The sequence below is a fragment of the Accumulibacter sp. genome, from assembly GCF_036625195.1.
In the GTDB taxonomy this organism is placed as follows: Bacteria; Pseudomonadota; Gammaproteobacteria; order Burkholderiales; family Rhodocyclaceae; genus Accumulibacter.
This window is the reverse complement of record NZ_JAZKUG010000001.1, coordinates 3,545,575-3,603,245: the sequence shown is the minus strand read 5'-3', so window position 1 is coordinate 3,603,245 and position 57,671 is coordinate 3,545,575. Positions and strand designations below refer to the sequence as shown.

The following is a 57,671-nucleotide window of genomic DNA, read 5'->3' as shown; positions in this document are numbered from 1 at the left end:
CCCCCTACTCCGGCATGCTGCCCGGCTACGTCGCCGGCCATTACGAGTTCGACCAGGTGCATATCGACCTGCCGCGTCTGGCCGCTTTCGCCGGCGCCCGCTTCGTCGCCGACGAGGTGATCGGCATCGATCGCGGTGCCCGCCTGGCGCACTGCCGCAGCGGCCGCAGCCTGTCATGGGACCTGCTGTCGATCAATGTCGGCTCGACGCCGCGCATCGACCTCGGCGCCGAAGGCAGAACACATGTCGTTCCGGTGAAGCCGATCAGCGGCTTCAACCAGCGCTGGCTGGCGCTGCTGCAACGTGCGCGGCTGCTCGCCGCTGCCGGCGGTGCGGCGGCGCGACCGCTGACCATCGCCGTCGTCGGCGGCGGTGCCGCCGGCGTCGAACTGCTGCTCGCCATGCAGTACCGCCTGCGGCAGGAGTTCGCGCAGCTGCGCGCCGACCCCGAACGGCTGCACTGGCACCTGCTGACGCGCGACGCAGACATCCTGCCGACACACTCGCGACCAGTACGGCAGCACTTTCGCCGCGTGCTGACGGCGCGTGGCGTCCACGTCCACCTCGCCGCCGCAGTCGATGACGCCGGTGCCGGCTGGCTGCAGTGGCAGGGGACGAACGGCGCCGAGCGGCTCGCTGCCGACGAGGTCGTCTGGGTGACGCGCGCCGGCGGCGCCGCGTGGCTGCGCGACAGCGGCCTGGCGGTCGATGACGACGGCTTCCTGCGCGTCGGCGAGACGCTGCAGGTGGCAGGCGAGACGCACATCTTCGCCGCCGGCGACTGCGCGTCGATGATCGACCACCCGCGCGAGAAGGCGGGCGTCTTCGCCGTCCGCATGGGCAAACCGCTGGCCGGCAACCTGCGGCGCGCCGTCGCCGGCCGCGCGCTCATCGCCCATCGCCCGCAGCGCCGCTGGCTGGCGCTGATCAGCACCGGCGACCGCTGCGCCGTCGCCTCGCGCGGCGCCTTCTCTGCCGCCGGATGCTGGGTCTGGCACTGGAAGGACTGGATCGACCGCCGCTTCATGCGCCTCTTTGCCGGCCTGCCGGAACGCCGGAAGTGACGCCAGGGCCCGGCACGCTGGTGGCAGCTGGAACCAGGAAATGAAGACGATCGGCCTCATCGGCGGCATGAGCTGGGAATCGACGCTGCCCTACTACCGGCAGATCAACGAAGGGGTCCGCGCCCGTCTCGGTGGCCTGCACTCGGCCAAGCTGATCCTCTTCAGCGTCGATTTCCATGAGGTCGAGCGGCTGCAGCAGGCCGCCGACTGGGATGCCGCGGGCGCCCTTCTGGCACGCGCCGCAGTCGCGCTGCAGGCGGCTGGAGCCGACTTTCTGCTGCTGTGCACCAACACCATGCACCGCGTCGCCGGCGCCATCGAAGCGGCGGTGACGATTCCGCTGCTGCACATCGCCGACGCGACGGCGGCGGCGGTCGCGGATGCGGGCTACGCCACCATCGGTCTGCTCGGCACCCGCTTCACGATGGAGGAAGCCTTCTACCGCGATCGCCTGCAGCAGCTCCACGGCCTGCGCGTGGTCGTTCCCGGCGCCGCCGCGCGTGCCGCCGTCCATCGCATCATCTACGACGAACTCTGTCGCGGCATCATCCGCCGCGAGTCGCGCGGACTCTACCGGCAGGCGATCGACGAACTGGCAGCGCAGGGGGCGCAGGCGGTCATCCTCGGCTGCACCGAAATCGCGCTGCTCGTCGGCGCCGATGATTCTCCGCTGCCGCTGTTCGACACCGCCGCGATCCACGCGCAGGCGGCGGTCGACCGGGCTCTGGCCTGAAGCGGCGGCGTCTGGGATCAGCGGCGGATGTCGACCTTCCAGCCCTCGCTGGTCCTGGCGAGGAACTGGACGGTGAGGACGTTGGGACCGTCGCGCGCCTCGAGCATCGCGCGCTCACCCTGCAGCTCGACCTTCTCGATCTGCTTGCGTCGCGCGGCTCCCTGTGCGCCGCCGCGCATGCGATCGAGAAACTGCCGGAACCCGTCCTCGCCGAAGCTCTTTCGCATGCCCTCGAGCTCGTCGAACTTGGCGGGCGTCATGTACGGCCGCGCGCCGTCGAGCCCGCCGGCGAGCAGCGCCTTCTCGTAGGCGAGGAAGGCCTCGGCCGGCGGCGACTTCTGCGCCTGCGCACCGATCAGGGTTTGCGCCCGGGCAACAGGAACGCTCACGACGACTGCGATCAGGACTGCCAATACCCGTATCATCCGTTTCATCACGGTCTCCGGCAATGGTTGGGAACCCGAATGGGCCAGTCGAGTATAGGGACCGGCAGCGAAGCGAGTCAATCGTCGGCATGCTGCCGGCAGCCGGCGGCAGCGCATGCAACACGACAGGGCGCGTAAGTTCCTGCCGGCGACGGCGACGAAACAGGGCAAGCCGCGCTTTGCCAGCTCGGCGCAGCAGACGGCCGCCAACGGAGGAATCCGCATGAACCACAAGAAGATCGTCATCCTCGCCCTCATCGTCGTCGCCGTCGTCGCCTACTTCCAGCTCGGGCTCGGCCAGTACCTCAGCCTCGATGCGCTGAAGGCGCAGCAGGCGGCGCTCGGCGATTACCATCGGCAGCACCCGTGGCAGGTTGCCGGCCTCTATTTCCTCGCCTACATCGCGGTCACCGCGCTCTCGCTGCCCGGCGCAGCGCTGCTGACCCTCGCCGGTGGCGCCATCTTCGGCCTGCTCTGGGGCACCGTCATCGTCTCCTTTGCCTCGTCCATCGGTGCCACGCTGGCCTTTCTCACCGCGCGCTTCCTGCTCCGCGACTGGGTCGGCGGGCGCTTCGGCGAGCGCCTCAAGGCGGTGGACGAAGGCATCCGGCGCGACGGTGCGTTCTACCTGTTCACCCTGCGCCTGATCCCGGTCTTCCCCTTCTTCCTGGTCAATCTGCTGCTCGGACTGACCGCCATGAAGGCGCGCACCTTCTACTGGGTCAGCCAGGTCGGCATGCTCGCCGGCACCGTCGTCTACGTCAACGCCGGCACGCAACTGGCGCGCATCGACTCGCTCGCGGGCATCGTCTCGCCCGGCCTGCTCGCCTCGTTCGCGCTGCTCGGGCTGTTTCCCCTGCTGGCGCGCAAGATCGTCGACGCGGTACAGGCACGCCAGGTCTACGCCGGCTGGCAGAAGCCGCAGCGCTTCGACCGCAACCTGGTGGTCATCGGCGCCGGCAGCGCCGGCCTCGTCACCTCCTACATCGCCGCCGCCGTGAAAGCCCGGGTGACGCTGGTCGAGAAGCACCGCATGGGCGGCGACTGCCTGAATACCGGCTGCGTGCCGTCGAAGGCGCTGATCCGTTCGGCCAGGCTGCTGTCGCACATCGCCCGCGCGCGCGAGTTCGGCATCGCCGAAGCCGAGGCGCGCTTCGACTTCGCCGAGGTGATGGAACGTGTGCAGCGGATCATCCGTACCGTCGAGCCGCACGACTCGGTCGAGCGCTACAGCCAGCTCGGGGTCGATGTGGTCGAGGGCGCGGCGCGAATCGTCTCGCCGTGGCAGGTCGAGATCAGCCGCCACGACGGCACGAAGCAGACGCTGAGCACGCGCAGCATCGTCATCGCCACCGGTGCACGGCCCTTCGTGCCACCGCTGCCGGGGATCGACGAGGTCGGCTACCTGACGTCGGATACCGTCTGGAACCTGCGCCAGTTGCCGCGCCGCCTGCTCGTTCTCGGTGGCGGGCCGATCGGCTGCGAGCTGACGCAGACCTTCGCCCGCCTCGGCGCGCAGGTGACGCAGGTCGAGCGGGGTCCGCGCATCATGCCACGCGAGGATGCCGAGGTGTCGGCGATGGTCGCCGAACGCTTTCGTACCGAAGGTGTCCGGCTGCTGCTCGAGCACCAGGCGAAGGAGTTCCTCATCGAGCAGGGCGAAAAGATCCTGGTCGCCGAACATGCCGGCAGCGCGGTCCGCATCCCCTTCGACGTCGTGCTGGTGGCACTCGGCCGCATCGGCAACCTCAGCGGCTACGGACTCGAGGAACTCGGCATCGCGGGCGAGCGCACGGTGGCGATCAACGAGTTCCTGCAGACCCGTTACCCGAACATCTATGCCGCCGGCGATGTCGCCGGGCCGTTCCAGTTCACCCACACCGCCGCGCACCAGGCATGGTACGCCTCGGTCAATGCCCTCTTCGCGCCGTTCCGCAAGTTCCGTGCCGACTACTCGGTCATTCCGTGGTCCACCTTCGTCGAGCCCGAGGTCGCCCGCGTCGGCCTCAACGAACAGGAGGCGAAGGAGCGCGGCATCGCCTGCGAGGTCGCCCGCTACGACCTCGACGACCTCGACCGTGCGATCGCCGACGGCGAGGCGCATGGCTTCATCAAGGTGCTGACGGTCCCCGGCAAGGACCGCATCCTCGGCGTGACGATCGTCGGCGAGCACGCCGGCGACCTCATCGCCGAATACGTCCTGGCGATGAAACAGGGCATCGGCCTGAACCGCATCCTGGGTACGATCCACATCTACCCGACGCTCGCCGAGGCGAACAAGTACGTCGCCGGCGTCTGGAAGAAGGCGCACGCGCCGGCAGCGCTGCTGCGCTGGGTTGAACGCTGGCACAGCTGGCGGCGGGGCGGCGGCTGAGCGCCCGGGAAGGAATGGTCACGCGCAGGCCGAGAGGCAAGGCGCGGCGGAGCGAACGACGAGACCGATCGATGTGGCGGTCGCCAGCAGGCATCCGAGTTTGCCAGCGGAACGGCGAGTCGGTGGCGGGTGCCGGACTATCATCGCGCGCGATGCCGCAGTAACATGGGCCTTCCCGCAGTCACCCCCGCTTCAGCCGCTCTTCCGTGCCCAACAAGAAAAGCCTCTCCGAGCGCGACATCTGCACCCAGTACATCACCCCTGCCCTGCAGCGGGCAGGCTGGGACTTCGCCACCCAGGTGCGCGAAGAAGTAAGCTTCACCAAGGGCCGCGTCATCGTGCGCGGCAAGCTGCACACGCGGGGCAAGCAGAAGCGGGCCGACTACATCCTCTACTACGCCCCCAACCTGCCCATCGCCGTCATCGAGGCCAAGGACAACAACCACAGAGTCGGCGACGGCATGCAGCAGGTGCTGGGTTACGCCGAGACGCTCGATCTCCCCTTCGCCATCAGCAGCAACGGCGACGCTTTCCTCGTGCACGACCGCACCGGCCAGCACACCCCCATCGAGCAGCACATGGCGCTCGACGCTTTCCCGACGCCAGCCCAGCTCTGGCAACGCTACTGCGCGTGGAAGGGCATCGCCGGTCCCGAAAAGCGGGTCACGGTCGAGACGCCCTACTACGACGACGGCACCGGCAAGACCGCGCGCTATTACCAGATCAACGCCATCAACCGGACGATCGAAGCCATCGCCCGCGGACAGCAGCGCATCCTGCTGGTCATGGCGACCGGCACCGGCAAGACCTACACCGCCTTCCAGATCATCTGGCGGCTGTGGAAGTCGAAGGCCAGAAAACGCATCCTTTTCCTCGTCGACCGCAACATCCTCGCCGACCAGGCGCGCACCAACGACTTCAAGCCCTTTGGCCAGGCGATGACCAAGATCGTCAACCGGCAAGCGAACAAGGCCTTCGAAATCTACCTGGCGCTCTACCAGGCGGTCACCGGCAACGACGACGAACGGAACATCTACAGGCAGTTCTCGCGCGATTTCTTCGACCTGGTCGTCATCGACGAATGCCATCGCGGCAGCGCCGCCGAAGACTCGGCGTGGCGCGAAATCCTCGATTACTTCTCCGGCGCCACCCATATCGGCCTGACCGCCACGCCCAAGGAAACGAAGGACGTCTCCAACATCCACTACTTCGGCGAGCCGGTTTACACCTACTCGTTGCGCCAGGGCATCGACGACGGCTTCCTCGCCCCCTACAAGGTCGTGCGCATCGACATCGACAAGGACCTGCAGGGCTGGCGGCCCAGCCAGGGGCAGACCGACAGGCACGGCAAGCTGATCGAAGACCGCATCTACAACCAGAAGGACTTCGACCGCAGCCTCGTGCTGGAGAAGCGCACCGAACTCGTCGCCGGCAAGATCACCGAATTCCTCCAGGCCACCGACCCCTTCGCCAAGACCATCGTCTTCTGCGAGGACAAGGACCACGCCGAGCGCATGCGTCAGGCGCTGACCAACCTCAACCCCGAGCGCATCGCCGAGAACCGCAAGTACGTCATGCGCATCACCGGCGACGAACAGGAAGGCAAGGCCGAACTCGACAACTTCATCGACCCGGAGAGCCGCTACCCGGTCATCGCCACCACCAGCAAGCTGATGACCACCGGCGTCGACGCGCAGACCTGCAAGCTCATCGTCCTCGACCAGCGCATCCAGTCGATGACTGAATTCAAGCAGATCATCGGCCGCGGCACCCGCATCAACGAGGACTTCGACAAGTACTGGTTCACCATCATGGACTTCAAGAAGGCCACGGAGCTGTTTGCCGACCCGGATTTCGACGGCCCGGCCGAGCAAATCCATGAACCCAAGCGTGATGACCCGCCTGTTCCGCCGGACCCTCCGCCCGGTGACGATGAGCTTCCGCCCGTCGACCCTCCCCCTGAGCCGCCATTCCCTCCCCAACCTGCGGGCGAAAAGCGCATCAAGTACGTCGTTGGCGGCGAGGTCACCGTCTATGTGGTCGCCGAGCGCGTCCAGTACTACGGCCCGGACGGCAAGCTGATCACCGAGTCGCTCAAGGACTACACGCGCAAGGCGGTGCGCAGGGAATACGCCTCGCTCGATGATTTCCTGCGTCGCTGGACCGGCGCCGAGCGCAAGAAGGCGGTCATCGACGAACTCGAAACCCAGGGCGTGCTGCTCGAAGCACTGGCCGAGGAAGTCGGCAAGAAACAGGGCAAGGCTCTCGACCCCTTCGACCTGATCTGCCACGTCGCCTTCGACCGCCCGCCGCTGTCACGCAGGGAGCGCGCCGAACGGCTCAGGAAGCGCGACGTCTTCGCCCGGTATGGCGCCCAGGCCCGCGCCGTCCTCGACGCCCTGCTCGTCAAGTACGCCGACACCGGTATCGAGAGCATCGAAGACATCAAGATTCTGACGCTTGATCCATTCTCCAGGCTGGGGACCGCGCCGGAACTGGTTGCCGCCTTTGGCGGCAAGTCCGGCTACCTCAAGGCCGTTCAGGAACTTGAACAGCAACTTTACGCATAAGGAAAAGGAAGCAGCAGCATGGGGAAAGCCAGTCGTCGCAAGGTCGCAGCGCGCACAAGGGAATTGTTGAATGCCACGCAATCGAGACTGAAGGCGTCAGGGCTCAGTCCTCCACTGGTGATTCGCAACGAAGTGCCGCCGGAGCAGAAGATTTCCTACGGCATCAGCAAGATCCTCGACAGCGAAGTCGGTGAGGATGCGTCGCTGGACGAGTACCGCCATCGGGCGAAGGCGATTGTTCTGGCATGGAACGTCAGCCTGTTGCCCCTCGAAGAGCAGGCGAACACGCTGAAACAACTTGGCGACTTCGCTCGACAAACCGACCCGGGTGGTGCGGCGGCGGCGCAGGCAGAGCTTCTGCGGCTGATCGAAAAAAAGCGCCTCATGTTTCCCGACGACAAGCGCTTCATCGTTTCGTGTGACCTACAGCTTGTCGGCAACAAGGTGCATGTGACGGCAGCGGCGGTTTCGGCGCCAGCGCAGCCTTCCGCCACGTCCTGAGGCCGGGTTCATGTCCCTCTCCACCACCATCAAATCCATCCAGGACATCATGCGCAAGGATGTCGGCGTCGATGGCGACGCGCAGCGCATCGGCCAGCTCGTCTGGATGTTCTTCCTCAAGATCTACGACGACAAGGAAACCGAATACGAGCTGCTCGAAGCGAACGATGGCGACTACCGTTCGCCGATCCCCGAGCCGCTGCGCTGGCGCAACTGGGCGGCCGACCCCGAGGGCATGACCGGCGACGAGCTGCTCGACTTCATCAACATCCGCCTCTTCCCCACCCTCAAGAACCTGCAGCCGGCGCATGACGACCGGCGCGGCTTCGTCATCCGCAGCGTCTTCGAGGATGCCTACAACTACATGAAGTCCGGCCACCTGATGCGCCAGGTGATCAACAGGATCGTCGCCGGCGTCGACTTCAACAAGGCGCAGGACCGTCACTTCTTCGGCGACCTCTACGAACAGATCCTGCGCGACCTGCAGAATGCCGGCAACGCCGGCGAGTACTACACGCCGCGCCCGGTCACCCAATTCATGGTCGATGCCGTCGCCCCCCGATTGGGCGAGAAAATCCTCGACCCCGCCTGCGGCACCGGCGGCTTCCTCACCTGCGCCATCGAACACGTGCGCAAGCATCACGTGAAGACGGTCGAAGACGAGCAACTCCTGCAGCGCTGCATCAACGGCGTCGAGAAGAAGCCGCTGCCGCACCTGCTGTGCACCACCAACATGATCCTGCACGGGCTGGACGTGCCGACCAACGTCCGCCACGACAACACCCTCGCCCGCCCGCTGCGCGACTACGGCCCGCGCGACCGCGTCGACGTCATCCTCACCAACCCGCCCTTCGGCGGCATGGAAGAAGACGGCATCGAGAGCAACTTCCCCGCCACCTTCCGTACCCGCGAAACCGCCGACCTCTTCCTCGTCCTCATCATGCACCTGCTCAAGGACGGCGGCCGCGCCGCGCTGGTGCTGCCCGACGGCACGCTGTTCGGCGAAGGCATCAAGACGCGCATCAAGGAGCAACTGCTCGAAAGCTGCAACCTGCACACCATCGTCCGCCTGCCCAACGGCGTCTTCAACCCCTACACCGGCATCAGGACCAACCTGCTCTTCTTCACCAAGGGCACGCCGACACGGGAGGTCTGGTTCTACGAGCACCCCTACCCGCCGGGCGTGAAGAGCTACAACAAGACCCGGCCGATGCGCATCGAGGAATTCGCAGCGGAGAAAGCCTGGTGGAACAACCGGGTCGAGAACGAACAGGCGTGGAAGGTCAGCGCCGCCGACATCAAGACGCGCAACTACAACCTCGACATCAAGAACCCGCACAGCCCGGATCTCGTGGTGCATGACCCGGAAACGCTGCTCGCCGACTACGCGGCCCTGCAGGTGAAAATTGGCGAGACGCGAAGTCAGCTCAGGGCAGTTTTGGCCGACGCACTGGAGAATGGAAAGTGAAACCCCTGGTCCATGTCGAGACCTCGGTCATTTACTACCTGACCGCCCGCACCAGCAGCCATCTGGTCACGGCAGCGCGGCAGGCGTGGACCAGTGAAATTGGCGTCCATATCCCCCTGTTGACCACACCTGAAGAACTGATGGAGAGCTGAGATGGCAACCGACACCACACCCCCGCATCCGGCATTTTTCACAAAGCGCCCGACCCCATCCTGGCCGAGTTGTGGGAGGTCAAGCGGCAGATCAATGAAGAAGCGGGCTATCAGGTTGAACTCGTTGCACGAAGCGCCCATGAAGCCGCCGAGTTGATTCGCCTGCAGCTTGCTGAACTCGCGCAGAGGGAGGCGGGCTGAATCCCGATGGCGGCGCTGACCGTTGATGTAGCGGACGAATCGGCCAAGGAGTTCAATCGCCTGTTTGCCAATGTCGACCCGGATGCACTCGTGACCACCTTGCTGGTCGACTTGCTCGACCGAATCAGACGGTTGCCCTCTGCCCGGCAGGTGATCGCAGACAATCCAGGCTTGCCCACCGTTTTCGTGCTCGATCTCCTCGAAGCCAGGGCTGAAGGACGCCAATCCGCCATGCCGTTCTTGCCCGGTATTCAACCGCTTGTTCTTGCTGGCGACACATGAAAGGAAAACCCGTGCGGCCATCCATTGCTCTCGATCGTGAACGCCATGCCATCCGTGAAGCAACCAATCGCTTCAACACCGCGAACCCGCGCATCTTCGGCTCGGTGCTGCATGGCACCGACCGGGAGGGTAGCGACCTGGATTTGCTGGTCGACGCGCTGCCGGGAACCACACTGCCCGACCTGGGCGGGCTGCAAGACGGACTGGAATCCCTGCTGGGCATTCCTGTCGATCTCTTGACCCCGGCCGACCTGCCGCCAAAGTTGCGCGCCAAAGTCCTCGCCGAGGCCCGGCCCGTATGAGCGAGAGGCGCCTGACCGACCATCTCGACTACATGCGGCAGGCAGCGGCGGATGCGTGCTGCTTTGTGCAGGGCCTGAGCAAGAAAAGGATTTCCTTGGGGACAAGCGCACGCAACAGGCGGTCATCATGAGTCTCGTCATCATCGGCGAAGCCGCGACCAAGGTCATCGAAGGCCATACGGCGTTTGCCGATGCACAGCCTGAAATACAGTGGCGCAGCATGCGAGGCATGCGCAACCGCATTGCTCACGGCTACTTCGCCATCAACCGCGATGTCGCGTGGGACACCGTGCAAACGGCACTGCCGGCGCTCCTGCAACAATTGCCTGCGGCGCAACGTGAGGCTGACGACAGTCATTCGCTACCCGATGCGTCGTGATTTCAACCGACCGCACGAGCATCCAGCAGTGAACCTCCCCGACCACCTCGACCTGATCGCCGCCGCGCCGGCCGGCATCCAGAAGCTGCGCGGGCTGATCCTTGAACTGGCGGTGCGCGGCAGGCTGGTGCCACAGGACCCGAACGACGAACCGGCGAGCGAATTGCTCAAGCGGATTGCGAAGGAGCGGGCGCGGCTGGAGGCGGAAGGGCTTTACAAGAAATATAAGGTAACACCACTTGTGGGCGAAGACCAGCCGTTCGATTTACCAAAAGGCTGGGAATGGGAGCGGCTGGATCGTCTGTTCGAGATTCAGGATTCCTTGCGTGAGCCGATTAACCGGGCAGAACGAGATGCGCGTGGCGGCGAATATCCTTACTACGGAGCGAACGGACAAGTTGGAACGATTGACGGATATCGTTTCGATGGCGAGCGAATTCTAGTCGCCGAAGATGGTGGTTTCTTCAGCAATCCCATTCGTGGCGTTGCCTATATAGCCAACGGGAGATTCTGGGTGAACAACCATGCCCACGTCCTACGCCCGTTATGTGGAACGGCTTCCCGGTATTGGGTGTCGTTCTTCAATCGACTTGATTGGATGCCGCTGGTCAGAGGCGCCACGAGGGAAAAACTGAATCAAGCGGTAATGCAGAAAATTCCCATGGCAGTCCCACCCCTTGCCGAACAACACCGCATCGTCGCCAAAGTCGATGAACTGATGGCCCTCTGCGACCGGCTGGAGGCGGAGCAGGCGGACGCCGGGGCGGCGCACGCGACGCTCGTCGCAACCCTACTCGGCACGCTCACCCAAAGCGCCGACGCCGCTGAACTCGCCGCCAACTGGCAGCGCCTCGCCGAACACTTCGACACCCTGTTCACCACCGAATCCAGCCTCGACGCCCTCAAGCAGACCATCCTCCAACTCGCCGTCATGGGCAAGCTGGTGCCCCAAGACCCCAGCGACGAACCGGCAAGCGAACTGCTCAAGCGGATTGCCAAGGAACGGGCGCGGCTGGAATCGGAAGGAACTTGCAAGAAATTGAAGGCAACGCCGGTTGTGGGGGAGGCGGAGCAGCCTTATTTGTTGCCAGATCTTTGGGAGTGGGCACGACTCGGAATTGCGATGGAGCTCATTTCCGGTCAGCATCTAACGCCGGATGAATATACAGAAGGCCTAAGCGATCCGATTCCGTACCTTACGGGTCCGGCTGAGTTCGGGGAAACATATCCAAACCCTACCCGCTCGACAAAACAAACTCGCGCTATCGCGATTTCAGGAGACATCCTCTTGACCGTCAAAGGTTCCGGCGTGGGAAAGCTCAATAGGGTTTCACAGAGCAAACTGGCGATCAGCCGACAGTTGATGGCTGTCCGAACAATCGCCGTGTGCAGTAATTTCTTAGAACTGGTACTACGTTCCGCTGAGCAGCACTTCCAAGATCAGACCGTTGGTATCGCTATACCGGGTATAGGCCGTAATGACGTTCAAGGTCTCGTTTTGGGACTGCCCCCCCTCGCCGAACAACATCGCATCGTCGCCAAAGTCGACGAACTGATGGCCCTCTGCGACCGCCTCAAGGCCGGCCTCGCCGAGTCCCGCGCGCAACAGGAACGCCTCGCCACCACGCTGATTGAATCCGCCCTCAAGGCCGCCTGAACCCGGCGCCGCCAGTCCCATCCGTACCGGACTCTGGAAAGCCTCCGCGGCCCCGCAACCCCAGCCAGAAGCGCAGCTGGCGAGCGAAAGGAAACTGGAGGACATGATCGTCGCCACCCCCAAGCCACTCTCCGACGAATGGATGCTGATCGGCCGGCAGGAAGACAGCGGCTTCGGCGGGCGCATCGACCGGCCCGCCATCGCCCCCTACGGCGCGCTGGTGCTGATCGAACTCAGGCGCGACAAGACACCGCGCGATGTCGTCGCCCAGTCGCTCGACTACGCCAGCTGGGTCGAGAAAACGGCGCGCCGGGGACCTCGCCGCAATCTGCGGCCGCTTCGCCCCCGGCCGGTCACCCAATTCAGGGTCGATGCGGTCGCCCCCGATTGAGATCTCTCAGTCATCCAGAGTGCTGCGGCCGATGCTGCCGGCGATCCGCCGCAGGAGCCACTTCGGTACCGCCCGCCCGGCGATCGTCGCCGCCTGATTGAGCAGGCCGGGAACGCGGATCACCTCGCCCTGCATGCACGCCTCGTACCCCTCGGCAGCGACCGCGTCGACGTCGGCAACCAGGAATCCGGCAGCCGCGCGAGTGATGCGCTCGCCTCGGCCGCAACACGCAACATCGGCGTCGCGGTGATTCCCGGACACAGCGCCGTCACCGTGACGCCGCTGTCGCGCAGTTCCTCGGCCAGTGAATCGCTCAGCGACAGTAGCTAGGCCTTGCTTGCCGCGTAGGTGGCAAGCGAGGGAACCGGCTGGAAGGCGGCGATCGAGGCGACGTTGAGCACCCGCCCACGCCCGCGCTCGACCATCGCCGGCACGAAGTGCGCCAGCATCGCCGTCAATCCCGAGACGTTGAGATCGATGAGCTGCTGCTGCCGCTCCGCGTTCAGGCGCACGAAGGCACCGTGCTCGAGCACGCCGGCGTTGTTCACCAGGATGTCGATCGTCAGTCGCCGCCGCCGCAGCCTGGCCGCCAGCGCCGCGGCAGCGCCCGCCTGCGCCAGGTCGGCGCCGAGCACGATGGCGCTGACGCCATGCTCGTCGGCCAGCGCCCGCGCCAGCGCCTCCAATCTGTCGGAACGACGCGCGACCAGCACCAGCCGGTGACCAGCGCGCGCGAAGCGGTGCGCCAGCGCGGCGCCGATTCCCGACGATGCGCCGGTGATGAGTACGGTCGAGGGGTCGGCTGTCGAGTTCATGGCTTGCTTCTGTGGACGAGGCCGTAGTATCGGGCGATCCCCGCGTTCTGCGCAACGGCGCGCTTTGCGCGGCCAGCCGAGCATGCTGCAGGCCTCCCCGGCTTTCCCGGCGGAAGCCCGATGCCGCTCACGATGGCTCGCCCGCAGCCGTGCAGGTTGGGCTGAGCCTGCGGAGCCCAATGCCCAGCGCACCGTGCTCATTTCAAACCCACGCAAGGCGGCTGCTGGCGTAGGTCGGCGCACGAGGATCACCGGCTTTGGGTGGTGAAGATTGAGGGCACTCGGGTTGTAGCCCTTCCGCGCACCCACCTCCGGGTGCCAGCGATCCTGCTGGCTTCTTGCGCGGCCAGGACTCGCCGATGCCGGGGAATACCGACGCTCGCCGAAGCGAAGAGCTACCTCACCGGCATGCCGAGGCCGATCAATCCGTCCCGCTCTGCTTCTGGATTGACGCCTTGAGCTGTTCCTCTCCAATGTCCGGACACACCTTCTCGATGAAGGCCAAGGCATAGCTGCGCAGATAAATACCCCGGCGCACCGCGAGGCGCGTCGTGCTGCGCGGGAACAGCTGCGGCACCGCGATCAGTGCCAGCTCGCGATCCCTGAAGCCGTCGTAGGCCATCGAGGCGACGATGCCGACGCCGAGGCCCAGTTCGACATAGGTCTTGATGACGTCAGCGTCGATTGCCGAGAGCACGATGTCGGGAACGACGCCAGCATCGGCAAAGGCCCGGTCGACCAGCGTCCGCCCGGTGAACCCCTCCTGATAGGTGATGATCGGGTACTCGGCGATCGCCTCCAGCGACAACTCCTGCAACTCCAGCAAGGGGTGGCCGTAGGGAACGATCAGAGCATGGTGCCAGTAATAGAAAGGAAAGGTCACCAGTTCAGGGACCTGGTCCAGCCGTTCGGTGGCGATTCCGACATCCGCCTCGCCGGCAACGAGCAGGTCGGCGATCTCGCAGGGGCTGCCTTGGTGCAGAGCAAGGTGTACCTTCGGATAGTCGGTCTTGAACCACTTGATGATCTGCGGCAACGCGTAGCGCGCCTGTGTATGGGTGGTGGCGACGACGAAGTGACCCGTTTCGCGGCTCGCGAACTGGTCAGCGATGCAGCGCAGGTTGTGTGCATCGAGCAGGATGCGGTCGACGACCTCGGCCAGTTCCTTGCCCGGCTCGGTCAGACCCAGCAGGCGCTTGCCGCGGCGCACGAAGATCTCGATGCCGAGTTCGTCCTCGAGATCCTTGATGTGCTTGCTGACACCGGGCTGCGACGTATACAGCGCGTTGGCGACCTCGGTGAGGTTGAATTCCTGGCGCAGTGTTTCGCGGATGATGCGTAGTTGCTGGAAGTTCATCGAATGACCTCAGGCAGCACGAGCCTCGTCCTGGAAGACGCGGATGTTGCGCGGACGAAGCGACACATGATCACCCTCGGCAAGTCCGAGCAGCTGAAAGCGATCCCGGTCGATCGTGACTTCGATCAGGTCGCCGTCGACGCGGCTGAGTTCGATCTGCGCGCTCGGTCCGACCGTAGCGACGCGAACGATTCTTGCCGGCAGACCGCCGCCGGCTCGCAAACCCGGAACGATGTCGAACTCGTGCGGCCGGACGAAAGCCACTGCGTCACCATCATTGCCGCCGTTGTCGCCCAGCGCCAGTGCGTGCCCGCCGAGATGCAGGCGTCCCTGCTCGACACGGCCATGAAAGAGATTGACCGAACCGAGGAAATTGGCGACGAACGGGGTCGCGGGACGGTCGTAGACCGATTCCGACGTACCGATCTGCTCGACCTTGCCGTTGTTGATCACCACGACCCGGTCGGAAACCTCGAGCGCCTCTTCCTGGTCGTGCGTGACGAAGACGCTGGTGACGTGGATTTCGTCGTGCAACTGCCGCAGCCAGCGCCGCAGCTCCTTGCGTACCTTGGCATCGAGGGCGCCGAAGGGCTCGTCGAGAAGGAGCACTTTCGGTTCCACTGCCAACGCGCGTGCCAGGGCGATCCGCTGGCGCTGGCCACCGGACAGCTGTGGCGGATAGCGATCCGCCAGCCAGTCCAGTTGCACCAGCTCGAGCAGCCGCTGCACCCGCCGCCTGATCTCGGCTTCCGTCGGGCGCTCACGCCGCGGCTTGACGCGCAGGCCGAAAGCGACGTTTTCCGCGATGCTCATGTGACGGAACAGCGCGTAGTGCTGGAAGACGAAGCCGACCCGTCGATCACGGACATGGCGTGCGGATGCATCATCGCCGTCGAGCAGGATCTGCCCCTGATCGGCGTAATCGAGACCGGCGATGATCCGCAGCAACGTCGTCTTGCCGCAACCCGAGGGGCCAAGAAGGGCGACGAGCTCGCCCGACGGGATGTCGATCGAAACGTCATCGAGCGCCTTGAAGGCGCCAAAGCGCTTGCTGATGTGGCGAATGGAAATGCTCATGACTCACTCTCCCGATGCTTCGGTGACTTCCTGCAACTGCCGCCGCGTCTGCCTCTCGACCAACGTCTTCAGGGCCAGCGTGATGATGGCGAGCAACGCCAGCAACGAGGCGACGGCAAAGGCGGCCGCGTAGTTGTATTCGTTGTAAAGAATCTCGACGTACAGGGGCATGGTGTTGGTCTGGCCGCGAATGTGCCCGGAGACCACCGAGACCGCGCCGAACTCGCCCATCGCGCGGGCGTTGCACAGGATCACCCCATACAAGAGCCCCCATTTGATGTTGGGCAGCGTGGTGTACCAGAACACCTGCCAGCCGGATGCGCCAAGAACCACGGCGGCCTCCTCCTCCTCGCTGCCCTGGGCCTCCATCAGTGGAATCAGTTCGCGGGCGACGAACGGGAAGGTGACGAAGATGGTCGCGAGGACGATGCCGGGCACCGCGAAGATGATCCGGATGTCGTGCTCCTGCAACCACGGACCGAACCAGCCCTGGGCGCCGAACAACAGGACGTAGATCAGGCCGGAGATCACCGGCGAGACCGAGAACGGCAGGTCGATCAGGGTGATCAACACCCGCTTGCCAACGAACTCGAAGCGGGCGATGGCCCACGAAGCGGCGACGCCAAAGACCAGATTCAGCGGGACGGCAATCGCTGCCGTGATCAACGTCAGCCGGATCGCGTCCCAGGCATCGCGATTGACCAGGGCGGCGAGGTACGCACCCCAGCCCTTGCGCAGGGCTTCGGCGAAGACCGTTCCCAGGGGCAGCAGCAGGAAGATGCCGAAGAAGCTCAGGGCAATGCTGATCAGCACCACCTTGACCCACGCCGGTTCGCGGGTGCTCGCCGTCTCGCCACGTTCGAGGCTGCCGACATGCAGCGCAATGCTCGTGCTCACTTCAGGTTCTCCGGCCGCGGTTGTGCATCCAGCCCTGCAGCCCGTTGATGATCAGCAGGAGGACGAAGGAAATGATCAGCATCACCGAAGCGACGGCCGTCGCCCCGGCGTAGTCGTACTGCTCGAGTTTGGTGATGATCAGCAGCGGCGTGATCTCGGACACCATCGGCACGTTGCCGGCGATGAAGATCACCGAGCCGTACTCGCCGACGGCGCGCGCGAAAGCCATGGCAAAGCCGGTCAGCAACGCCGGGGCGATGTGCGGCAGGATGATCCGCACGAAAGTCTGCCAGCGCGAAGCACCGAGACCGGCCGCAGCCTCCTCGACATCCTTTTCCAGGTCGGCAAGCACCGGCTGTACGGTCCGCACGACGAACGGCAGGCCGATGAACACCAGTGCCAGCAGCACCCCATTCGGCGTGTAGGCGATCTCGATGCCCCACGGCTCGAGCAGGCTGCCGACCGACCCGTTCTCGGAATAGATCGTCGCCAGGGCGATGCCGGCGACGGCAGTCGGCAGGGCGAACGGAAGATCGACCAGGGCATCGATCAGACCCTTGCCCGGAAAGCGGTAGCGCACCAGGACCCAGGCGAAGATCAGGCCGAACACGACGTTGATCGCCGCCGCGAGCAGCGAGGCGCCGAAACTGAGCTGATAGGATGCGACGACGCGTGGGCCGCTGGCCGCGGCCCAGAAGGAATCCCACCCCATCGCCAGCGTCTTGGTGGCTACGGCGCTGAGCGGGATGAGGACGATCAGGCTCAGGTAGACCAGGGTGTAACCCATTGCCAGGCCGAACCCGGGCAATGGGCTGAAGCGCTTCACGCTCGCCACACGCGCCTCCTGAAGGAAAGATCATGATTCATCGTCAGCTCCTGCTGCGGTGCAACATTCAAGGTGCCGAGTCTACGGTCGTCGGCCGCGGAAGGGAAATACCGAATCGTGACAAGCTAATTCACCCTTGCCATAAGGAAGAAGCGGACGCCGCGTGGCCGCCCGCTTCCCAGCGCCATCAGGAAAGCTTCAGCGCTTGCCGCCGGGCACGAAGATCTGGTCGAAGACGCCGCCGTCGGAGAAGTGGACCTTCTGCGCGTTGCGCCAGCCGCCGAAGACCTTGTCGACGGTGATCAGCCTGGTCTTGACGAACTGCTTCGCGTACTTCGCCGCGACCTGCGCATCCGTCGGGCGGTAGAAGTGCCTGGCGGCCAGCTCCTGCCCTTCCGGTGAATAGAGGTACTCGAGATAAGCCTGCGCCACCTGGCGCGTGCCACGCTTGTCGACCACTTTGTCGACGACCGTCACCGGCGGCTCGGCGAGGATCGACAGAGAAGGCGTGACGATCTCCAGCTTGTCGGCGCCGACTTCCTTGAGTGACAGGTACGCTTCGTTCTCCCAGGCGAGCAGCACGTCGCCGATGCCGCGTTCGACGAAGGTCGTCGTCGAGCCGCGCGCACCGGAGTCGAGCACCTTCACATTGCGATAGAGCTGACCGACGAACTCCCGCGCCTTGTCCTCGCTGCCGCCCGGCTGCTCGAGTGCGAACGCCCACGCTGCCAGGTAGTTCCAGCGCGCACCACCCGAGGTCTTCGGGTTCGGCGTGATGATCGCGACGCCCGGTTTCACCAGGTCGTTCCAGTCCTTGATTCCCTTGGGATTGCCCTTGCGCACCAGAAAGACGATCGTCGAGGTGTAGGGCGAGGAGTTGTGTGGCAGACGCTTCTGCCACTCCTTCGGTATCAGCCCCGCGTCGGCGATGGCATCGATGTCGTAGGCCAGGGCCAGCGTCACGACATCGGCCTGCAGTCCTTCGATCACCGCACGAGCCTGTTTGCCGGAGCCACCATGGGATTGGTTGACGGAGACGTTGTCACCGGCCTTGGCCTGCCAGTACTTGGCGAAAGCGGCATCGAACGCATGATAGAACTCGCGCGTCGGATCGTAGGAAACGTTCAACAGTGAGACGTCGGCCGCGAGCGCGTTGCCGACCAGCAGGGCACTGGCCAGCACGGCAGCCAGAAGATTCTTCAGTTTCATCGGAGTTCCGTTGCAGTGGGTGGGGCGCGCATTTTGCGGAGACTGCGCGCCGCGGCGAACGAATCTTTGCTTATTAGCTTATTCAGCGGGGTCCGCAAGCCCTGGCGACGTCCGTTGGGCCGAACTCCGGTCGCTCTCGCACGCCTCGCTGCGGACGACCTGGTAGCCATGGCTCTGCAGGACCCGCAGCGCCTTCTCGACCTTCTTGGCCCCCTGCACCTGCGGGGCCACGTTGGGCGACTGCGGGCGACTCGCGTCCACGGCAAGTTCGTGCCCGTGGTGTCGCAGCCACGCGCTGATCGTTGCCAATCCCTTGAGGCCAATTCCTTCGGCGCGCGCGAGGCGCTGACGACCGAGACGAGCAACCTCGCCCGGTGTGAAATCCGGGCGATCGAAAATCCTGCTGAGCGCATTCCGCTGCATCGTCGGCAGCTGATGATGGACGGGCACTTCGCCAACGGACTGGTCACCGTTGGTCGATCCGACGCTCGTCGTCTGCGGTGCGGCGTGATGCGGCATGGCGCTCGCTCTCAGCGCCCTTCCAGGCACGAACGGCGCGGGAAGGTTGCCGCATCGATCGCAATGCGGCATGACGAGAGCGCGCGGCGCACATCAATTCTCATCGTGACGGTTCCATGGGTTGGGCAAGCAACGATGCCTGAAGACTGAACGGGCGGCAGCGTCAGGAAAAGGAAGAATTTCCTATAAGGATATTCTGGGGGCTCCCCTGCCACGGAAGGAAGCCACTGTCGTCGTCGCATTGGACGACCCGCTGTGAAGCGATCGCTATTTGCTTATTGGAAATAAATCGTTGGCGCCGTATGCGGCGAGCGACATCATGCGCGGCGCGCCGATCAAAGGCGAGTGACCTGGGGAGCAGCAGCAACATGATGACCGGCAACGTGACGAAGTGAGATGGCGATCCTGTTGACCGCGCTGCGCGCAATGAGCCTGGGCCTGGCCACCGGTGGTGCGCTGGCACAGGTAGACAATCCTGTGAGCAGCGGCACTGTCACCGTCCTGGCGGAAGATCTCGCGCCAACCGCCGCCAGCGCGCGGCCCGATACCCCCAATACCATGATGGCGACGGTCATCCCGGAGGAACGAAGGAGACTCATGCGGCAATCGCTTGCGTGGTCGTCGCTGTCCCTTCGTGAACGGATCAACCTGATGACCTACAAGGTCGAAGCACAGCCTGACCTGACTTGGGACGACGTCATCTCGTCGATGCGGCATCGGGCGAACAAGATCAACCTCAAGTTCGTCGGCGCCCACCTGATCCACAAGGAAATCGAGGCGATCACCGGCAAACCAACACCCAAGGTGGCCATCTATCATTTCTGCGACGCGCTCGTGGCCCGTGATCTGCTCGACTACAGCCTCGAAGCCGCGGCCCTGCTGCCCTGCCGCATCGCCGTCGTCGAAGACTCCCGGCAAAGAATATGGCTCGCCATGTTCGACGGTGACATCGGTTGGCTGGATGGCGCGACCGTTCCGGGGCGACTGCCGGACAGTCTTCAGGAGGCGATCTCCGGACTGCGTCGCGGCCTGGAGGAGATCATCCAGGCTGGCGCCAGCGGCGCCCTGTGAGCGGACGGTGATGGACGATCGACGCAACTTCCTGCGCCTCGCGGCTGCCGCATCCATCGCGCGCCTGCTGGCGGACGCGCAGCCTGCACTGGCCGGCGAACGCGAGGTGCATGCGTTCAGCGCCGCCAGCCCGGAGTCGGTTTACGCCGCGCTCGGGTTGTCTGCACCTTTGGCGAGCACGGCGATCGTCATTCAGGGCCCCGATGTTGCCGAAAATGGTGCCCAGGTACCCCTGGAAGTGACGGTCAATCTGCCGCGCGTGCAGCGCATTCTGTTGATCGGTGAAGGCAACCGGTTTCCCCTGCTGGCCGACATCAGACTGGGCGAACGGAGCAAGCCGTGGCTCGAGGCGAAGGTGAAGCTCGCCGAGAGTTCCCGGGTTCGCGTCATTGCCGAGGCAGACGGACGTCTTTATACCGCGACCCGCGATGTGCGGGTGATCGTCGGCGGCTGCCTGCCCGGCTGAGGAAGAGCAATGCAGAACTACGCCATCCGTCTGCGCGCAACCGTCGACGAACAGGGTGCCCTGATCAAGGCGCTGCTCACCCACCCGATGGAAAGCGGGTTCAGGAAGAATGCCAGCGGCGAGAGTGCGGCGGCGCATTACATCACCGACATCACGCTGCGCATCAACGACGAGACGGTTCTCACGCTGCTCACCGGTTCCGGAATCGCTGCCAATCCGCTTTTCGGCTGGCGGATTGCCGGCGTCCGCAGCGGCGACACGGTGACGGTCGTCTGGCGCGACAACCTCGGCAACGCACGGACCCAGACTGCCAGTGCCCAATGATTTCCTGCTCAACAAGCCCCGTTCGCACCTCTTCAAACAAGGACTCGCCATGAAGAAAACTGCTCTCGCCATCGTCGGCAGCCTCATTGCACTGGCCGCTTTGGCCGGTCCCGGATCAACCGCCACACCGGCACCCGGCCGCACTCCGTACTTCGCAGCCAACTGCGCCAACTGCCATGGTACCGACGGCAAGGCTGCCAGCGCCATTCCACCCATCGCCGGCCGTGACAGGGCCTATCTGGAGGAAAGCATGAAGGCGTTCAAGAACGGCACGCGCCCGGCGACGATCATGCACCAACTCGCCAAAGGCTATACGGATGAAGAGATCAGCATCCTGGCTGAATATTTTGCCAAGCAGAAATGAGGAACCCCGACATGTCCCCCTTCAATCCCGATCGTCGTCGCCTGCTGCACGCACTCGGTGCATCCACCGCGCTGGCCGCTGCCGCCGGCATTCCCGGAACCGGCCTGGCGGCCGTCGCCAGCAAGCGCGGCAAGACCATCGGGCGCGTCGTCGTTGTCGGCGCCGGCTTCGGTGGCGCCACGGCAGCCAAGTATCTGCGCAAGTGGAGCGATGGCACAATAGAAGTCACTCTGATCGAGCGCAACAGGCAGTTCGTCTCCTGCCCGGCCTCCAACGAAGTCCTCGGCGGCAACCGTGCCTACGACTCGCTGGTCCATGGGTACGACGGACTCAGAAAGAACTGGGAAATCCGGCTGGTGCACGCAACGGTGACCGCCATCGACGCCGACAAGCGGCGCGTGCGAACCGACAGCGCAGGGGATTTCGCATACGACCGCCTGATCCTTGCCCCCGGCTTCGACTTCATCTACGGTGACATCGCCGGCTATGATGCCCGGGCGCAGGAAAGCATCCTGCACGCATGGAAAGCAGGACCGCAGACTCTGGCCCTGCGCAAGCAGCTTGAGGACCTGCCCGCGGGTGGCACCTATGTGCTGTCCATCCCGAAGGCGCCGTATCGTTGCCCACCCGGCCCGTACGAACGCGCCAGCCAGATCGCCTGGTACTTCAAGACGCACAAGCCCGGCTCGAAGGTGATCATTCTCGACGCCAACGACAAGGTCATCTCCAAGGAAAAGCTTTTCCGCGGCGTATGGGAGAGCGACTACAAGGACATCATCGAGTACCGGCCCGGCTGGAATGTGACCGCCGTCGACCCGGTGACGCGGATCGTCACCAACGAACTGGGCGACAAGGAGCGAGGCGATGTACTCAACCTGCTGCCGCCACAGCGCGCCGCCGACATCGCCCGTGTCGCAGGAGTGGTCAATGTCAACGACCGCTGGGCCGATGTGGACTGGATCAGCCTCGAGTCAACGGCCGTCAGAAACATCCACATCCTCGGCGACGCTCTGCAGGCCGCGCCGCTGATGCCCAAGTCGGCGCACATGGCCAACCAGCATGGCAAGGCGGCGGCGGCAGCAATCGTCGAGATCCTCTCTGGCCGCGAGCCGCAGCCGACCCTGATGGCGAATACCTGCTACTCACTGATTGACGATAAGCGTGCGATCCACGTCGACTCGGTGCACCGCTATCATCCCGAGAAGAAGGTGCCACTGGTCGTCGACGGCTCTGGCGGCGTATCGAAGGAGCCGTCGGTCGAAGAAGGACTGTACACGCGGGCCTGGGCGACGACCATGTGGAAGGACAGCCTGTCCTGAGGGGCAGTTCGATGGCCGCGATCCTCATCGTCCCCGGCCTGCACGACAGCGGGCCGGATCACTGGCAGACGTGGTTCGAACACAGGCTCGGCGATACCCGGCGTGTCGACCAGGCTGACTGGGAGAATCCGTGCCTTGCCGGATGGGCGGCGCGCGTCGGCGAGGTCATCGCCGCCGAGAGCGAGGCGGTTTGGATCGTCGCCCACAGCTTTGGCTGCCTGGCGGCCGTCCGTGCCGGCCATCTCTGGCCGGGCCGCGTCCGTGCCGCCCTACTCGTCGCCCCGGCGGATCCCGACCGCTTCGGTCTGGCAGCCCTTCTGCCACAGGAGCGGCTTCGCTTTCCCAGCATGATCGTGGCGAGCAACGACGATCCGTGGCTCAGGGCCGCCGTCGCTCAGCGCTGGGCCGGTGCCTGGGGCAGCAGTTACCGGAACATCGGCAGCGCCGGCCACATCAACGTGGACTCGGGTCACGGTCCGTGGCCGCAGGGCCTCGCCTTCTTCGAGGAATTGCGTCGGGCGGCTCTCGCCCCGCAGTTATAAGCAATGCAGTTTTTCTTCGTTCGCCGGTCCGGGTGCCGCGACTAGAGTGGCGCCCTCAGGCCGGCACCACCACCGTCGGCTTTCCATTTCCAGGAGACTGCGATGCTGGCCACAGCCCAACTCGAACCTGCCCCGATGCCCGCCGCCCATGTCGCGGACGACAGTCAGTGCGACGTGCACGGCATTCTGGCCGCAGCGACCGCGCGCGCGCGGCGCGACAGCCTTCCCTACGCCGGCACGGTCACGCCGGAGGAGGCATGGCTTCTGGCCACTGCTGGCGCGGCGATCCTCATCGACGTGCGCACCGCCGAGGAATACAAGTACGTCGGCCACGTCCCCGGCACACCGCTGGTCCAGTGGCAATCCGGCGCCGCGCTGAGCAGGAATCCCCGTTTCACCCGTGAACTGGCCGGCAAGGCGGGCAAGAACCAAGCCATCCTCCTCATCTGCCGCAGCGGCAAGCGCTCGGCCGCAGCCGCGGAGGCCGCGACACGGGCAGGATTCACGCGCGTGTTCAACGTCCTCGAAGGCTTCGAGGGCGAGATCACTGCCGACGGACAACGCGGCACCAGCGGTGGCTGGCGCTACCATGGCCTGCCCTGGGTCCAGGATTGATCAGTGCTTGCGGGGAGTCAATCGATGAACGCGCCACTTCGCCGCTTGCCGGACGCAGCACCATCGCTCTGGAAGCTCGACGACATCGTCCGCGATCTGCGCCTTGCCCGCGAGCAGTGGCGCGCGGCACAGCATCGTCCGCTCGAATCGGGATGCCGCGAGTTCCCATCCCGCGAGGCATTGCGCGAGATCGTGGACAAACTTTGCGGCGCACTCTTCCCGATGCGCCTCGGTCCGCCCGACCTGCAACAGGGCCCCGGAGAGGACTTCTACGTCGGCCATACGCTCGATAGCGCCCTGCGCAGCCTGCTGGACCAGGTCCGACTCGAGCTGACGCACGTGTCCCGCCACGACCCAGAGGTTGACGCAGCGACGATCGAGACCGATGCCGTCGCCATCGTGCGGCAGTTTGCGGCTGCCTTGCCGGGGATCCGCATCGTCCTCGACAGCGACGTCGAAGCCGCTTACCGAGGTGATCCGGCGGCACGCAGCGTAGACGAGATCGTGCTCTGTTATCCCGGAACGCTGGCCATCATCCATCACCGCCTGGCGCACAGGCTCTACCGGCTGGGCGTGCCCCTGCTGGCGCGCATCGTCGCCGAACTCGCGCACTCCGCCACCGGCATCGACATCCACCCTGGCGCGCGCATCGGCAAGAGCTTCTTCATCGACCACGGTACGGGCGTCGTCATTGGTGAAACCGCCGTCATCGGCGATCGGGTCCGCCTCTACCAAGCGGTGACCCTCGGTGCCAAGCGGTTCAACGTCGATGCCGACGGCTCGCTGGAAAAGGGAGCTCCACGCCATCCGATCGTCGAGGATGATGTCGTGATCTACGCCGGGGCGACCATTCTGGGGCGCGTCACCATCGGTCACGGATCGTCGATCGGCGGCAACGTCTGGCTGACCCACAGCATACCGCCCGGGAGCTTCCTCACCCAGGCCGTATCCCGGAATGAGGTGCTCGAAGGCGGCGGCGGAATATGAGCCGTCTCCGAGAGCGCTTTCCATGCGTCCTGCGGCAGCTGCGAAATGAGCGCGGCTGGTCGCAGGAACGGCTGGCGGAAAGGGCCGATCTCAACCGTTCGTACGTTGGCGAGATCGAGCGCGGAGTCGCCAGCCCTTCCCTGACCACTGCCGGAAAACTGGCACGCGCGCTGGAGGTCGAGCTTTCGGCCCTGGTCGCCCGCTGCGAGCATGAATAGCGCGATCTCGCACAGTGGACGGGCTCGACGCTGATGGTGGCTACAGCATGTTGAGCCGCCAGCCGCAGGCGGCGTAAGGTTTCGCCTTGGCACAAAAAGTCATTTGTTCATACATCTTTCTTCTAACCATCGTCACGATTGCACAAGGAGTACCCCATGGCAGATAGTCCTCACCAAGCCGCCCTGAGTGATGCCGCCGCACGGCAGCTCGCCAATGCCACCAAGACCGTCGCACAGCTGCCGACCATTTCCCCGCGCTGGCTGACGCATCTGCTGCAGTGGCTGCCCGTGGAGGCCGGCATCTATCGCCTGAACCAGGTCCGGAACCCGCGCGACGTGCAGGTCGCGTGTGCCCGGCGCGACGAGTCCGAACTGCCGCAGACCTTCGTCGATTACGAGGAGACGCCACGCGAGTACTTCCTCAGCGCGGTCACCACCGTCCTCGACGTCCATACCCGCATCTCCGACCTCTACAGCAGCCCGCACGACCAGATCAAGGAACAACTGCGCCTGACGATCGAGACGATCAAGGAGAGGCAGGAACGCGAACTGATCAACAACGACGACTATGGTCTGCTGGCCAACGTCGCCGACAGTCAGCGCATCACGACACTGACCGGCGCGCCAACGCCAGATGACCTCGATGACTTGCTGACCAAGGTCTGGAAGGAACCTGCCTTCTTCCTCACCCACCCGCTCGCCATTGCCGCCTTTGGCCGTGAGTGCACCCGCCGCGGCGTCCCGCCGCCGACCGTTTCGCTCTTCGGCTCGCAGTTCCTGACCTGGCGCGGCATCCCGCTGATCCCGTCGGACAAGGTGCCGGTCGATGACGGAAAGACCAAGGTTCTGCTGCTGCGGGTCGGCGACAGGCGGCAGGGGGTCGTCGGCCTCTATCAGCCGGGCCTGCCGGGCGAGCAGAGTCCCGGCCTGTCGGTACGCTTCATGGGCATCGACCGCAATGCCATCGCCTCGTACCTGATTTCGCTCTATTGCTCGCTGGCTGTACATGCGGAAGACGCACTCGCCGTACTCGATGACGTGGAGATCGACAGGTACCATGAATATGCCCACACCTACCGCTGATTCGCCGATTGGCGCCCTCCCCTTCAGCCTCGCGGCCGCCGGCGACTTGCTCGACGAGACGGCTCTGGCCCGCCTCGCTGGGGAGTTCTTCCGGGCATTGCCGGGAAGCGCAAGCCAGTCGTCACCGGCACCCGCAGTCAACGACCTCGCCGTCGGCGAGCCGGAGCCGGCACTGCAGCGCGCCGGAGTGCCCGCGGGCACGCAGGCGCCGGCCGCGGCTGGCCCGCTTCCGCCCGAGTTCGGCGTACCCGAGGCCCATGCCGCCGCCTTGCCGCTGACTGCACCAATCAGCGCGCCCTCGGGTGTGCCGGGATCGCCGTATTACTTTCTCGGGGAAGCGGCGGCGCTGTCGTCAGCCCACCAGGCGCCCACGGCGGAGAATCACGTCGTCGCCCACCCCTTTGAACTGCCGGGTGAGGCCGCCCTGCGCCGGGTACTCGCCGAGCTCGCCGGCGAACGCTCACTGCCAGAGGCAGTGCCGGCTCAACCGCCCGGTGGCAGCGGCTATTACTTCCTCGACCAGCCCGCTTCGCTGCCGCCGGTCGATGCCACACGTTTCCCCGCTTTCGACGTGCAGGCGGTACGCCGCGACTTCCCGATCCTCGCCGAGCGCGTCAACGGCAAGCCGCTGGTCTGGTTCGACAATGCAGCGACGACGCAGAAGCCGCAGGCGGTCATCGACCGGCTGGTGCAGTTCTACCAGCACGAAAACTCCAACATTCACCGTGCCGCCCACGAACTGGCGGCACGTTCCACCGACGCCTACGAAGCCGCCCGCAGCAAGGTGGCTCGTTACCTCGGCGCGGGTTCCGTCGACGAGATCATCTTCGTTCGCGGCGCCACGGAAGCCATCAATCTGGTGGCCAAGAGCTGGGGCAGGCAGAACATCGTTGCCGGTGACGAAATCGTCGTCTCGCTGCTCGAACACCACGCCAACATCGTTCCCTGGCAACAACTGGCGAAGGAAAACGGCGCCCACATCCGGGTGATCCCGGTCGATGACAAGGGCCAGATCCTGCTCGAAGAGTACCAGCGACTGCTCAACGACCGCACGAAGCTGGTGGCAGTCAGCCAGGTCTCCAATGCCCTGGGCACCGTCACGCCGGTCCGCGAAATCGTCGAACTTGCCCACCGCGCGGGCGCCCGGGTGCTGGTGGACGGCGCCCAGTCGGTCTCCCACATGCGCGTCAATGTGCAGACGATCGATGCCGATTTCTTCGTCTTCTCCGGCCACAAGGTCTTTGCGCCGACCGGCATCGGCGTCGTGTACGGCAAGCGCGACCTTCTCGAAGGCATGCCGCCCTGGCAAGGTGGCGGCAACATGATCGCCGACGTCAGCTTCGAGCGCACGCTCTACCAGGGGGTGCCGGCGCGCTTCGAGGCCGGCACGGGCAACATCGCCGATGCAGTCGGTCTCGGCGCAGCCGTCGACTATGTCGAGAGGATCGGGATCGAGAACATCGCACGTTACGAGCGTGAGCTGCTCGCTTACGCGACGCAGCGGGTCAAGCCGATCCCCGGCATTCGGCTGATCGGCACGGCGGACGACAAGGCCAGTGTGCTGTCCTTCGTCCTTGCCGGGTACCGCCCGGAGGAAGTCGGGGCGGCACTCAACGAGGAGGGCATTGCCGTGCGCGCAGGCCATCATTGCGCTCAACCGATTCTGCGCCGCTTTGGTGTCGAAGCGACGGTGCGCCCGTCACTGGCGTTCTACAACACCTGTGCCGAAGTGGACCTGCTGGTGTCGGTTCTGCAACGCCTGGCCAGTGGGCGCGGCAGAGCCGTCACCTGAGCGGTCGTGCAGGAATCGTCGCGAGCTGGTCCCGATGCAAGGCACGATGGAGCGAACGACGAGGGTCATCGAGAGGATCGGCGAACAGGGAGTAACGGGCGCTGCACGCTGGCGGGGCACTGCCGCCGGCGCAGGCTGCTGCGCTGACTCGGGTTCCCTGAGCCGAGCCTGGCGTCAGCCGGAAGTTGCAGCGCTCCGCGTGGGCCTCCTCAGACCGAGCCCGGGGCGATGCGCGTCAGCGCGCCAGCGAGATCCCGTCGGAGATCTTCGACATCCTCGATGCCGACCGACAGGCGCAGCAGCGAATCGCCAATCCCGAGACGGCGGCGCTGTTCCGGCGGGATCGTGGCATGGGTCATGATCGCCGGATGCTCGATGAGACTCTCGACACCACCCAGGCTCTCAGCCAGAGTGAACAATACGCAACCCTGCAGGAAGCGCTTCGTACCGGCGAGATCGGTCGCCAGCTCGACCGCGATCATGCCGCCGAAAGCACGCATCTGCCGTCGCGCCAGCGCATGCTGCGGGTGCGACGCGAGGCCGGGGTAGCCGACGCGTCGCACCTGCGGCTGACGCTCCAGCCAGGCAGCCAGATCCTGCGCATTGTCGCAGTGTCGTTGCATGCGCAAATCGAGCGTCTTGACGCCGCGCAGAGTCAGGTAGCTGTCGAAAGGGCCAGCGATGGCGCCGACGGCGTTGTGCAGGAAGCGGAGACGTTCGAGATGCCCGGCGTTGCGCTCGTCGCTGCTGACGACGGCAACGCCACCGATGACGTCGGAGTGGCCGTTGATGTACTTGGTACTCGAATGGACGACGAGGTCGAAGCCGAGTTCCAGCGGGCGCTGTATCCACGGGCTGGCCAGCGTGTTGTCGGCCACCGCCAGCAGCCCATGCTGACGGGCAAGGATGGCCAGAGCCCGCAGATCGACCAGGCGCAGCAGCGGATTGGTCGGTGTCTCCACCAGCAGCATGCGACTCTCGGGCCGGATCGCCGCGGCGAGGGCTGCCGGATCCGAGAGGTCGACAAAGCTGCATGTGAGCCCGGCGCTGCGCGCACGCACTGCTTCCAGCAGGCGATAGGTGCCGCCGTACAGATCGTCGCCGGCAATGACGTGTGCCCCGTGATCGAGCAGTTCGAGAACGGTGGCGATGGCCGCCAATCCCGAAGCGAAGGCAAAGGCCGCGCCGCCACCCTCGAGGTCAGTCAGGCAGCGCTCCAGCGCCCAGCGCGTGGGGTTGTGCGAGCGACCATAGTCGAGCCCTTTGTGCACCCCCGGACTTTCCTGGACGTAGGTCGAATTGGCATAGATCGGGGGCATGATCGCACCGGTGGAGGGGTCGGGACTCTGTCCGGCATGGACGGTACGGGTCGCGAAAGCGGGTCGGAAATCATCGTTGCGGTCCAGCTTGGTCATGCAGAGTTCCTTTGCCGATGGTGGATCAGGTCGACACGGGCGAGCCAGCCAAGGAAGCGCATCAGCGCTTGCCGGGCACGAAGATCTGGTCGAAGATGCCGCCGTCGGAGAAGTGGAGCTTCTGCGCGTTGCGCCAGCCGCCGAAGACCTTGTCAACGGTGATCAGCCGGGTCCTGACGAACTGCTTCGCGTACTTCGCGGCGACCTGCGCATCCGTCGGGCGGTAGAAGTGCCTGGCGGCCAGCTCCTGCCCTTCCGGTGAATAGAGGTACTCGAGATAAGCCTGCGCCACCTGGCGCGTGCCACGCTTGTCGACCACCTTGTCCACGATTGTCACCGGCGGCTCGGCGAGGATCGACAGAGAAGGCGTGACGATCTCCAGCTTGTCCGCCCCGGCCTCCCTGAGCGACAGATGGGCTTCGTTCTCCCAGGCGAGCAGCACGTCGCCGATGCCGCGTTCGACGAAGGTCGTCGTCGAGCCGCGCGCACCGGAGTCGAGCACCTTCACATTGCGATAGAGCTGGCCGACGAAGTCCCTGGCCTTGTCCTCGTTGCCGCCCGGCTGCTCGACTGCGAACGCCCACGCTGCCAGGTAGTTCCAGCGCGCACCACCCGAGGTCTTCGGGTTCGGCGTGACGATCGCGACGCCCGGTTTCACCAGGTCGCTCCAGTCCTTGATTCCCTTGGGATTGCCCTTGCGCACCAGAAAGACGATCGTCGAGGTGTAGGGCGAGGAGTTGTGTGGCAGACGCTTCTGCCACTCCTTCGGTATCAGCCCCGCGTCGGCGATGGCATCGATGTCGTAGGCGAGGGCCAACGTCACGACATCGGCCTGCAGGCCGTCGATCACGCCGCGGGCCTGCTTGCCGGAACCGCCGTGCGACTGCCTGACGGTGATGGCAGAGCCGGTCTTCGCCTTCCAGTGCCTGGCAAACGCGTCGTCGAACTCCTTGTAGAACTCGCGCGTCGGATCGTACGACACGTTCAACAGGGAGACGTCGGCCGCGAGCGCGTGGCCAACCAGCAGGGCAGCAGCCAACAGGCCGGCCAGGAGACATCTGAATTTCATCGGGATTCCATTGCGATGGGCGGGCCCGCAGTCTACGGAGCCGGCATGCTCCCGTGAAGGAATCTTTGTTCATGAGCTTATTCCGCGGTGTCCGGAATCCGTGTTGCGGTCCGCGGGGCGGTCCGCCGGGGCTCATCGGACCCTGCGGCGACCGGTGCCACGGGGCATCATGGCTCAGGGTCGCACACGCTCACCATCACAGTTGGTAACCGCGGCCGCTACATACAGTTGAGGCCTGTGCCCGCAGCGTCGTCGGCGGATTGCCGTGCGGCTCAGCGGCCCTGCCGGCCAACCCAGTCGATCCACCGATCCGCCGCCGCGTCGCGCTGCGGCTGTTCGGCAGCAGGCAGGTAGCGCCCGAACTCGACCCACAGCGACTGCCAGTCGCTGCCGCCAGCCAGCCGGGGGAAAATCCGGCGCAGGATGAGGAAGGCACGCGACCGGGTCATCAGTCCGCGGGCCTTGAGCAAGGGCACGACGCGCGGCAGGACCGCCGGTCCGAGATCGGTCAGAGCGTCGGTGGCGAGCGTGTCGGGCTCGCGCAGGATGTCCGGATAGTCGTCGATGGTCTGCAGCAGCGCATCGACGGCGCGTGCGTCGCCGATGCGGGCGAGCCCCTGCGCAGCGCGCGCGCGCACCTCTTCGTCGGCATCGCCGAGCAGTTCCACGAACACCTCGGCAGCGGCGGGGTCGGCGATCTCGGCCAGCCCCTGGACGATGCGGGCACGCAACTCGCCGCCCGCCCGCGGCACTGCGGCGAGCAGCGCAGCGGTGCTCGCCCGGCCGCGGCGTACCAGTTCGGCGAGCGCCAGCGCCCGTTCGTTGAAGTGGTCCGCCGCCAGGGCGGCGACCAGTTCGCCCGCGCTGCGCCCGTCAGGGGGCCGCGGCGACATGGCTGAAAGTCAGGATCACGCGCCGATTGGCCCAGCGGTTGGCCTCGCGACTCTGGTCGGCGCCGACCGCGGCGTCGCCGCCCTCGTCGCCGGTACCGGCGTCACTGGTGGCGGCCGTCGACGCGCCGTGGCCGATGATGATGCCGTTGATCCGCGCGGCGGCGATCCCCTTCGCCAGCAGCGCCGCCTCGACCGCGTGCGCGCGACGCAGCGACAGGTCGCGGTTGTACTGGCTAGCGCCGCCGACCTGGTCGGCGAAGCCCTCGAGCGCCAGTTCGACGTCGGGGTTGCGCGTCAGGTAGGGCAGGAAGGTGTCGATCTTCGCCTCCTCTGTGGCATTGAGGAAGTCGTCGTTGAAATCGAAATAAAAGGTCACCGGCTCGTGCACGTAGAAGTCGCGATGGCGCTCGAGCGCTTCGGCGAAAGTTGCCGAAGTCCCGGCATCGACGTGCAGGTGCTCGTTCGTGACGTGCCCGGCATCGACCGTGAAGCCCCAGTTGACCGCGCCGTAGGTCAGCATCGTGTCTTCGCCGATGGCCGCGCTCTCGAAGGTCCAGGTGATGACGTCGGTCGGGCTGCTGGTGCCGGGAAAATCGTACAGCGACGCCGTGCGGATGTCGGCCGGATCATCCGAGCGCTTGTAGCCCGGCACCTGCCCGAGCGGATTCGCGCCGATGCCGCCACCACGCGACGCCGGCTGCTGCGTCGTGCCGCCGAAGCCGACCGTTCCCGGCGCCGCCGCCCCCCAGGGATAGCGCGGCGACAGTGCCGACCCCGCCGGCACCCCCGGACTGGCGGCATTCGGCCGATGCAGCACGTCGGTCTTGAAGCCGCCCTCGATGCCGCGCAGCGGATCGGCCTCGGTGCGCAGTCCCGGATCGCCGAGCGCGCCGCGCGGCGCCTGCGCCGCCGGCATCGACGCCGCATTGACGTCGGCGCCGCTGGCATCGATCGTGCTGTTGACCTGCCAGATGCCGATGACGCTCGAGTTGGGCTCGCCGATTCCCGGGACGAAGCGCAGGTAGCCGTCGAGTCCGCTCTTGGTCGGCGAGGCGGCGAGCGCACCCTCGCGCGTCTGCAGGTCGATCTCGAACAGGCTGGCGCTGCCGGGGATCATGTAGGTGCCGGCAAAGCTGCACTGGATCGGCGCCGGGCCGCCGCGCGCGCTCAGCGGGATCGCGCTGCCGTCGGGCGAACCGCCCGACTGCTGGACGACGTGTGCCAGCTCGTGGGCGGTCAGCTGGTCACGCCCCGGGCTGCGGCCCGCACCATAGAAGATGTCGCTGCCGTGGGTGAAGGCATTGGCGTGCAGGTCGCGATTCAGCCGTGCCGCCTGCGCGTCGGTATGCACCCGCACATGACCGAAGTCGGTGCCGAAGCGCTGCTCCATGAAGCTCCGCGTCGCACCGTCGAGCGCTCGCCCCTGGCGGCCGAGCAGCGCTGCCGGTCCCTGTGCCGGTGCCGCAGGCGAGGCGCCGCGGCGCGGCGCGGCGCCTGCCGCCGCTGGCTCGCCGCTGGTCGCGGCGACGATCTGCCGCGCCGCTTGCTCCGCCTCGAGCTCGTGGTGGTCACCCGGCGCCGCGAGCGGCGTCGTCGCCGCCGGTCGCGCTTGCGGCAGGAAGGCGGGAACAGCGCTTCCTGCCGCCGCTGCCGCCGTCTGCGGGGCGCCCGGTCCGGCCGCCGTACTCCGCGCTCCGGCAAGGAAACGGGGTATGCCGCTGCGTGCCCGGCCACCGCCAGCGGCATCGCCGATGGCCGCCCCAACGCCCGCCGCTGCACGGGCTCGCGACTTGAAAGTCATGACGCCTCCTCGCTCACCAATTGGCGGCGCCGTCGCCGCTCTTCCCGCAGCACCCCGGGCGCCGATGTCGCCGGCGTCCTGCGGCTGTCGGTGCATCGCGCGGCCCCGCCGGCATCGCCCAAATTTTCAGCGGCCGCTGGAATCCCTTGCCGACAGGCGCTTCACGGCGGTTTTCCACCGCCTGCACAGGCCTTGCCCACAGCTTGTCCGCAGTCGCTGGGGACAAGCTGCGATCGGCCACGGGTTGTCCACAGCGACGGCCGATCCTGTGATTCACAGCAGCGACTTGCCCTGGGCCAGGATCTGGTCGCAGATCTGCTTCGTCACCTGCTTCTTGAAGCCGCCACCGGCGAGATCGAGCTGGCCGCCATCGCTGCCGTCGAGAATGCCCCGACTGCCGCTGTCGTAGCCCGGGTCGGCCCGTGGCGACCGGCCGGGGAGCTTGCCGACCAGCGAGTCCTTGACCGAAGCCGCCGTCTTGCCACCGAGGTAATTGTTGCGGATGCAGAACTCGAGAAGCCCGGCAACGTTGCCGATGCTCCCCGAAGTCAGCGACTGCCCGGGCAACAGGCTGCCCAGCCCGCCGACGCCGCCGATGCCGCCGGGCAGGCCGCTCTGCTGCCCCTGTTTGAGGACGTCGCCAAGCTGCGCCTGGGCGACCTGGAAGGGCAACAGGGCGGCGATCAGGATGCCGCCAATCCGCGTGCGATACGGTTTCGTCTTCATGCTCATGCTCCGTCATGCGGGTGGAAAGCTTTCTCCGCTCCCGGCGCTTGACGCTGCGCCGGAGCCGCCGTCGTCCGCTGCCGCGGAAAGCGCCCGGTGGGGGCGACAGGATGTTGCATTATCCCCCTCTCAGGCGCTGAACGGCGGCCCGGCGATCGCCAACAGAGCAGCACGCACACGCGCGAAGGCGACGGGCGCCGGGGCGCGCTCGATGCGCACCGAATGGCGCTGCGCGCCGAGAGCGGCATCGATCTCGTCGCGAAAGCCGTCGCGGCCGGCGACGACGATCCGCCCGGGCAGTTCGAGGAAGCCGCTGGCGAGCAGCGTCCGGGCCAGCTCCTGCTGCTCAACGGGCGACAGTCGCCGCAGCGGTGCGTCCGGCCACGGCGCACTCCACTCCTCGCCAGATGGACAATCGCGCTGTTCCAGATAGGCGAAGACGTCGCCGGCGGGCGTCACGCGGATGCGCTGGTTGCCGCGGCTCGAGATCGCCTGGACGCGCCGGAACTCGAGGCTGAGCGGCGGGTCGGCGGCAGCGCTGGGGTTCATCCGATGCGCCACTCGGACTGCGCGATGTCGGGCGCCGTCATGCGCCCGAGCGCCTCCCAGAGGGTGACGTAGTGCCGTGGCAGGACATCGATGCCGTTCGACATCTGGCTCGAGGTCCTGACGCCCCAGACCGCCGGCCCCGCTACCCCGGCAGCGGTGACCAGGCCGGAATAGAGGGTCTGCTGCGCGCCGAGGGTGCCGGTCGTATTGTTCTGGTACTCGTCGGGCAGGCCGAGCATGTGGCCGAACTCATGCTCGCCGACCGAATAGCGGTTGGCGGCGTAGGTCGTCTCGAAAGTGTGGTCGACCGAGATGTCCGCACGACGGTTGGCGGCGTCGCCGGCGCTGCCGACGGCGCCGTGGCCCAGAACACCGATCGGCTGTGGCACGCCGAGGCCGGCGAGAAAACTGCGTACCGCGGCGGCACGCCGGTCCGAGAGGCCCTGGTTGTGCGTCGTTTCCCCGTCGCGACTGGCGAAGCCATCGACCTTGAGCGGGATCAACGGGTCCGCAGGATTCTTCTGCCGTGCCGCATTGGCGAATGCGGTCAGCGCCGGACGCACGGCCGGTTCGATGAGGTCCGAATCGTTGGCGAAGAGCACCGGCGACGCTGCTGCCGCCGCCAGCGCCGTCTCCAGCCGCTGCCGCTCGCTGCTGGCGACGCTGCCGCTGTTGAAGTTCGGCTCCTCGCGGACGTCGGACTGGTACAGATCGGCGGTCGCCGGTCGTTCTGGATGCGCCGGGTCGGGGTCGTTGGTACCCGATTTGTAATCGATCGCCGGTCCCGGGCTCTTGTGCACCGTCGTCACGTAATGCGCCTCTGCGTCATCATCGACCTCCACCGGCGTCACCAGCGGGACCGCCCGAAAGTCCCAGCACGGCTTGCTCGAGCGCAGGACGTGCTGCGCGCTCCAGCGCGCGCTGACGCGGCCGATGAAGTCGCGCTTGAAGTCGGCCTTCTCGCTGTCGCTCCAGAAGAAGCGGCTCAGATCCTCACCGGCCAGAGCCCGCCGCAAGACGTCGAACACCCCCGGCGCATTGTCGGCGGCGACGAAATTGAACTTCATCTTCACCGTCACCGGCATCAGGCCGACGAGCGGGAAGTAATCGGCGTCGAACATGCCGAAGGTGGTCGAGGGGATGTAGCGTTCGAGGTGCATGTGGCGCAGCGCGAAGGCGTCGCGGCGGGCGCCCTCCTCGGGCGTCAGGCAGGCACCGAACAGGGAATCGAACAGCGGCGTCGGTGGTGCCGCAACGCCCGCCGGCAACCCCGCGCCGGCGTCGGTCGGGCCAACACCGGCCGCTGCCGCCGCCGGTGGCAGCGCACCGTCGGCAGCAACACCGGCGTCCGGTGCGCGGGCAACGGTCCGCGCGGCATCGCCGCTCGCCACATGCGCCAGTTCGTGCGCGATCAGCCGCCGCCCCGAGTCCGATCCCGGCTCGTAGCGGCCGGCGGCGAATGCGATGTCGTTGCCGAAGCTGAACGCGCGCGCCGACAGCGAGCGCGCCAGCCGCGCCGCCCGCGGCCCGCTGTGCACGCGCACGGCGCCGAAATCGCGCGCGAAGCGCGGTTCGAAGAAGGCGCGCGTGGCGCCGTCGAGTGGCTGCCCCGCATCCAGTCCGGGCAACGGCACCGCCGGCGGGCCCCTGCCCTCGGCCGAGCGCTGGACGCCCGTGGCGCAGTTGCTGCAGGGCGCCAGCGGCGTGCAGCCGGCACATCCCGCCGGCGCCATCACCGCCTCGGCGACCGCCTCTGCCTGCCGCTCGCCGGGGTCGCCCGGCTGCGACAGCGGCACGCCACGCGCAGCGAGAAAGCGCGGGACGCCCTGCGCCGCCGGCAGCGCCGAGCGCTGCAGCGCAGGCGACACGCTGGCCGGCGCCGTCGTCGCCGGCACGTTGCGGCGAGCAGCCTGCCCGCCACTTCGCTCGTAAGTCAGGTTCATCTATCGGGCCCTCATCTCGCTCACCATCTGCGCCACCATCTCGTCGAAAGGCGCCGGCCCCAGCAGATCATTGCGCAATCGATCGATGTGCGCGCGAAACACCGCCTCGGCCGCCGGCCAGCGGCGGTGGCGGGCGATCGCGAGACCGGTCGCCAGCGTCCGGTAGGCTTCGCGAAAAGCCTTGGCGGCGCTCTGGATGCCGGCCATGAAGATGACCATGCTGACCAGTCCGAGGAGGTTGCCCTGTTCGGCATAGCCTTTCGCCGCTCGCAGGCAGGCGGCGACTGCATCGGCTCCGTGCTGCTGCGCGGCGCTCGACCGCGCCGTACCGAGATCGATCAGGATGGCGAGATCCGGCTGCGGATGCGCCCGGCAGAGCTCTGCGGCCTCGCCGAACAGCGCCTGCGCCGCGCCGTGCTCACCGCGTGCCGCGAGCAGGCTGGCCAGCGCCACGTCCATCTGGATCACCTCGGGCCAGACTGCGGCGCCCCGGAGCAAAGCGCGCGCCTGTCGCAGCTGACCCACGGCCCGTGGCGCGTCGACCAGGCTGATGAAGACGAAGGCGAGCGACTGGCTGGCCTGAATGCGCTCTTCGACCAGTTCCTCCGGCAGGCGCGCCAGCGCCAGCGTCAGCGCCGCGCGTGCGGCGGCCACCTCGTTCGCCTCGATGTGGTACTCGCCCAGTGCCAGCTGCCTGAGCGCACCGGACGCCTCACCCGGCGGCGCCAGCGGGACGGCCTGCAGCGCCTGGCAGGCCTCATCCAGACGCTGCAGGCGCACCAGGACGCGCACGCGGCCGATCGCGCAGCAGGCGGCGAGTTCGCCGGACCGGCCGCCGACGGCAGCGGCCGCCTGTCGCGTCAGCGCGAGCGCGGCATCGAGATCGAGCCGCCGCATGCGGACGATCGCGCGGCGCAGCAGAACGCGGCCGCAGGCATCGGCGTCGGCCACCTCATCCGCCAGTCGTGCCGCCTCGTCGAGCCAGTCATCGACCGGCGTCGGCCAGCCCGGGAAAACCGGGTGCGCGCAGGCGGCCCGCAGCAGGGCCGTCAGGCGGAGTCGGGCCGAGCCGCTGGCGCGCGTGATCGGCACATCCAGCAGGCGATCGCCGAGCAGGCTTGCGGTTGCCCGCTCGAGCTCAGCTGACGAGCGCTGCTTCATCACTTTCGCTTTCTGCGCCTGCGGCCGCGCTCGCGGCTTCGCTCGTCGCGCCCTCGTCCGCCTGCGCCGGCATGGTGCCCTCGCCCGTCGCCGCGAAGTACGGCCGGTAGGTCGCAGCGAAATCGACGACGTAGCTTTCTCCCGCCATCTCCTCGGCCGCCAGCACGCCGTCGTGGGCCGCGAGGTCGCCCTGCAGGGCCAGCGCATCGGCGCGCGCCGCGCGCGCGTCGTCGATGTTCGCGTCGGCCTGATCCATCGACTGGCGATTGCGTTGCTGCTCCTCGCCCGCCTGCTCGCCGACCGCTTCCAGGCCGGCATCGCTCTCTTCCAGGCTGCCACTGCGCGCCGCGATGTCCTGCCCGCCACCGTCGAGCTCCGCCTCGATCTCGTCCAGGCCGAGTGCCTGATTGATCATGCCCATGATGAACTCGTTGATCGACTGCATCACCTGATTGACCTTGCGTCGCACTGCCCGCACTGCCGGCGCGACGAGCCCATCCCAGAGGGCGCCGGCGGTCGCATCCCAGGCACGCTCCAGCCAGCTGCGCGAACGCGGCTCCTCCGGCTTGGCCTCGACACTGACCCCCTGCCCCTCGGACTGGACCGCATCCGCCTCCTGCTGGCCGCGTGCGGCATCGCCCGAGGCTTCGGCGCCCTGCGCCGACATCTCCTGCTGCGCGGTGGTGGCCTGATCGAGCTTGCCCTGTTCGGCCGCCACCGTCGCGCGCTCGGCGCCGGCAAAGCGCGCCTGCGCGGTGTTGCGCTCCTCCAGCGTTGCCGCCGCCGCACGCGCCGCGACGTTGTGCTGCTCTGCCACCACGGTTTCACTGACGCAGTCGTTCACCACTTCCATCGCGCTGCTGATGTCGATCCGCTGCTCACGAATCGACACCAGTGCCGACGGGCTCCACGGCACCGGCGTCGGCGGTTGCGCGGCGGCGGTAGCCACCTCGCCCAGCGCCGCTGCGCCGCCGTCGCCGCTGCCGGCGACGAGCGTGTCGTCGACGGCCGGCGGCTCGTCTTCGGGGCCGGCGGAGGTAGTCTCGCCGGCGTTGGGAGTGGCGGTCGCCGCCGCCGACTCGGCAGCGCTCGCGGCCGCCGGCTCGGTGGCGCTCGCGGCGGCCGACGCGGTGGCGCTGCCCGCCGCCGCCTCGTCGCCGGGGGCAGACGGAACGCCAAGCTGCGCCAGCATCCAGTCGCCGAGCGCCAGGCTCTGCATCTGCACGTCGTCCGAGCCGCGAACGGCGATCCTGCCGATGCCGGCGATCGAACGGTCGAGCAGCGTGCGCGGCACGACGCCGGCGAAACGGTCGGCGAAGTCGACCGTCGGACCGAAGAGCGCACGCGCACCCGCCTCGCCGGTCTGCCAGCGATGGCCAGCGACGAAATGCGCGTCGAACAGCAGACGCTGCGACGGGTCGTTCGGGTTCACCCAGATGCCGGTATTGCCCTCGCGCCGCAGCGCTTCGAAGAATGCCTCGCTGCGGAAGTAGTCCGGGTCGAAGCTGCCGGTCAGTGGTGTCGGCGACGGTCCGCCGGTGGCGAAGGCCGGACCGCCACGGGCGAGCGCCTCGGCTTCGCCGGTGGTACGGATGAAGGGGACGTCGAGCGGCGCACCGCTGCCGCCGGGCGGCCGGCGCGCCGAGCTTGTCCCGAACAGCGTCCACGGCGACGTCGCCCGTGTCGTACCGGGCGGCACCACCAGCGGCGCATTGCCGAGCTGGATGTAGCGCGGATCGTAGGCGACATGCGGCGCGTCGAGCACCGATATGGTGTGATGCGGCGTCTTGTACACCGCGCTGCGCGTCGCCTGCTGCCGGAAGGCCGCGACCTCGGCCTCGGTCCATTGCGCCGGGGCATTCGGCCGCGCATTGAGCTGCCGCGCGAGATCGGCATCGCTGAGCGATGGATTGGCGGCGATGGCGTTGTTGATCGTCGTCGCCTCGTTCCGCCGCAGACCATCGAGGAAGCGCTGCAGTCGGCTGCCTGGCCGGCCGAACACCAGCCGGCCGCCAGCGGCCGGGTCGGCACGCAGGGCCAGGTCGTTGAAATTGATTTCCGGAAACTCCGACGCCGGCATGCGTGACTGCAGGCGGGCGCGTGCGGCGGCCTCGGTCAGCGCGCCGGCGCTCTGCGCACCGGCCAGCTCGGCGCGCAGGCGCGCGCCGACGAAGCCGTGGTGCGCGCGCTCCGAACGGGCGAACAGCAGTCGTGCCAGATCGAGGTTCTCGCCGTAGACGCGACCGGCGTAGCGTCCCAGGCGCGAGCCGGCGAGCCAGCGTCCGGCTGCTGATCCGGCGACGCCGCGGCCGAAGCGGCGCAGCCCGCTCGCACCGGCCGTCGCCGCCCCGCCAAGCAGGCGGCCAGGCGCGCTGCCGAGCAGCGCCCGCGCACGCGTGCCGACCGCAGCCAGGGCGCCCCCGGCGACGCGGCCGGGGCCGGTGCGGCCGATCGCCCGCGCCGCACGTCCGGCAGCGGTGGTGGACAGCGCGCTGCGCAGCCCGAAATCGCGCGTCCGTCCCATGAAGGTGTGAAAACGCCCAGAGGCACCCGCACCGGCCCGGCGCACCGCGCCCGCCGCACCGCTGCCGGCTCGCCCGACCGCCGCTGCCGCCCGCCCGATTCGCCCGGGTTGCGCCGCCAGCCGGCCGGCGGCGCCGGCGACCCGACTGCCGGCGCCGCGGGCAGCGCGGCCGACGACCCGCCCGACGCGGCTGCGGCCGAGCAGCCGTGCCGCTCCCGGCGCCACCGCTGTGGCCACGGCGACGGCGCTCATCACCGTTCCCATCGCATCCTGGCGCACCATGCCGAGCAGGCGCCGGCGCTCCTCGGGGTCGGTCTCGTTCTTCAGGCGATAGTAGTTGTAGCCGGTGAGGATGATTCCGAGCACGAGACTGATGCCGTCGAGAATCAGCGCGGCGACATCGCAGAAGCGACCGACGGTGAGCAGGAAGGCGCCGACCGGCGGCAGCAGCAGGCTGAGGATGAAGCCGCTGACGGTGGCGACCAGCCCGATGATGCCGACGATGCCGCCGAGCTGGCCAGTGACGTCGCGTATCGTCGCCAGCGTGCGCAGCCAGAGCGGCTCGGCCTCGTAGCCGGTGCGCGGTGCACCCGGCTGCAGCCCCTCCCCGGCCAGACCCTGCAGGGCACTGGCCTCGGGGTCGGTGAGCCGGCGGTCGCCGAGCGCGTCGGCCGCATCGAGCAGCGCGCGCGTCTGCGGGTCGAGCGCCGCGATGCGCTCTTCCGACAGGTTCCCCTCGAGATAGGCGGCAACCTCTTCGCCGACCAGGCTCTCGAACTCGGCCGCGGGGCCGGGCCGCTCGACCGGCGGGGGCGATCCCGCGTCGGCGATCGGCCCGCCCGCGCGCAGCGCCGCGTCGCCCTGCCCGGCATCGCTGCCGTCCTCCCCGCCGGCTCCGGCAGCATCGCCGTCACCGCCACCGTCGTCAGCCGTCTCCGCCGTTGCCGCCTCCTCCGGCGCCGGTTCGCCGTCGCCCCGCTCAGCCTCGCCGGCCACCTCGCCCAGCGTCGACCGGGTACCCGGGTTCAACTCGACGCTGGTCGACGCCGCGTCGGCTCCTGCGGCCGGCGTGGCCGCCAGCCGCGACGCCATCTCATCCTCGGAAAAGGCGAACGACTGCCCGGCCGTACCCGCCGCTGCCGGCTCGCTGCCGCTACCGGCAGCCGCGTCCGCCTGCCGCCGGATGGCCACATCACCGCGCCGCTGCTGGACGACGTGCGCGGCCTCGTGCGCGATCAGGGCGGCGTCATCCGGCCGCTGCCGCTCGCCCAGCCAGACGTCACGGCCATGCGTGAAGGCGCGCGCGCCGATCCGCGCACTGGCGTCCGCCGCCGTCGGCCCCTGATGGACGCGGACATCGGCCAGGTCGGCGCCGAGCGTCGCCTCGATCCGGCCGCGCAGCGACGGCAGCAGCGGCTGCGCGCCATCGCCCTGCGCAGTGCTCGCCGCGTCCTGCCCGTCGTCCGGTGGGTCGGCGCGCAGGCTCTTGCGCCGGACGCCGGGCAGCGCGTGCGGGCGGACAGCCTCGCCGCCCGCTGCCGCTGCACTCGCGCGTCCCCGGCCACCCGCCGCTGCCGGCGCGAGAAACCGCGGCAGCGTCGACCCGTCGTGGACGACGGCGTCGGCGACCGCATCCGCCTCGCGCTCGAGCGGGTCATCGGTGGGCCCGACCTCGAGTGTGGCCGGCAACGCCGGGTGGCTGAGAAAGCGCGGTACCCCTGCCTGCTCGCGCTCCTCCCGCGCGCTTTCGCGGCCACCGCTGCTCGCCCCGCCGGCGGACTCCTTGCCAGCCTGACGCAGCATCCTCTGCAGGCCGCTCATCCCGCCACCGCCATCGCGCTCGGCAGCGACTTGCCGAGCTTGCGATACTCCGCCGCCACCGCCACCAGCAACGCCGCCTCGTCGAGCGCCGTGCCCCGCTGGCGGGCGAGCGCGGCGGCGGCGAGGACGACATTGCGGATGTGGCCGCCGGCAAGGTCACAGGCGGCGGCGAGGCGATTCAGGGTGGCGGCGTCGAGCCCGTGCCGTTCCCCGAGGTGCGCCAGCCACAGCGCCCGGCGCTCCTCGGGCCCCGGCGCCGGGAACTCGATGATCGCGTCGAGCCGGCGCGTGAAGGCCGAGTCGAAGCGCGCGCGGCTGTTGCTGGTCAGCAGGACGATCCCCTCGAAGCTCTCGATCCGCTGCAGCAGATAGTTGGTCTGCTGGTTGGCGAAGCGGTCGTTGGCGTCCTTGACATCGGTGCGCTTGCCGAACAGCGAATCCGCCTCGTCGAAGAGCAGCACCACCTCGGCATGTTCGGCGCGGGCGAACAGATCGGAGAGGTTCTTCTCCGTCTCGCCGATGTACTTGCTGGTCACCGAGGCGAGATCGACGCGGTAGAGCGGCAGGCCGAGGCGGGTCGCCACCCAGCTCGCGGCAAGCGTCTTGCCGGTCCCCGAGGGGCCGACCAGCAGCGCCCTCACCCCCGGCCGGTAGCGCGTCCGTGCCGCCGCGCCGAGGCCCTCGGCGAGCGTGTCGCGCTGCCGGCAGCGCGCCAGCAATGCCTCGAGCGCGTTGCGCAGCAGCGGCGTCAGGATCAGTGCCTCGTCGGGAATGTCGTCGGCGAGGAGTTCGGCGAGCGCGCCGAGGTCGGCACCGACACCGCTGCGCGCCACCTGCGTGACATGGCTGATCGCCACCTTTTCGTCGAGGCGCGCCGCTGCCGAACGAGCCGCCTGCCCGAGTTCGGCGATGCGCCCGGCAGCGTGCCGATGCTGCGTGGCAAGGGCGAGGATCGTCTCCGCTGCCGGTCCCGCGCCGAGCGCGGCACGCCAGAGCTGGCTGCGCTCGGCCGCCACCGGCACCGGCAGTCGCCACTGCGCGACGGCAGCGCCGGAGTCGATGCTGCCGTCGGCGCCACAGGCGACGAGCAACGGCCCGTCGTGCCCGGGGATACGCGGCGCCCGCCGCCGCTCGCCCGGCGCCAGCGCGACGCACCAGACCGGCAGGCGGCCGTTCAGCCAGAGCCAGGCGGCGAATCCCGGCGCTGCGTCGCCCTCGAAGAAGGCGACGCGTGCGCCGATGGCGGCGACCACCTGCGCCGCCGCGGCGCGCGCCTCGAGCGGCTGCCCGCTGCGGATCAGCAGCGTCCGCACCCCGTCGCCGATCAGGCCGGCGCCATGCCGCTGCGCCTCGGCGATGGTGGACGGCGGCAGCGGCGGCAGCCCTGCGGTATCGGTATCGACACCGTCGAAATGTCCGTCACGACCGTCGAGCGCAAAGAGCAGCGGCAGCCCGACGCGCACGCTGCGTTCGCAGAGCGGGCGCTCGTCGGGCTGCAGCTGCAGCAACCCGTGGCGCCGTGCCGGCCCGTTGGCCAGCGCCGCCAAGGCGTCCGCCACACCCAGTCGCTGGCACAGGCTGGCGATCAGTCCGACCGTCGGGCGTGCCTCGCCGACCGGATGCTGCAGCCAGATCAGGGCGCGTGCCGCCATCGGCAGCAGTTCCGCCTCGCGCGCCAGCGCCAGTGCCAGGGTTTCGGCCAGTCCCAGTCGCTGCTCGGCCGCCAGGGCATGCAGCCGGCGGTCGACGACGGGTGGCGAGCGGGTCCACGCCGCCATCGCGTCCGGAGGATCGGCAACCCCCTGCCACATCGCCAGCGCCGCCGCGTGGCTGCCCAGCCAGGTGGCCTCCGCCGAATCCTCGCTGCCGCTGCCGTCGGCGAGGAGCGCGAAGGCGATCTCCGCCAGCGTCGGCGAGCGCTTCGTCTCGCCGGGTGGTGTCTCCGGACGGTTCATCGATCCCCCCGCCCGTAGTGGAAGCAGAGCACCCGCCCGAGCCACGGCACCCAACCCGGATCGAGGTCGAGACCGGCGCGCCGCAGACGCAGGTCGACCGCTTCCAGATCCTGCCAGACATCGATGTGGGTCGCCGTCAGCGACAGCCGCGCCGGTCGGCATACCAGGCTGTGCAGGCCGATGCCGACGCGCCGGCGCAGATGGCGGCGGCAGTCACGCAGCCAGCACGCCGCCTCGCCGTCGGCAGCGGCGTCCGCAGCGAGCGCTTGCGCGAACAGGCCCCAGACCGGATCATCGCCATCGACCCGCAGCCGGTGCAGCAGCATGACGAGTATCCGTTGCGGTCTGTCGCGACGCCCGGCATCGGCGGCCAGCCAGTCGGCGAAAGCGAGACGGCACAGCAGTGGCACCAGGAACAGCAGACCGCCGGCGGTCGTCACCTGTCGGTCGACGCTTCCTTCGCCGCCGGCGACGTTGCCGGCGACGTAGCCGGCGAATGGCTCGCCGGTGGCCGGCAGCGGCGCCAGCGGCCCCTGTCCGGTCACCGCCCGCTGCCGCCGCCTGCTGCCAGCCGCCGGCGCGCTGCCGGGAAGCGCAGCGGAACCGGCCGCGTCCGCCGACGTCGGCAGGCAGTGCGCAGGGCCAGCGAAGTCCGGTTCATCGCCGCTGTCGCGGGCAAGCGCTGGCGCGCTGTCGGCGCGACCGGTCGCCGCCGGCGGCATCGGCCCGCGCGGCTGCTCACCGCCGGCAGCGTCAGGCGCAACAGCCCGGCGATCATGGCCGACCCGTGCTGCCGCAGCACGGGTGGCTGCGGCAGCAGGAACCGTACCATCCGCTGCCGGCCTCGCCGTGGCGGTGAGCGTTTCGCCGGGCGGACGGCTCGCCGCGACCGGCTCGATCGCTGCTGCGGCGCCGGCCAGCGCCGCCTCCCCTGGGGACCGATCGGGCTCCAGTCCGCTGCGCCACGCCATGCGCGCGAGCCACAGGTGACGTGGGTCGTCGCCCCCGAGTCGCCGCCAGGACCAGTCGAGCGCCGCCCGCCAAGCCTGCGGCGGCGCCGCGGACGAAGGAGCCACGGCAGCACCACAGGCCGCATCGAGAAGGCCGGCATCAGCGGGCGCGAGCGCCAGCAACAGCCGCGCGCAGGCGTCTTCGCCGTGGGTCAGCAGCAGCGCCAGCCAGCGTGGCAAGGCAGCCGGGGCTTCCGGCAGCGCCGCCAGCGACAGCGCCACGGCGCGCAACGCCGGACCGCCATCCAGCGTCGAATGGTAGCCGCTGACGAGCAGCGGCCAGCACCAGGCCGCACGCGCGGCCCGCGCCAGGATCAGGCGGGTCAGCGCCAGATGCGCCGTCAGCGCATCGGCGAAACGTACGGCCGTCGCGGCAGCCAGCGCGGCATCGCTGGCCTGCGCGCCATCGATCGCTGCCGCCGCGCGGCAGGCGCGTGCCAGTTCCGTCGCCACCTGCTGCGGCGATGCCGCAGCGGCGAACGGCGGCAGGCGCAGCCGGCGAAGCAGTACCAGCTCGCCGCCGTCACCGGGCAGACTCGCCGTGCGCAGTGCATCCTCGATGAGGAAGGCACCCCGCCGTGCCAGGGCAGCGTCGGGCGCACGGATCGACAGGCGACGGACGCTGCGCTCGGCGAGCATCGACCTACCTCATCTTGACACGGTCGAGACGGCCCGCGCTCATCGCCACCGGACTGTCGGCAGCGACGAACTGCACCCGTGTCTCGGCCGCCAGCTCGAGCCGGTTGCCGTCGACCTGCAGGATCGTCGTCTGCACCTCGCCGCTGGCGAGATCGTCCACGCGTGCCCGCGCGACCACGCGCTCGGCCTGGTAGACCAGCGCCTGCATGCCGACGCGGAGCTTGAGGCCGTCGCTGACGCGCACCGGCAGGCGCACTCCGGGCACCGCCGTCACCGGCGCCGGCAGGCGGCCGGCGATGATGCGGTTGACCGGCGCGTGACTGGCGAGCAGCAGGCACATGTGCACGAGGTCGTTGATCAGTCCCTCGCCACCCGGCTCGGCCACCTTCATCTGGCCGAAAAGCCAGTCGGCATAGGCCTGCAGCTGCCGCCGCGTCGCGTACTCGAGTTCGCCCCAGCGCGGCAGGCCGGCGAGGTTGCGCAGACGCGGCGCGGCGTCGAACTGCGACAGGCGTTCGGCCCAGTCGAGACGGATCGACGGCAGCACCTCGGCAAAGGACTCGTGCAGGCAGGCGGCGATGCGCGAAATCTGCTCGAAGACGCTCGCTGCCTGGCTCGCCACCGCGCCGCTGCCATGCTCGCCGTCGATCAGGTCGCCGAGCGAGACCACCTTCTCGGCCTCGGCGCGCGCCCCCTGCCAGCCCATGCGGCCGATCAGCGCCGGATCGATGCGTGTCGCCACTGCGCGCAACTGTTGCACGGAGACGAGTTGCCGGCGCTGCAGCGCACCGATCGCCGCCGCGACGCCGCGCGGCGGACTGCTGGCAGCCGGTTGCGCGGCGACGCGCAGCTGCATGATCTGGCTGCGCAACTGCGCCGACTGCATGGTCTTCAACAGCAGGTCGACGCGGTCGAGGCGGTCGAGCAGCGCCGGCACCGCCGCGAACCAGCGTGCCGGCGCCTCGCGCACCACGGCCAGCAGTTCGGCGAGTTCGTCGGGCGCCGCCTGATGCATCCTGAGGCAGGCCGGCACCGGCGCTTCGAGCAGGCCGGGGTCGAGCTGCCGCAGCGCCGCCGGGACGATCAGCTCCGCCTCGCGCGGCCGCTGGTAGGCGATGAAGCGGACATGCTCGCGCAGGACCTGCGCCCGGCGCTCGTTGATCGCCGCCAGCCGCGCCTCCTCCTCGGCGATCAGCGCCCGCGTCACCGAAACGTCATGGCGCGCCTCGGCAAGCGTCCCGCCAACCGCCAGCAACCGCTGCTCGAGCGTCACCGCCTGCCCGCGCAATTCGTCGAGGACCGCCTGGCTGCGCCGGATGGCGTCGCGGTAGAGCTTGATGCGACCTTCGAGCTGCCGCATCAGCGCCACCGTGTTGTCGGAGAGATCGGCGCCGTCGGCGAAATACGCCGACTCATCGATCTTGCTGCGCCGCGGCGCCTGCAGCATCAGTGGCAGCCGCCAGCGCTCGCGCAGCACGGTGGCGAGCGGCAGACTGCGGCGCAGGCCGTTGATCGCCGCCTGCTCCTGCGCATCGCTGCTGTCGACCACCGGCAGCGGGCGGGCGTCCGGACCGCTGACCTGGCTTTCCGCGTCAAAGAACAGCGCCGGGTCACCACGCACACCGTTGAACTGGATACCGTCGAAGAGCCCGGCGCTGTCACCACCGTCCTCGACCTCGAGCGCATCGGCGAACGCGATCAGGCTGCGCACCGCCTCGTAGCGCGTCGACGTCGTGTAGTCCTTGGCCTCGTTCGCTTTCGGTGCCTCGAGGCGGTCGGCGATGCTCAGCGTGCGCACCTCGGCCTTGCCGATCAGCGGCGCCGCGTGCGTGATGTCGTACGGCAGGTAACTGCTGCCACTCGAGAACAGCTCGGCCTGCGTCGCGGCACGCGTGATCGTGTTGTTGTCCAGTTGCACCGTGTCGGCCAGTCGCAGGTTCGCCGATTCACCGATCTGCAGGTTCTCGCTGGCACCGCCGCCGAGGCGCAGTTCCTGGCTGCCGCCGGCGAGGAGGAACTCCTGGCTGCTGCCACCGCTCAGGCGCACCTCCTGGGTGCCGCCGCCTGCGAAGCTGAAGGCCCGGGCAGCCACGCCCCTGGCTTGGGCGCCGTCCGCCGCGGTCGCGAGCGAGATGCTGCCGGTCGAAGCGAAGTCGCCCGCACCGCCGGATGCCGTCGTCGGCGCCGCCCCCCCGGCGGACCCGGCGAAATCCCCCCGGGGCTGCAGCGAGGCGCCCTTCAGCTCCTCGAAGAAACCGGCGATACGCTCGCTCGAGGCCACCGCGGTCTCGGCGCGGGAAATGCTGGCGAGTGCCGGCGAGATCGCCAGCCGGGTCGCCGCGGTGGTGCCGAGGACCAGTTGGCGGACGCGGTAGATGTCCGTCTGCACCTTGACGAAGCTGTAGTCGACGAGATCATCGGCGCGGTCCGCGCGGCTCTTGAGGTAGGCGATGAAGCCCTCGAGGCCGCGCGCGAAGATCTGGTAGCGCTCCTGCGCCGACAGGTGCGCGAGCGCCGGGTCGTCGTAGAGCGCGAGCGCTGCCGCGACCTGCCCGTTCACCGCCGCCGTCGTCGGCGCGCGCAGCTCGCGTGGCTGCAGGAAGCTCCAGACGCCACGCGGCGTGGCGCCCACCGGCAGGGCACCGGAGAACCAGGGCCGCTCGCCACCGGTCGTACCGAGCGCACCCGCAGCGCCGAAGGCGGCGCTGCCGTCGAAGAAGCTGAACGCCATGCCGTTGAGCGCCGTGCCGGCGACGCCGACACCGCTGTCGCCATCGACCGGAACCTCCAGCCGCACCCAGCGCCCCGGCCGGGGCAGCGCACCGATCCGCCGCCGCGAAGGCGTTCCGGCGCTGCCCCAGGCAATGCGGTCGAGGCCCCAGAACGCGCGGTGCTCCCAGCTCGTGCCGCTGCGCCACTGCAGCATCAGTTGCGTCGGCGGATTGTTCGCATCCAGATACACCCAGGCGTAGAGCCGCTCGCCGGCCGCAGCGGTGAACGCGGCGCCGGCATTCTCGAAGAAGTGCTGGTGCAGCCCCGGCAGCGGCGGCTCGACATGCCCGCCGCCCGCCGGTGCGCCGCTGCCGTCGACCGGCAGCACCGTCGTCGAGGCTTCGAAGGGAGCCCAGAGGTCGTTGTGGGTCATGAACTCCCAACGCTCGTCGCCATTCTGGATCGCCCCCGTCGGCAGGACGCTGCAGAACCACTTCCGCTCGCTGCCGCTGGCAGCAACTGCACCGGTCATCGCGAACGCGGCGCGACCGTCCTGCAGCGTGAACGCCATGCCGTCGACTGCTTGCCCCTCGAGCGCGACCAGGGAGGCCGGCAAGAGCAGCCGGATCCATTCACCGGCGGGCGGCAGGTCGCCGGCACGCAGGCGCCCGGCGCTGCCATCGGCACCCCAGGCGATCAGGTTCTCGCCCCAGTAGGCACGATGCTCCCAGTTACCGGCATGCCACTGCAGCATCAGCGTCCGTGGTGGGTTGTCGGGATCGAGATGGACCCACGCGAAAAGCTGGTCGCCGGCCGCCACCGCCAGGGTCTCGCTCGCCGCCTCGAAGAAGTGCTGGTGGGTGCCGCCGCGCAGCGACGAGCGGTGGCCGCCGCCGGCCGGTGGCGGACCCCATGGCGCCAGTGACTCGGTCTCGAGTGCTTCGGCATCGTCGGCGATCGCCGGCACCGCCAGCGCACTGCCGCTGATCGCCCGCGCCAGCACGGCAGCGCGGTTGCGCAGTCCCTGCCGGCTGCCGAGCGCCCGGGCGCGCCGCAGGACGAACTCGGCGAGGGTGGCGGCGAACTCCGGGTCGATCACTTCGCGGATCAGCAGGCGCGGCTCGAACACCGCCTGCGGCACCGGCACCAGCAGGCGGACGCGCTCGCCGAGCGCGAGGTCGAGCGGCGCCAGCGAGACCGCTTCGGCGACTGCGGCATCGAGCTGCTCGCTCGGCAGCGGCGCCGCATCGAGCGTGAAACTTCCGGGAAAGAAATCGCTCGACAGGTTGGCCAGGTCAACGACGTTCGCCGGCAACAAACCGAAGGGCGGCAGGCGCGCATAATCGGCCGCCAGCGTCGCCGGGTCCGGCGCGGTGTCGCCCGCGGCGGCGATCTGCTCGGCCAGCTGTTCGAGGCGCGCCTGCCAGAGAGCCGGCAGCCGCCAGTGGATGTCCAGCCCGCCGGCAATGCCACCGATCCGTCCATGGCGCGCGTGCCCGCCGCTGCGCACGACGCTCGCGCGGTCGAGGAACAGTGGCGTCCAGTCGTCAGCACAGGCGACGAGGCCGAGCGGCACGCCGAACAGTTCCCAGGGCAGCGACTCATCCGGACCGAGCGCCGCCTCGACGTCGAAGATGCGCCAGGCGAGATCGTTGCGCCAGCGGCCGGGCATTCCCGCCGGCATCGCCGGCAGACTGAAGAACTCCTCCGGCCAGGCGTACCACAGCAGCCGCGCCGCATCACCGATCCGCCAGTCCTCGAAGGCGACGACGTTGCCGCTGCCGCAACCGTCGAGTGCGCAGGGATCGGTGGCATCGAACTCGCCGATGCGGTCCGCCGAAACCGGCTGCAGGAGGAGGATGCCGACCCGCGGCAGGGCCGCCGGCGAGGCACCGACGACGGCGCCGAGCGCCGGGCCGACCATCTTGCCGGCAACGCCGCCGGCGCCGCCGCCCGCTCCGCCCATGCCGGCGAAGGCCGACGGATCGGCAACCACCGGCAAGTCGGCAAGCGCCACCTCGATCGCCTGCGGCACGCGCACGTCTTCACCGTCGACCGCCAGCCCCTGCCCCTGCAGCAGCGCCAGGCGCGTACCGGCGAGACCGCCCGCGTCGTTGAACAACGAACATTCCAGCCCGCGCACGACCCCGGGAGTGAACGCCTGCCCGCGCAGCGCGACATGGCGCGCCGCCCAGTCCTGGCGAGCGGACAGCGTCGGACCGGTGAGGGTGCGGCCGGCAAACAGGTTCGGCCGACGCAGCCACCAGCGGCTGGCGTCGGCGCCATCCTCGGGCGCGAGGCCGACGAGGTGCTCGCCCGACAGGGGCCTGGCAATCGGTGTGATGCTCACGGTCCACCTCCTTCAGTCATTGCCCATCGCCTTCGCTCTTGCCGGCTGCCGTGCTGGTCTTGCGGCGCCTGCCGGAAGGCGTCGTCGCGGCCTTCTCGCCGGCGGCCGTGCTGACTTCGGGCGAACGCTTGCGCGCCGCGGCGGGCGCAGCCGGCGGCGGCTCCTCGGCTGCAGCGCTGCGCAGCGCTTGCGGCCGCAGCACGCTGCGCGCCATCGCCGACAGTTGCGCGCTGCGCGCCTGCGCCGCCGCGGCGTCGGCCGTACGCCAGTCGCCTCCTTCAGCCAGCTCCTGCAACGCTGCCTTGCTCGGCACCGTGTCCGGCCGTGCGCGCTCGAGACGACTGAGACCATCACCGACGCCGGGCGCCGACAGGTCGGCAGCGACGCGCAACACGGCGGCCTGGTCAAGCGCCTGCGCCTGGCCGAGTTCGCCGAGGGCGGCGGCGGTCAGTGCCGGCGATTCGATGAAACGCGGGCTGGCCAGCAGGCTCTCGATCTCCAGCGCGGCGCGCGGTGTCGAGCGCTCGAGCAGGCGCCCGAGCGCCGTCTCGAGACCCAGCGCCGCAAGTCGCGGCGCCGCCCGGTCGACCAGGTCGCGACCGGCGACACGGATGGCCTCGCCGGCCAGATCATCGCGGTAGGCGAGATTGCGCCGGCGCACGAACCACAGGGTCGGCAGCGCCGCCAGCCGTGCCCATTCCGCCTGTGCCGGGTCGACCGGCGAGATCACCGGCGGCAGCCGCGGAATCCGTAACTGCTGCAGGATCTCGAGCGGCTTGCGCGTTGCCACGAGATTGATCGCCGCCGGCCGCAGCGGCAGGATGCGGCTGCTCAGCCGGTTGCTGACGGCGCGCCACTCGTGCCGCGGGACCGGCGCCAGGATCAGTACGGCGGTCGCTTCGAGCGTCGCCGACGAGGCCTCGAGGTCGATCGGCGGCAGGCTCAGCGACTCCTCGACCAGAGCCGGCAGCTCGTCCTCCGGAATGATCGAGAAATCGACCGCCATCTCGGGCGGAAAGTAGCGCTGCGTGAAGTCGCGGCTGTCGATCATGCCGGCCGGGATCGGCCCCGCCGGCGGCAGCAGCGGAAAGTTCTCGCGCGCCGCGAAGCCGCGGCCACCGCTCGCCGCCAGGATGTCCGCCAGGTGTACCTGGTGCTGTACCAGATGCGCCAGGCGCAGCGCCCGCGGGGCATGGCCGAGGCCCGGCAGGTCGGCACGGTCGGCACCGAGTTCGCGCCGCACCAGCGCCTCGTCGAGCCAGACGACGACGTTGTTCATCAGCGCCAGCATGGCCAGCGGCAGGACGTTGGCCGACACGCCGCGGACGCCGTCGCCGCCGAAGATCGCCGCCGCTGCCCGCCCGCGGCGGGCGGCCAGGGCATCGGCGGCACCATCGTCCTGCCACGGCACGAGGACGACCGCGGTCGCTTCGACGACATCGCCATCCTCGACGGTGCGCTGCCCGGTGATCGACGTCGGATAGGCGCCGACCGGATTGGCGGTGAATTCGACCGGCCGCAGCGCCAGCACGAAGAGTCCGTTGCGACTGCGCAGCGGCGGCTGCGGCCGCCTGCCGAGGCCGAAGCGCGCCGTCAACTGCTGTGCCCGCGGCACGTCGGCCAGACGCAGCTCGAGCGGACGTGGCAGCAGGACCAGTTCGCCGGCCGGCGTGATGCCATGGCCGGCCGTGATGGTGACGCGGTCGCCGGCGCTGCCGCGCTCGACGTCGAGGCCGCGGGCGACGCCGCTGCCCGCGGCCTGGCCGAGATCGGCCTCGCGCGTGAGGATGTACTCCTGGTCGCGGGTGAGGTCACGCGCCGCGAGGAAGCGGCCGTCGAAGTAGCGCGGCCGCTCGCGGCGCGGATCCTCGATCAGCACGCCGGCAGTCCTCAGGGATGCCACCTGATCGGGTGCCAGGTTCACGCGGCTTTCGCCAGTGCTCAGGTTCATGACTCGTCCTCCAGGGCGCCACTTGCCGCGCCAGTGTGATTGCTGTTCATCCGCCAAGCCCGAGAGCGCCGGCGAGCAGGCCGAGATGCGGCAGCACGCGCCGGCCGCCGTTGTCGACGACGGCATCGCCAGCGCGCGCCGGTGGATCGCCAGCGGCGACGGCAAGGAAGACCCGCGCCAGGAAGACCGCGGTCGGATCGAGGCCCGGCGGATGTCCGGGCGGCGGCGCCAGTTCTCCGGCCACGCTGCTGCTGGCGGTGATCTCCGGCCAGCCATCGAGGACCGCGTCATGCAGCGCGGCACGACGTTCGCCGGCAGTCAACGCCGAGAGGTCGCGATCCTGTTGCGGCAGTCCGTTGAAACCGTCGTCGAGGCCATCGCCGCGCAGCACCAGATGGACTTCCCAGGCGTCGCGCAGACGCGCCGTCTGCACCGCGTCGAGCGCATCGAAGGGGCCACTGGCGAAGGCTGGCGTCAGCGCCTGGCGGCAGGTTACGAAACGGATGAACACATCGGCGATCACCGCCCGCGCCGCCAGCGCCGGCCCATCGGCGAGCAGTCGCGCGCTGGCGAAGCGGCCCGGGTCGTCGAGCGCCGCCAGGCGCAGTCCGTCGCCGCCATCGCGTTGCAACTCGCCATCGAACCAGCGTTCGACGCGCAGGCACACCGCGCGCGGCAGCTCCACCAGACGACCGAGGCGGTCCACTGCGAGCCCGGGGGCAATGCGGAGTTCCTCGACGCTGGTCGCCGTCGCCGGCACCTGCCGCACGCGCAGGCCGGCGAGCGTGCCGCCGGCGAAGAGGCCGCTGGCGCCGGCGGTCGCCGGGTCGATTCCGGGCGGCAGGAGGCGTGCCCCCGCCCCGCTGGCAAAGGCCAACGCGCGGGCGAGGCGGTTGCGGTGATAGGTCTGCTCGTCGGCGAAATCGGTCGCGTCGAGCAGCATGCCCGTGGCGTAGTGCGGCCGAGATGCGTCGGGCAGCGCGTAGAGCGGATCGTCCGCGGGCGGGCGCAGAGGGCTGTTCATGTTTCGCTCCTGTCTTGGGCCGACTTGCGCGGCTTGCTGGCACGTGGTCGAGCGGGCACACGGTTCGGCCGGACCGGCGTCACCACCGGTGTCACGAGCCCGCTGCCACCGGTCGTGAGCTGCGGGCGGACGGGACCGACCGGGACGCGCGCAATGACGATGTCGACGACATCGGGCGCGCTGCGGCGGCCGTCACTGGTCAGCACCTCGAGCTGGAAGCGGTGGGTGCCGACCGCCAGACCGGCGTCGACCACCGCCGTCGCGTCGCTGGTCCTGAGCGTGCGGCCGCGGACGAAGGTGGTCATGGCATCGCCTCCGGTGCCGTGCTCACGGCTGCCCGAGGTAGGTCCACAGGTAGCTCACCACGCGCCCGCCACCGGCGTCGAAGGAGCGCGAGCCGTCGAGGTTGAAGCTGCTGCCGAAGCCGACGCTGCGCGGCGCCGAGAGGACGGCGGTCGGGTTCTGCGAATCGGCGACGATGACCGTGACCTCGTCGGGAATCGAGCTGTTGCCCGAGTCATCGACCACCACCAGGCGGAACGTGTGGCGGCCGAGCGGCAGCGGGTTGCTCGGTGCGATGGTGACCTCAACTGTCGGGGTGTCGGTCCTGACTTCGTTGTTGATGATGAAATCGGCCATGTCGGGCTCCTTGGGTCGGGTTGAAGTGCTGCCGTGCCGGCGCCTACTCGGTGAGGCGCCAGCGATATTCGGTGATGCGGCGACCGGCCGCCGCCGTCGAGCCACCGCCGTCGAGAACGAAGGAGCGCCCATGCGCGACGCTTCTGTCGGGTCCGGCGACCGCGACCGGTCGCACGGCGGCGGGTCCGGCGACCTCGCCGCTGGCACCGGACAGGCGCGGGTCGAGGCTGCCGACGCCGAGCACGCGATCCCCGTTGCCGAGGCTGCTGACCTCTGCCCGCGCCGGCAAGCGCTGCCGCGGCGGGCCAAGGTAGGTGTCGACGCCGACCAGGCTGGCGATGCCGACGAGCAGCGGCCAGGTGGCGGTCGCCACCTGCACCTCGACGTGCGCCGGCGACTCGAGCTCGACGATGCGGCGGAGCAGCCCGAGATCCTGCGCCGCGACCGTCTGGTGCACCAGCACCAGGACGCGGTAGGCGAGCTGATCATAGAAGGCGAGAATCGCTTCCTGCTCGGCCGGCGAGCCGACTTCGCCGCGGAACAGCGCCAGCAACTCGACGCGCTCGGCCTCGCCGAGAACCAGCGTGTCGCCGACCACCGAATTGCCACTGATCACCAGGCCGGGCAGCAGCGGGTCGTCCGCCACCGCGAGGTCGACGCCGAGCAGCGTGCTCAGCAGGCGGCGCATGCGGAAACCTTCGAGGACGATGATCTCGCCGCCACGCACGCCGCCGTCGCTGGCGACGTCGAGAGCGAGGCGCAACCCACGGCGGGTGCCGTGATGAAGCGCCAGCTCACTGGCGCGCGCGAGCCACTCGCGCCGCCGCGCCTCCGGCAACGCCGCATCGAAGGCGACACCGATCCAGCCGGCGAGCCAGTCGAGCGAGCCTGCCGGCGCCACCGCCGGATCGCTGCACAGGTGTGCCGCGGCGACGCGATCCTCGAGTGGCGTCAGGACGCCCTCGACGTTGCCAAGCAGGCGCTCGAGGAAATCCGCCGGCGTCGCCTGCGGCCGATAGGCGACGATCGCCGCCGCCTCGCGACGCAGCGTCCAGCTCGCCGGGCCGTCACGCAGCTGCCAGAGGCTGCCGGCGCCGGTCACCTCGACCCGCGCCGCCTCACCCAGCGCCAGCGCAGCGCGCAGCGCGGCGGGGACGATCGCCGCATCGAGATCGGCGGCGAGCAACGTGTCCACGCTCGCCACGGACGACCCGGGCAACTCGGCGGCAGCGCCGAACTCGCTCTCGCGGTACAGCCGCGGCAGGTAATGATCACGGTAGGAGAAGCGTGCAGCGTAGGCGCGCAGAGCCGCCAGCTCCGGCGAATCGCGACCGTCGCCATGCAACTCGACCCGTACCCAGAGGTAGCGCCCGGACAGCGCGCGCACCCGCCGCTGCGCCCGCTGGATCAGTACCGACCACAGCCCGGCGCGGCCGGCCTGCGGTGCACCCCAGGCGCCGAGTCCCGGGTGACCGGGCAACTCGGATGGCTGCCGCTCCCAGACGGCACGCGGCAGCGGCCCACCGGGCAGCGCCTCTGCCGCCACCTCGCCGAACACGTGTGCATGCCACTCGGCCGCCGTCGCCGGACTCGGCTCGGCGGTCGCCGCCAGCCAGACCACGAGGCCGCAGCCCGCCGGCAGCCGTGCCTCGGCGAAGAGCCGGTGCCAGACGGTCTGCTGATCGCCGCTGTCGAGCAGGTGGACGTCGGTAGCGGAGAAGTTAGCCGCCTCGCCGCGCCGCGCCAGGTTCGCCACCGACAGCCGGTGCAGCGGTTCGACGCCACCGGTGCGCAGCGGGTAGCGCGGCGGCTCGTCGAGGCGGTGGGCAAAGGCGGCCTCCTCGGCATCGGCAGCGAGCGGATAGATGTCGCCGCCCGCCTCGAGGACGCTGTCGCTGCTCGCCGCCACCGCCGGCAGCCACACCGGCACGTCGCGCCGGCCCGGCAGCCGCACCGCGATGCGGCCGTCGGCAAGCCAGTCGAGCGCATAGGCGAAGCTCGCTCCGGCGAGCGTCTGCGCCACGCCGAGGGTGCCGGTCCGCGGGTCGAGCAGGCGCAGGCGGCTCTCGCCATCACCGGCCCAGGAGAGGATGCCGAGCAGGCCGTCATGCGCGGCGGCGATCGCCTGCGGCCGCTCGCCGGCGGGCCAGAGCACCGCATCGAACAGGTTCAGCGTCGGCGGCGTCGGGTTCTCGGCCAGCGGCCGGAAAGTCGTCGCCGCGTAGTCGGCTGCCGGTCGCTCGGCCTGCACGCAACCGCTGAGGCGGGCGATGCGGCCGCTCGCGCGCTCGAGCAGCCAGACGCCGCCGGCTGCCGCAGCGGCGATCCGCCACGGCTGGAAGCCCGGCGTCGGCAGGACGACATCGCGCCAGCGGCCGCGCAGGTCGTGCAGCAGCACGCGCTCGCCAAGCGCGACGTAGAGCACGTCGTCGAAGCCGGCGGCAAAGTCCTGCGGCCGTTCGCCGAGCAGCAGCGTGCGCGCCGAATCCGGCAGGTGACTGCGCGCGACGATCGCCATCGCCGCCTCGTCCCAGTGCGCGCTGGCGCCTTGCCGGTCGACGGCGCGCGGCAGCCGCTCGAGCGCCGCCGCCGCGATCGTCGCCGCGTCGGCGACGGCTGCGCCGAGCGCACGCTCGCTGGTCAGTCGCAGCGCGCGGCAACCGGGGCGGTAGTCGACGTGACTGCGCCCGGGCCAGTGCCGGTAATCGGCAAGCAACCAGAAGCGCTGGCCGTTGGCATCCATCAGCACACCTCGGGAACGACCGGCACCGCCACCGCGGCCTCGTCGGCGAAGGGATTCGCCGTCGCCGACAGGTCGGCCGGCGCGCCGCCACCAGCCGCGCTGTCGTCGACCGCGACGACGCTCAGCAGCTCGGGCAACTGCCATGCCGTCAGTTCGAGCGACTGGCTGCCGTCGGTGGTATTGCGCGTCAGCAGCCGCCACTGGCCGCGACCGTCGATGTCTACACGTTCGAAGAGGTTGATGCCGCCGACCTCGGCGACCCCGGCCACCCGCGACACCTCGACCTCCAGCTCGCGCTCGCGCACCGTCCGCCCGAGCGGCCAGCCGCTGCCGCCGGCACCGTACGGTGGCAGCGGCCAGAGCAGCCGGCGCAGCGCCTCGCGGACCTCGAACAGCACCGCCTCGCGGCCGAAGCCGTCGCGCACCCGCACCGCGACGGCGACGCCGAGCGGCACGTACTCGCAGCCGATGACGTAGAGTTCGGTGGCGAGCGGCGTGCGCTGCTCGAGGTGGGCATGCACGCGCTCGATGAACGGACGGTCGGGACGCGGGTTCGGCGCCTTGCCGAAGGCCCGCGCCGGCAGGACCATGACGCTGACCACGCCGGGAACCCCGAAGCGCCGTTCGCGCGGCTTGAAGCGCGGCATCACCTCGACACGCGCGACGTCGGTCCCCGGCACCTCCTGCGCCAGGCGGCGGTAGTCGTCAGCGGTCACCGCCCGCTCGCCATGCCGCAACAGCGACGGGATCCGCTGTTCCGCCCGCG

At 68.7% G+C, this 57,671-nt stretch carries 50 protein-coding genes and 1 pseudogene (2 of these 51 only partly in view); 24 read left to right on the top strand and 27 right to left on the bottom strand.

The features are described from left to right. Positions 1-1,064, top strand: the 3' portion of a protein-coding gene (locus V5B60_RS15880; protein WP_332348061.1) for an FAD-dependent oxidoreductase. It extends 139 nt beyond the left edge of the window; the window shows 1,064 of its 1,203 coding nt (coding positions 140-1,203); its start codon lies off the left edge, out of view; the stop codon is at positions 1,062-1,064. A 40-nt stretch (positions 1,065-1,104) separates the two neighbouring features. Beyond that, positions 1,105-1,797, top strand: a complete 693-nt coding sequence (locus V5B60_RS15875) for an aspartate/glutamate racemase family protein (protein ID WP_332348059.1) — start codon at positions 1,105-1,107, stop codon at positions 1,795-1,797. A gap of 17 nt (positions 1,798-1,814) precedes the next feature. Here V5B60_RS15875 and V5B60_RS15870 read toward each other — a convergent pair whose 3' ends face one another. Further along, complete coding sequence (locus V5B60_RS15870) at positions 1,815-2,231, bottom strand: hypothetical protein (protein ID WP_332348057.1); 417 nt, start codon at positions 2,229-2,231, stop codon at positions 1,815-1,817. 214 nt (positions 2,232-2,445) lie between these two features. On the opposite strand from V5B60_RS15870, the gene V5B60_RS15865 reads away from it, so the two are divergent. The 11 genes and pseudogenes from V5B60_RS15865 to V5B60_RS15815 all read left to right on the top strand — a co-directional run bounded on the left by V5B60_RS15865 (position 2,446) and on the right by V5B60_RS15815 (position 12,499). Next, on the top strand, positions 2,446-4,596 hold the full coding sequence (locus V5B60_RS15865; RefSeq protein ID WP_332350591.1) for an FAD-dependent oxidoreductase: 2,151 nt from the start codon (positions 2,446-2,448) through the stop codon (positions 4,594-4,596). A gap of 206 nt (positions 4,597-4,802) precedes the next feature. After that, positions 4,803-7,166 carry an EcoAI/FtnUII family type I restriction enzme subunit R gene (gene hsdR / locus V5B60_RS15860; RefSeq protein ID WP_332348055.1) on the top strand — a complete coding sequence of 788 codons (2,364 nt, stop codon included), beginning with the start codon at positions 4,803-4,805 and terminating at the stop codon, positions 7,164-7,166. Positions 7,167-7,232: 66 nt separating this feature from the next. Further along, positions 7,233-7,667, top strand: a complete 435-nt coding sequence (locus tag V5B60_RS15855; RefSeq protein WP_332348053.1) for a hypothetical protein — start codon at positions 7,233-7,235, stop codon at positions 7,665-7,667. 10 nt (positions 7,668-7,677) lie between these two features. Then, on the top strand, positions 7,678-9,135 hold the full coding sequence (locus tag V5B60_RS15850) for a type I restriction-modification system subunit M (RefSeq protein ID WP_332348051.1): 1,458 nt from the start codon (positions 7,678-7,680) through the stop codon (positions 9,133-9,135). Continuing rightward, positions 9,132-9,287, top strand: a complete 156-nt coding sequence (locus tag V5B60_RS15845; RefSeq protein ID WP_332348049.1) for a hypothetical protein — start codon at positions 9,132-9,134, stop codon at positions 9,285-9,287. The genes V5B60_RS15850 and V5B60_RS15845 overlap by 4 nt, the downstream gene beginning before the upstream one ends. Positions 9,288-9,356: 69 nt before the next feature. Further along, entirely contained in the window at positions 9,357-9,488 is a 132-nt protein-coding gene (locus V5B60_RS15840) for a hypothetical protein (RefSeq protein ID WP_332348047.1), read from the top strand. Positions 9,489-9,494: 6 nt separating this feature from the next. Next, positions 9,495-9,770 (top strand): hypothetical protein, encoded by a 276-nt coding sequence (locus V5B60_RS15835; RefSeq protein WP_332348045.1) that lies wholly within the window; start codon positions 9,495-9,497, stop codon positions 9,768-9,770. Positions 9,771-9,781: 11 nt separating this feature from the next. Then, positions 9,782-10,072, top strand: coding sequence for a nucleotidyltransferase family protein (locus V5B60_RS15830; RefSeq protein ID WP_332350589.1), 291 nt, complete (start codon positions 9,782-9,784; stop codon positions 10,070-10,072). Then, a pseudogene (locus V5B60_RS15825) lies at positions 10,069-10,451 on the top strand (HepT-like ribonuclease domain-containing protein). Before V5B60_RS15830 ends, V5B60_RS15825 begins: the two are co-directional and overlap by 4 nt. 28 nt (positions 10,452-10,479) lie before the next feature. Further along, complete coding sequence (locus tag V5B60_RS15820; protein ID WP_332348043.1) at positions 10,480-12,108, top strand: restriction endonuclease subunit S; 1,629 nt, start codon at positions 10,480-10,482, stop codon at positions 12,106-12,108. Positions 12,109-12,211: 103 nt separating this feature from the next. Then, complete coding sequence (locus V5B60_RS15815; protein ID WP_434735337.1) at positions 12,212-12,499, top strand: hypothetical protein; 288 nt, start codon at positions 12,212-12,214, stop codon at positions 12,497-12,499. 6 nt (positions 12,500-12,505) lie between these two features. Here V5B60_RS15815 and V5B60_RS15810 read toward each other — a convergent pair whose 3' ends face one another. The 8 genes from V5B60_RS15810 to V5B60_RS15775 form a co-directional block, all read right to left on the bottom strand. Beyond that, positions 12,506-12,760, bottom strand: a complete 255-nt coding sequence (locus tag V5B60_RS15810) for a hypothetical protein (RefSeq protein ID WP_332348041.1) — start codon at positions 12,758-12,760, stop codon at positions 12,506-12,508. A 65-nt stretch (positions 12,761-12,825) separates the two neighbouring features. Continuing rightward, a complete protein-coding gene (locus V5B60_RS15805) occupies positions 12,826-13,314 on the bottom strand; it encodes an SDR family NAD(P)-dependent oxidoreductase (RefSeq protein ID WP_332348039.1) in 489 nt (162 codons plus the stop codon). 421 nt (positions 13,315-13,735) lie between these two features. Next, the gene (locus V5B60_RS15800) at positions 13,736-14,671 is read right to left on the bottom strand and encodes a CysB family HTH-type transcriptional regulator (protein WP_332348037.1); all 936 of its coding nucleotides are present in this window, start codon (positions 14,669-14,671) and stop codon (positions 13,736-13,738) included. A gap of 9 nt (positions 14,672-14,680) precedes the next feature. Then, positions 14,681-15,748, bottom strand: coding sequence for a sulfate/molybdate ABC transporter ATP-binding protein (locus V5B60_RS15795; protein WP_332348035.1), 1,068 nt, complete (start codon positions 15,746-15,748; stop codon positions 14,681-14,683). Positions 15,749-15,751: 3 nt separating this feature from the next. Next, positions 15,752-16,645 (bottom strand): sulfate ABC transporter permease subunit CysW, encoded by an 894-nt coding sequence (gene cysW / locus V5B60_RS15790; protein WP_332348032.1) that lies wholly within the window; start codon positions 16,643-16,645, stop codon positions 15,752-15,754. Between the two features lies 1 nt (position 16,646). Further along, the gene (gene cysT, locus V5B60_RS15785; protein WP_434735380.1) at positions 16,647-17,432 is read right to left on the bottom strand and encodes a sulfate ABC transporter permease subunit CysT; all 786 of its coding nucleotides are present in this window, start codon (positions 17,430-17,432) and stop codon (positions 16,647-16,649) included. Between the two features lie 237 nt (positions 17,433-17,669). Then, complete coding sequence (locus V5B60_RS15780; RefSeq protein WP_332348028.1) at positions 17,670-18,680, bottom strand: sulfate ABC transporter substrate-binding protein; 1,011 nt, start codon at positions 18,678-18,680, stop codon at positions 17,670-17,672. Between the two features lie 78 nt (positions 18,681-18,758). Next, complete coding sequence (locus V5B60_RS15775; protein WP_332348026.1) at positions 18,759-19,199, bottom strand: hypothetical protein; 441 nt, start codon at positions 19,197-19,199, stop codon at positions 18,759-18,761. Between the two features lie 408 nt (positions 19,200-19,607). On the opposite strand from V5B60_RS15775, the gene V5B60_RS15770 reads away from it, so the two are divergent. From V5B60_RS15770 to V5B60_RS15720, 11 genes are all read left to right on the top strand, one after another. Further along, positions 19,608-20,270, top strand: coding sequence for a DUF302 domain-containing protein (locus V5B60_RS15770; protein WP_332348024.1), 663 nt, complete (start codon positions 19,608-19,610; stop codon positions 20,268-20,270). Positions 20,271-20,280: 10 nt separating this feature from the next. Then, positions 20,281-20,736: a thiosulfate oxidation carrier protein SoxY gene (locus tag V5B60_RS15765; RefSeq protein ID WP_332348022.1), complete on the top strand. Its 456-nt coding sequence runs from the start codon at positions 20,281-20,283 to the stop codon at positions 20,734-20,736. Positions 20,737-20,745: 9 nt separating this feature from the next. Further along, positions 20,746-21,060 carry a thiosulfate oxidation carrier complex protein SoxZ gene (gene soxZ, locus V5B60_RS15760; RefSeq protein ID WP_332348020.1) on the top strand — a complete coding sequence of 105 codons (315 nt, stop codon included), beginning with the start codon at positions 20,746-20,748 and terminating at the stop codon, positions 21,058-21,060. Next, a complete protein-coding gene (locus V5B60_RS15755) occupies positions 21,050-21,424 on the top strand; it encodes a c-type cytochrome (RefSeq protein ID WP_332348018.1) in 375 nt (124 codons plus the stop codon). Before soxZ ends, V5B60_RS15755 begins: the two co-directional genes overlap by 11 nt. An 11-nt stretch (positions 21,425-21,435) precedes the next feature. Then, positions 21,436-22,743 (top strand): NAD(P)/FAD-dependent oxidoreductase, encoded by a 1,308-nt coding sequence (locus V5B60_RS15750; RefSeq protein WP_332348016.1) that lies wholly within the window; start codon positions 21,436-21,438, stop codon positions 22,741-22,743. Positions 22,744-22,754: 11 nt separating this feature from the next. Continuing rightward, on the top strand, positions 22,755-23,285 hold the full coding sequence (locus V5B60_RS15745) for an RBBP9/YdeN family alpha/beta hydrolase (RefSeq protein ID WP_332348014.1): 531 nt from the start codon (positions 22,755-22,757) through the stop codon (positions 23,283-23,285). Between the two features lie 135 nt (positions 23,286-23,420). Continuing rightward, positions 23,421-23,900 carry a rhodanese-like domain-containing protein gene (locus V5B60_RS15740; protein ID WP_332350587.1) on the top strand — a complete coding sequence of 160 codons (480 nt, stop codon included), beginning with the start codon at positions 23,421-23,423 and terminating at the stop codon, positions 23,898-23,900. A 24-nt stretch (positions 23,901-23,924) separates the two neighbouring features. Next, positions 23,925-24,887 carry a serine O-acetyltransferase EpsC gene (gene epsC, locus V5B60_RS15735; RefSeq protein WP_324601279.1) on the top strand — a complete coding sequence of 321 codons (963 nt, stop codon included), beginning with the start codon at positions 23,925-23,927 and terminating at the stop codon, positions 24,885-24,887. Then, positions 24,884-25,105 carry a helix-turn-helix domain-containing protein gene (locus V5B60_RS15730; RefSeq protein WP_332348012.1) on the top strand — a complete coding sequence of 74 codons (222 nt, stop codon included), beginning with the start codon at positions 24,884-24,886 and terminating at the stop codon, positions 25,103-25,105. Before epsC ends, V5B60_RS15730 begins: the two co-directional genes overlap by 4 nt. A gap of 156 nt (positions 25,106-25,261) precedes the next feature. Continuing rightward, entirely contained in the window at positions 25,262-26,188 is a 927-nt protein-coding gene (locus V5B60_RS15725; RefSeq protein WP_324601281.1) for a family 2A encapsulin nanocompartment shell protein, read from the top strand. Next, positions 26,163-27,980, top strand: a complete 1,818-nt coding sequence (locus tag V5B60_RS15720; RefSeq protein ID WP_332348009.1) for a family 2A encapsulin nanocompartment cargo protein cysteine desulfurase — start codon at positions 26,163-26,165, stop codon at positions 27,978-27,980. The genes V5B60_RS15725 and V5B60_RS15720 overlap by 26 nt, the downstream gene beginning before the upstream one ends. A 209-nt stretch (positions 27,981-28,189) precedes the next feature. On the opposite strand, the gene V5B60_RS15715 is transcribed toward V5B60_RS15720, so the two are convergent. The 18 genes from V5B60_RS15715 to V5B60_RS15630 form a co-directional block, all read right to left on the bottom strand. Next, complete coding sequence (locus V5B60_RS15715) at positions 28,190-29,395, bottom strand: trans-sulfuration enzyme family protein (protein WP_332348006.1); 1,206 nt, start codon at positions 29,393-29,395, stop codon at positions 28,190-28,192. Between the two features lie 61 nt (positions 29,396-29,456). Next, on the bottom strand, positions 29,457-30,464 hold the full coding sequence (locus V5B60_RS15710) for a sulfate ABC transporter substrate-binding protein (RefSeq protein WP_332348004.1): 1,008 nt from the start codon (positions 30,462-30,464) through the stop codon (positions 29,457-29,459). Between the two features lie 272 nt (positions 30,465-30,736). Then, complete coding sequence (locus V5B60_RS15705; protein ID WP_332348002.1) at positions 30,737-31,357, bottom strand: HEAT repeat domain-containing protein; 621 nt, start codon at positions 31,355-31,357, stop codon at positions 30,737-30,739. Further along, entirely contained in the window at positions 31,338-33,158 is a 1,821-nt protein-coding gene (locus V5B60_RS15700; RefSeq protein ID WP_332348000.1) for an eCIS core domain-containing protein, read from the bottom strand. The genes V5B60_RS15705 and V5B60_RS15700 overlap by 20 nt, the downstream gene beginning before the upstream one ends. Before the next feature lie 273 nt (positions 33,159-33,431). Beyond that, the gene (locus V5B60_RS15695; RefSeq protein WP_332347997.1) at positions 33,432-33,884 is read right to left on the bottom strand and encodes a DUF2501 domain-containing protein; all 453 of its coding nucleotides are present in this window, start codon (positions 33,882-33,884) and stop codon (positions 33,432-33,434) included. 129 nt (positions 33,885-34,013) lie between these two features. Further along, a complete protein-coding gene (locus V5B60_RS15690) occupies positions 34,014-34,433 on the bottom strand; it encodes a hypothetical protein (protein ID WP_332347995.1) in 420 nt (139 codons plus the stop codon). Next, positions 34,430-36,376, bottom strand: a complete 1,947-nt coding sequence (locus V5B60_RS15685; protein WP_332347993.1) for an eCIS core domain-containing protein — start codon at positions 36,374-36,376, stop codon at positions 34,430-34,432. Before V5B60_RS15685 ends, V5B60_RS15690 begins: the two co-directional genes overlap by 4 nt. Beyond that, positions 36,377-37,537 carry a hypothetical protein gene (locus tag V5B60_RS15680; protein WP_332347991.1) on the bottom strand — a complete coding sequence of 387 codons (1,161 nt, stop codon included), beginning with the start codon at positions 37,535-37,537 and terminating at the stop codon, positions 36,377-36,379. After that, positions 37,515-41,882 carry an eCIS core domain-containing protein gene (locus V5B60_RS15675; RefSeq protein ID WP_332347989.1) on the bottom strand — a complete coding sequence of 1,456 codons (4,368 nt, stop codon included), beginning with the start codon at positions 41,880-41,882 and terminating at the stop codon, positions 37,515-37,517. The genes V5B60_RS15680 and V5B60_RS15675 overlap by 23 nt, the downstream gene beginning before the upstream one ends. Next, a complete protein-coding gene (locus tag V5B60_RS15670) occupies positions 41,879-43,837 on the bottom strand; it encodes an ATP-binding protein (RefSeq protein WP_332347987.1) in 1,959 nt (652 codons plus the stop codon). Before V5B60_RS15670 ends, V5B60_RS15675 begins: the two co-directional genes overlap by 4 nt. After that, positions 43,834-45,486: a hypothetical protein gene (locus V5B60_RS15665; protein WP_332347983.1), complete on the bottom strand. Its 1,653-nt coding sequence runs from the start codon at positions 45,484-45,486 to the stop codon at positions 43,834-43,836. The genes V5B60_RS15670 and V5B60_RS15665 overlap by 4 nt, the downstream gene beginning before the upstream one ends. A gap of 4 nt (positions 45,487-45,490) precedes the next feature. Then, the gene (locus tag V5B60_RS15660; protein ID WP_332347981.1) at positions 45,491-50,548 is read right to left on the bottom strand and encodes a hypothetical protein; all 5,058 of its coding nucleotides are present in this window, start codon (positions 50,546-50,548) and stop codon (positions 45,491-45,493) included. Between the two features lie 16 nt (positions 50,549-50,564). Continuing rightward, positions 50,565-52,499, bottom strand: coding sequence for a hypothetical protein (locus V5B60_RS15655; RefSeq protein WP_332347979.1), 1,935 nt, complete (start codon positions 52,497-52,499; stop codon positions 50,565-50,567). A 46-nt stretch (positions 52,500-52,545) separates the two neighbouring features. Continuing rightward, positions 52,546-53,523 (bottom strand): hypothetical protein, encoded by a 978-nt coding sequence (locus tag V5B60_RS15650; protein WP_332347977.1) that lies wholly within the window; start codon positions 53,521-53,523, stop codon positions 52,546-52,548. Beyond that, entirely contained in the window at positions 53,520-53,828 is a 309-nt protein-coding gene (locus tag V5B60_RS15645) for a hypothetical protein (RefSeq protein WP_332347975.1), read from the bottom strand. Before V5B60_RS15645 ends, V5B60_RS15650 begins: the two co-directional genes overlap by 4 nt. Positions 53,829-53,850: 22 nt before the next feature. Further along, positions 53,851-54,162: a hypothetical protein gene (locus V5B60_RS15640; protein ID WP_332347973.1), complete on the bottom strand. Its 312-nt coding sequence runs from the start codon at positions 54,160-54,162 to the stop codon at positions 53,851-53,853. A 43-nt stretch (positions 54,163-54,205) separates the two neighbouring features. Next, positions 54,206-56,905, bottom strand: a complete 2,700-nt coding sequence (locus tag V5B60_RS15635) for a phage tail protein (RefSeq protein WP_332347971.1) — start codon at positions 56,903-56,905, stop codon at positions 54,206-54,208. Further along, positions 56,905-57,671, bottom strand: partial view of a baseplate J/gp47 family protein gene (locus V5B60_RS15630; protein WP_332347969.1) — the final stretch only. The gene runs 1,540 nt beyond the window's last position; only the last 767 of its 2,307 coding nucleotides appear in the window; its start codon lies beyond the right edge, outside the window; the stop codon is at positions 56,905-56,907. The genes V5B60_RS15635 and V5B60_RS15630 overlap by 1 nt, the downstream gene beginning before the upstream one ends.

What these genes read in the sequence shown, in the direction of transcription:
- V5B60_RS15635 (WP_332347971.1), bottom strand. Translation starts at nt 56,905, where the DNA reads ATGGATGCCAACGGCCAGCGCTTCTGGTTGCTTGCCGATTACCGGCAC.
- V5B60_RS15665 (WP_332347983.1), bottom strand. Translation starts at nt 45,486, where the DNA reads ATGCTCGCCGAGCGCAGCGTCCGTCGCCTGTCGATCCGTGCGCCCGAC.
- V5B60_RS15670 (WP_332347987.1), bottom strand. Translation starts at nt 43,837, where the DNA reads ATGAACCGTCCGGAGACACCACCCGGCGAGACGAAGCGCTCGCCGACG.
- V5B60_RS15870 (WP_332348057.1), bottom strand. Translation starts at nt 2,231, where the DNA reads ATGAAACGGATGATACGGGTATTGGCAGTCCTGATCGCAGTCGTCGTG.
- V5B60_RS15800 (WP_332348037.1), bottom strand. Translation starts at nt 14,671, where the DNA reads ATGAACTTCCAGCAACTACGCATCATCCGCGAAACACTGCGCCAGGAA.
- V5B60_RS15750 (WP_332348016.1), top strand. Translation starts at nt 21,436, where the DNA reads ATGTCCCCCTTCAATCCCGATCGTCGTCGCCTGCTGCACGCACTCGGT.
- V5B60_RS15815 (WP_434735337.1), top strand. Translation starts at nt 12,212, where the DNA reads ATGATCGTCGCCACCCCCAAGCCACTCTCCGACGAATGGATGCTGATC.
- V5B60_RS15710 (WP_332348004.1), bottom strand. Translation starts at nt 30,464, where the DNA reads ATGAAATTCAGATGTCTCCTGGCCGGCCTGTTGGCTGCTGCCCTGCTG.
- V5B60_RS15730 (WP_332348012.1), top strand. Translation starts at nt 24,884, where the DNA reads ATGAGCCGTCTCCGAGAGCGCTTTCCATGCGTCCTGCGGCAGCTGCGA.
- V5B60_RS15645 (WP_332347975.1), bottom strand. Translation starts at nt 53,828, where the DNA reads ATGACCACCTTCGTCCGCGGCCGCACGCTCAGGACCAGCGACGCGACG.
- V5B60_RS15850 (WP_332348051.1), top strand. Translation starts at nt 7,678, where the DNA reads ATGTCCCTCTCCACCACCATCAAATCCATCCAGGACATCATGCGCAAG.
- V5B60_RS15725 (WP_324601281.1), top strand. Translation starts at nt 25,262, where the DNA reads ATGGCAGATAGTCCTCACCAAGCCGCCCTGAGTGATGCCGCCGCACGG.
- V5B60_RS15775 (WP_332348026.1), bottom strand. Translation starts at nt 19,199, where the DNA reads ATGCCGCATCACGCCGCACCGCAGACGACGAGCGTCGGATCGACCAAC.
- V5B60_RS15835 (WP_332348045.1), top strand. Translation starts at nt 9,495, where the DNA reads ATGGCGGCGCTGACCGTTGATGTAGCGGACGAATCGGCCAAGGAGTTC.
- V5B60_RS15640 (WP_332347973.1), bottom strand. Translation starts at nt 54,162, where the DNA reads ATGGCCGATTTCATCATCAACAACGAAGTCAGGACCGACACCCCGACA.
- epsC (WP_324601279.1), top strand. Translation starts at nt 23,925, where the DNA reads ATGAACGCGCCACTTCGCCGCTTGCCGGACGCAGCACCATCGCTCTGG.
- V5B60_RS15865 (WP_332350591.1), top strand. Translation starts at nt 2,446, where the DNA reads ATGAACCACAAGAAGATCGTCATCCTCGCCCTCATCGTCGTCGCCGTC.
- V5B60_RS15745 (WP_332348014.1), top strand. Translation starts at nt 22,755, where the DNA reads ATGGCCGCGATCCTCATCGTCCCCGGCCTGCACGACAGCGGGCCGGAT.
- V5B60_RS15700 (WP_332348000.1), bottom strand. Translation starts at nt 33,158, where the DNA reads ATGACTTTCAAGTCGCGAGCCCGTGCAGCGGCGGGCGTTGGGGCGGCC.
- V5B60_RS15685 (WP_332347993.1), bottom strand. Translation starts at nt 36,376, where the DNA reads ATGAACCTGACTTACGAGCGAAGTGGCGGGCAGGCTGCTCGCCGCAAC.
- V5B60_RS15655 (WP_332347979.1), bottom strand. Translation starts at nt 52,499, where the DNA reads ATGAACCTGAGCACTGGCGAAAGCCGCGTGAACCTGGCACCCGATCAG.
- V5B60_RS15705 (WP_332348002.1), bottom strand. Translation starts at nt 31,357, where the DNA reads ATGTCGCCGCGGCCCCCTGACGGGCGCAGCGCGGGCGAACTGGTCGCC.
- V5B60_RS15795 (WP_332348035.1), bottom strand. Translation starts at nt 15,748, where the DNA reads ATGAGCATTTCCATTCGCCACATCAGCAAGCGCTTTGGCGCCTTCAAG.
- V5B60_RS15780 (WP_332348028.1), bottom strand. Translation starts at nt 18,680, where the DNA reads ATGAAACTGAAGAATCTTCTGGCTGCCGTGCTGGCCAGTGCCCTGCTG.
- soxZ (WP_332348020.1), top strand. Translation starts at nt 20,746, where the DNA reads ATGCAGAACTACGCCATCCGTCTGCGCGCAACCGTCGACGAACAGGGT.
- V5B60_RS15690 (WP_332347995.1), bottom strand. Translation starts at nt 34,433, where the DNA reads ATGAACCCCAGCGCTGCCGCCGACCCGCCGCTCAGCCTCGAGTTCCGG.
- V5B60_RS15875 (WP_332348059.1), top strand. Translation starts at nt 1,105, where the DNA reads ATGAAGACGATCGGCCTCATCGGCGGCATGAGCTGGGAATCGACGCTG.
- V5B60_RS15740 (WP_332350587.1), top strand. Translation starts at nt 23,421, where the DNA reads ATGCCCGCCGCCCATGTCGCGGACGACAGTCAGTGCGACGTGCACGGC.
- V5B60_RS15805 (WP_332348039.1), bottom strand. Translation starts at nt 13,314, where the DNA reads ATGAACTCGACAGCCGACCCCTCGACCGTACTCATCACCGGCGCATCG.
- V5B60_RS15675 (WP_332347989.1), bottom strand. Translation starts at nt 41,882, where the DNA reads ATGAGCGGCCTGCAGAGGATGCTGCGTCAGGCTGGCAAGGAGTCCGCC.
- V5B60_RS15680 (WP_332347991.1), bottom strand. Translation starts at nt 37,537, where the DNA reads ATGAAGCAGCGCTCGTCAGCTGAGCTCGAGCGGGCAACCGCAAGCCTG.
- V5B60_RS15720 (WP_332348009.1), top strand. Translation starts at nt 26,163, where the DNA reads ATGAATATGCCCACACCTACCGCTGATTCGCCGATTGGCGCCCTCCCC.
- V5B60_RS15695 (WP_332347997.1), bottom strand. Translation starts at nt 33,884, where the DNA reads ATGAAGACGAAACCGTATCGCACGCGGATTGGCGGCATCCTGATCGCC.
- V5B60_RS15650 (WP_332347977.1), bottom strand. Translation starts at nt 53,523, where the DNA reads ATGAACAGCCCTCTGCGCCCGCCCGCGGACGATCCGCTCTACGCGCTG.
- cysT (WP_434735380.1), bottom strand. Translation starts at nt 17,432, where the DNA reads ATGGGTTACACCCTGGTCTACCTGAGCCTGATCGTCCTCATCCCGCTC.
- V5B60_RS15765 (WP_332348022.1), top strand. Translation starts at nt 20,281, where the DNA reads ATGGACGATCGACGCAACTTCCTGCGCCTCGCGGCTGCCGCATCCATC.
- V5B60_RS15715 (WP_332348006.1), bottom strand. Translation starts at nt 29,395, where the DNA reads ATGACCAAGCTGGACCGCAACGATGATTTCCGACCCGCTTTCGCGACC.